Consider the following 57,671-nt stretch of genomic DNA (forward strand, 5'->3'; position numbering starts at 1 on the left):
TCAAAACCCCGCCGACGCGGGCGACCAGCCCGATCTCGAACAGCCGGCCGCCGGCCAACGCGATCACGCCGATCGGAAATCCGATCTCCTCGAGGCGCTGGATTGCGTGGTCGATACCGTGGAGAGCCGATTGCGTAAACATCGTTGCTAGCTGATACAACGCCCCGAAGACCGTCGTCAGGACGGCCCCGAAGACCGCGAGCGTCGCGTGGGCCAGCCGAACACTCCCGTGTGAGACCGGCCAATCACGAAAGATCGGGGAGCGAAACCCGATCGCCAGCGTCACACCCAGCGTCGTCAACAGTACGAAAAACGCGAGTGCGATCGCGAAGTGGCGCTCCGTAATATCCCACGGCCGGGCGGAGGCGAGCGTTCGACCGACGTTGTAGACGAAGACCCAGAACCCGAGCAACATCACCACCCCTCCGACGGGGAGCCACCGGTACGTCCCCATCACCAGCGCGGCGGCGAACGCCGCCAGTCCGACGGTGACGATCCACAGCTGTGTTTTCGCGAGGCGTCTCGAGTGTAACTCGACGGCGGACCACACCGGAACGAACTGTGTCATCGCGCCCATGATCGTCACGCACACCCAGCCGGCGAGCAACAGGTGGACGTGTGCGAGCGAGAGGGTGGCGGAAAATACGCCGATCGTATGCAGCGGTCCGACTACTGCACCGACGAGGAGGAATCCGAGGCCGACGAGGAAGTGTCGAAGCGGCACTGTCAGCGGCGGACTCTGGTCGGCATCGATATCCCCAGGTATCGCGCCCATATCGGTGTTCTTGGGACCGAGTCTACGTCCCGATAGCTCCGAACATCTTCACCCGGGATCGGACCGATACCGGGTCGAACTGGTTCGGACAGATAGGTCCGGACAGATCGGTTCGTACGGTCTGCTGTCCGTCAGTTTCGGTGTGACCGTGACCCGCCCGCGGTCCCAGCGCCACATCGGTACAGCAGTTCGTCTCAAAACGGGGTATCCAGATTCCCGCGGTTCGGCCCCTCGTTTTGCATCGCTCGATCCACGGGGTTCGATCCGACGTCTCCGTCGGGTTCGTGCTGTACGGAGCCAGTCTCGAGGTACACATCCTCGAGTTTCTCGAGTTGGTCGTCGATCGATTCGCTCTGGTGGTGCATCGGCGCGGTCCGAACGCGAACGAGGTCGTAGTCGTGGTTCTCGGCGAGGTCGTTCCACGCGCGAAACGAGCCGATGGTGAGGGTGTGTGCCTGGGGACAAAACGGCGTCGTCGGCGTGAACTCAGCCCGCAGGACGGACGGATCGTCCGTCTCTTCTGCGTATCGGTATCCCGCACCCGGATGACGCGTATCGAGGTTGAGCCGCGCTAAATTGTATTTGAACGTCATGTCGTAGACGTGGCGCTTCTCGAAGATGTCGCGGGTACGTGTGTGGAACTCGGCGTGCTCGCCGCCCGTGAGCACGCGATGTGCGTCGAGAAACGGTCCAGCTTCCGGGAGGTGTTCCGGGACGAACTGGTCGTACTCGTCGAACAGTTCGCCGTCGTCGCCCCCGAACGGCGATGAAAACGATACCATGCGTCGAGTTACGACCCGGTCGGACCTATCGTTGATCCCGGAGATATTCGGTCGAACTCTACGACCTGCTCGCTTCTCAAACTGGCCTATACATGATGCGTTCCTTCGAGGTACTGCCGCGCGGCGAGTCGAACCGGACGTCGGAGCCGTGGGCTGACAACTGAGACGGTTTGTTGTCGGTCAGTTCCGGTGTACCCGCGACCCGGAGCGGTTGTGCCGGGAAATCCACTTTTCTGGACTCTCCGAGCGTTGTTGTCCCGGTGACTTTATCAACTCGAGACGTGACTGTGAATACAATCTGCAATGTTGCCTCTTCAGCAAGAGATCTCGGTGGATCCACAGGAGTACGTACCGGCGATCATCGATGCTGCGGTGACAGTTGTCCTCTTCGTCGTCGCCTTTGCCGTCATCTACCTGCTCGGAAAATACTTCTTGACTCGTACGGTAGAGACTGGACTCAGACAGCGTGGCTTCGACGAAACGCTCATCAACCTCACAGTGAGTCTCACTGTCGTTTTCACCGCCATCGTGTCCGTCGCCCTCGCTGCGACGGTGGCCGGGTTCGGCGTCGTCCTCTCGGCCTTTGCGGTCATGGGTGGTGCGCTCGCACTTGCAGTTGGGTTCGCCGCTCAGGACGTCATCTCTAACTTCGTCGCCGGCGTGTTCATTATCCAGGACGAACCTTTCACGATCGGCGACTGGATCGAGTGGGACGGCAACAGCGGCGTCGTCCGCGACGTCCAGTTGCGGGTGACGAAGCTGGAAACGTTCGACAACGAACTGGTGACGGTGCCGAACAGCGACCTCGCGAGCGCCGCGGTGGTCAACAACGTGGCGAACGACAAACGCCGAGTATCGGTCGGATTCGGCATCGGATACGACGACGACATCACACAGGCTCGGGAAGCCATCGTCTCGGAGGGGGCGAACGTCGACGGCGTCCTCGACACCCCCGAACCCGCCGCTCCCGTTACGGAACTGGGCGACTCGGCGGTCGTGCTCTCGGGACGCATCTGGATTAATCCAACCGAGAGCAGTTACGGAGCGGTTCGCGCGGAGTTCCTCGAGGCGGTCAAGGAACGCTTCGATGCTGAAGGGATCGACATGCCGTACAACAACACGGAACTATCGGGCAATATCGGGGTCACGAACACCGACGAACTCGAGGGTGAACGGGAAGTCCCCGAACCATCGGCTTAGGGTTATCGGAAGCAGAGATTGCGACGGTCCCCGGAGCGAGGAACCCTCGCCTTTAGGTCGGGATGGATCTCACCCGATAATATGGATCAACCTGTCGTTCCCGTTCCACCCGACGATCGAGTCGCTCTCGAGTCTCTTTCGTTGCTCTCGAACAAGTGGGAGCCCGTCGTGATCGTCATCCTTCTGGAGTCGGGTTCGCTTCGATTCGGCGAACTCGAGCGAACGATCCCCGATATCTCCTCGAACATGCTCTCGAAGACGCTCGAGTCGCTCTCGGAGCACGGGCTCGTCGACCGACGTGTGCTCTCCGAATCGCCACTGTCGGTGACGTACGAACTGACGGACGCCGGAGAGGAGTTACGACCGGTGTTCGACTCGCTCGCGACGTGGGGGGACGAACACATCGACTCCGTGTGTCCGACGGTCGTACTCGGCGACCGTGATCGTCGGCTGGCCGAGCTCTACGGCAACTGGTTACAGGATCGATTCGACACGATCTCCGTGAGTGATCAGGAACAGCTTCGCCGGACTCTCGCGGAGACGCCGGACGTTGTCGTGTTCGATATGGATCTGTGGGCTGGCGAGCCCGCGGCACTCGAGACACAGTGTCCCGACGTAACCCGCCGCGTGGCCCTCGTCGGCGATCGCCCCACGGCGTCGCTCTGTGCGTGGCCGTGCGATGAGATCCTGCGGAAACCCCTTGTCGAAGACGAGTTGATCACGGCCGTCGCCCGCCAGGTCGAACGGCTGGGCCAGCCAGAAGCGGTACGGGAACGTGAGTCGATCGAATCGAAACTCTCCTTGCTCGAGTCGATCCACTCGAAGCCGATCCTCGAGGCGGACGAACGAGTCGAGCGACTGTACGACCGTCTGATAGCTCTCGAGACGGAGGTGGTTAGGGAAACCTAACCTACTCACTTCACCTAGCGTAAGCAGAACCTTATCAGGTCCTGAATTTTCTCTTCCGTATGGTAAATCAGGGGCAGGAAACGACCCAGCGGGGACTGGGCGTGCTCATCTGGATCGGAATCGTGGGGATCTGCGGGCTGTGTGTCGTTGGAGGCGTCGCCGGTATCGCCGCCGCAGACGCTGGCGACGACCCGGGGGTGGATCGAATCACACCGACGCAGTTCGACAGCGACGAGAGTGACGTGCTTTGGGAGACCGACGAAAACCTCACCACCGGGGGGGCCCCGACGGTCGTCGACGGAATTCTCGTGACGACGACCGGCGACACTGGCGGAGACGGGTCCGTCACTGCATACGACGTCGGGACGGGCGAGAACCGGTGGTCGGCGGAGATCCCAGCCGACGGGTCACCGACAGTCGTCGACGAGACGGTCTACGTCACCGGTGACGATGGCGTGTGGGCGCTCGACCTCGAACTCGGGACCCTCGAGTGGCACGTCGAGTTCGAAGACGGGACGAGCTCCTCGCGGGCGCTCGGCGTCGACGGCGAATCCGTCTACGTCGGCGAGTCGATCGACGCGACCACGGATCGACTGTACGCACTCGACGCTGAGGACGGAAGCGAGCAGTGGTCGACGGAGACGGCGACCATCTACAGCGGCCCGACCGTCGTCGACGGGACGGTCTACGTCGGCACGGCCGACGGACTGATCGCAGTCGATGCGTCCGACGCTGAGGAGCAGTGGACGTGGGACGACTACGGTGTCCTCGAGGATCGGTCGGCTATCTCGGAGCCGACGGTGTCCGACGGCTTCCTCTACGTCAGCCTTCGGGAGGGAACCGAACAGGGCGGCTACGATCGCTCCACCGTGGCGATCGACATCGAGACAGGCGAGGACGAATGGACGCACGCGTTCGACGGTCCCTCGGGGGGAGACGTCTCCCAGACGCCCACGACACCAACAGCCTCGGGCGAGAGCGGTGAGGCGACGGTTTACGTCGCATTCGACGGACTGTACGCCCTGGACGCGACCGACGGCAGCGAACGGTGGATCGACGAGACGACGGTGTGGGATGCGCCGACGGTCGCCGACGGAACGCTGTTCGTTCCGCAGTCGACGGATTCGGGAGCGCTACGAGCGCTCGACGTCACCGACGAAGGAAGCGAGCTGTGGTCAGTCGAGACCGGCGATCGCAGCGACGTCATCGTCGTCGACGGTGTCCTCTACGTCGCGGTGCAGGTCGACGAGACGGGCGAGACACGCTTGATGGCGATCGACGCCGGCGTCTCGGGCTCCAGTAGCGACGCTCGCGTAATGGTCGGCGTACAGAACAACCACCATGAGTGGACCGGTACGGTGGCGGAGACTGATCCGCGCGTCGTCGACGTCGCGTTCGACGAGGGCGTCTCCGTCGGAGAAGAGGTTTCGGTCACGGTGACGGCGAGAAACGATCGGGGGCAGGCGAGTACTGCGAGTTTCGACCTTGAACTCGGCGGCGAGACGGAGACCGTGACCCTCGAGGTTCCGGCCCACGGAACGAACACCGTCGGCTCGTCGATATCCGCACCTGCGGCGGCGGGAACGTACGACGTCGAGATCGATGACGAGGTAGTCGGGACAGTTACCGTCGTCGACGAGTCCGACCCGATCGTCCGGATCGTGCAACCGTTCTACGAGACGTGGCTCGAGGGTGAGTCGATACAGATCGCCTACGAGGCGACGAACCTCGGAACTGAATACGTTGATGAGAACACAACCCTGTCGCTTGAAGGGCCGGCGTTTGACGGTCGCGAAGATGTCGCGTTCGTGGACGCTGAAGGACCTTCGCCGGGTGAAGAACGAACGTACCTCCTCAACACCGATGAGATTACCGACCCTGGAACGTACACCGCATATCTCGAGGACGAAGAGATTGGAACGTTCGTGGTGGTTTCGGCTCCGGTCTACCTGGCCGACACCAACCGACTGCACGATACGATCGTCAGCGGTATCGAAGCGCCCGTCGATCCGAGTGCCGCGGCTGAGGCGAGCGTCGACGTTCGCTACGAGAACCTCCACCAAGATCAGCAGAGCGTCGAGAGCGAACTCGTCGCCTACGACGACGAAGGAATCGAAGTCGCAAACGACACCAGCCACTTCGGTGTCGGCGGCGAGAGTGCCGAAACCGAGAGATTGAGCGTATCGCTCGTTGAAGCCGGTACGTACGACCTCGAGGTCGATGGCGAACCGGTCGGTGAGGTCGAAGTACTCGTCGACGGCGTTCAAGATGGCGACAGCATCCAGGACGCAATCGACGCGGCCCAGCCGGGTGAGACGATCCTCGTTGGCAACGGCACTTACGAGGAATCACTGACAATCGCCAAGGAATTGACGCTGCGTTCGGTGTCCGAGGGTGGAGCCGTCCTCGATGGCGGGGGCAACCTCGAGCGTGCGATTACGGTGGAGTCGGACGACGTGACCGTGGACGGGTTCCGGATCGAGGGGTATTCCGGCGGAGACGAGGTAGTCTTTGTCAATGACGATCGGTTCACACTTCGAAATAGCACTCTCGTCGACAACGACGGTGCCGCACTCTCAATCAACCCGAACAGTGACGAATTCAGTATCGATACCAACGAGATTCGCAGAAACGATGCTGGTATCGTTGACGGTGATGATTGGTACCCCTCCGATGACGGTACAATCACGAACAACACGATCGAAGACAACCAGGGTCTCGGGATCGACCTTGCAGGGGACGATCACGGTATCGCGAAGAACAACGTGAGCGGCAACGGTGACGTTATTTCTGCAACCGGATCAGGTCTGGAAATTCGTCAGAACAACGTAACGGCGACAGACGGCATCGCCATTCAGGTCCGGGGCGATTCGGTCGTGGTGGACAATATGATCGAGAATGCCGAATGGGGGATCCACCGGGACGGTACTATCTCCATGGACGGGACAGTCATTGAGGGAAATACCTTCCGCGACGTCTTCCACGCAATCCCACACGCGGGTGACGATAGTGTCGTCCGTGACAACGAGTTTTCGGGGACCGAAACCGACCTCGTGCTCGACGATGCGATCAACGCGACGGTCACTGACAACGAGTTCGCGTCCGGCATTCGTCTCGATGGCGTTCCGGAGGATCTCGATCAGGAGCCCCACGACATGTCCGGAAACACCGTCGGTGGCGATCCGCTCGTGTACGCCACTGGCGAAGACGATCCCGATATCGACGAGAACGCCGGACAGGTCATCCTCGTCGACGTGACGAACGTCGATTTCGACGGTCACTCGTTCTCGAACGTAACGGCCGGGATCCAAGTGACTCACTCCGACTCGGTCACGGTTACTGGCGGCGAGTTCACCGATCTCGGCGATAGCGGAGCGATTAGCGTCTGGCACTCCTCGTCGGTGACCGTCGACGAGATCGACGTGACGGACGCAGAACGCGGGGTGTACGTCCACGAAAGCGACGGCGTGACGGTCTCGAACGGGCAGTTCACCGCAGTCGGCGCTACGGCGATTTACGTCGACGGCGTCGAGGAACTCTCGATCGTCGGGAACGACGTCCAGGACGCCAACCGTGGTCTCCACGTCCTCACTGCCGACGATTTGACAGTTACGGACAACGTCGTCGAGGACTCGAGCACTGGCGTTCAGTTCGGTCGGATCTCAATCGGCGGTCGATCCACCAGTGAGAACGTCACGTTCACGAACAACACGATCACCGGCAGTAGCGGCGACGGCGTGAAACAAGATCACGGTTCGCTCACCGGCGACGTGACGATTCGCGATTCCGTCGTACGGGACAACGGCGGCGTTGGAATGGTGCTCGACGTCGACGGTGTGAGTGCGCTGGTCAAGAACAACACCGTCAGGGACAACGACGGCGAGACTGGATTCGATCTCAGCGTCGAAGGCGAGACGGTAACAGTCACGAACAACACCGTCAGGAACAACGAGGGAGAGGCCGGATTCGCCCTCGATGTCGAGGGCGAGACGGCGACGATCTCGCACAACGTCGTCACGAACAACGGTGCCGACGTCGGATTCGATATCGAAATCGAGACGGCCGACGGTTCGATCGAGTCGAACACTGTCCGACACAACGTCGACGGACTCGCCGTGACCGGTGTGATCGCTACCGGCGTGAACGTCACGATCACCGAGAACATCATCGAGGAGAACACAGGGACGGGACTCACCGTCAGCGATCTCTTCGAGACCGTCCTCGTCACCGAGAACTCCATCGCCGACAACGATGGCGGACTCCTCTACGACGGCGGAGACGACGTAACTCTCAACGCGACGAACAACTGGTGGGGTGCGGCCGACGGCCCGAGCGGTGACGCAACCGACCCCGAAACTGGCGACGAGGCCGAGGGAAGCGGCGACTCGATCGCGACCAGCGACCGATGGTGGTTAGATGACCAGTCCGTTCGATTCTCGCCGTGGCTCGAGGCCCCACTCGTCGAGACTGGGGCGATCACTGGCACTGTCACTGACGCGGACTCCGAGGACTCGCTCGAGGGGGCGACTGTCGTCGTAACCGACGACACCGGGGTCATTGAGACCGCCGAAACCGACGAGAACGGAGAGTACGAACTCGTCGTTCCCGCCGGGACGTACGACCTGACGGTGAGCGCCGACGGCTACGTCGAGGCCGAAGAGACCGACCTCGAGGTGACTGAAGGCGGTGTCATGACGACGGACGTTAGCCTCCACGTGGGTGAAGCGTCGATCAGCGGGACGGTCGTCGACGCCGAAACCGGCGATCCGGTTCCAGACGCGGAACTCGAGGTGGTCGAACAGGTCGACGTTGGCCAGCCGGATCCCGCCCCGGACGGATTTACGACGACCCTCTCAACCGACGCGAACGGTGAGTTCGAACTCGAGGCGCCACCGGGTGTCTACGAGATCACCGTCGAAACACTCGGATACGCGAACGGGGTCAGTCAGGACGTCGAACTCGAGGCGGGTGAACAACAATCACTCGACGATATCGAACTCTCTTCAGTCCCGGTTCTGAGCGGCACCGTAACGGATTCGGAGACGGACGAACCTATCGAAGGGGTCGAGATCGAATCGCGGTTCTTCGCGAGTGACCCGTTGTACACAACGACGACGGATGCCGATGGCGAGTACGCGATCAACCTCCCGGAACATCACTCGCAAACGCCGTCGGTCGAATTCGCCGCTGATGGGTATTTCTCGAACACAATCACCGCTGACGAGGCCCTTCTCGGCGACCCCGCAGGCGGGGACGTCGAACTTACCGTCGAGCGTGAACCGGGAACTGTCACCGGCCAGGTTACGACGGAGACCGACGACCCGGTGGAGTTCACCCAAGTCACCACCAGTGACGGAAGCGGATCCACGTCGACGAATGCGACCGGATACTACAATCTTCATCTCCAACCGGGGACGTATACGCTCGAGGTAACCGTCGAGGGAACGTCGCCACGGTCCGGAACGGTCGAAGACGTCGAAGTGGCCGAGGGGGAAACCACCACGGCTGATATCGTCGCTTCTCCGGGGCCACTCGACCCGCCGTCGGCGAACCTATCCGTCGAAATTCAGCCGACAGCGAGTACGACCAGCGCCACCGAGGGTGAGAACCTAATCGTCGTGACCGATATCGAAAACACTGCCACGGAGCCGGTGGACTCGGCAGTTTCACTGGACGTCGTAGACCAGACGTCTGCAGAATCCATGTACGGGGCCGGACCGCGTTCTGTCTCTCTCGAACCTGGCGAGTACGTGACCGAGACGTTCACCTTCGAGTCGGAACTCGAGTTCGACGGCGCCGAGGCGATCGTCGTTGCGTTCCCACCAGGATCGGACGAACCCGACGACTTCGACGTGATCGAACTCTCGGTTTCGGAAGCCGATGCCGATCGGGAACTCGAGTCGCTGTCGCTTTCGATCGACGAGACGACGATCTCCGAGGGATCGGCGACGTCGGCGACGGTGATCGCGACGTTCGACGACGGAACGACCGAGGACGTCACCGCCGAGACTCACTTAGAGAGCGATCCCGCGGATGTCGTCGCCATCGCTGGCTCGACGGTCGTCGGCGAGGAAACCGGAACTGCGACGATCATCGCCGTGTACCAGGGCGAGACTGATAGCGTCGAGATGACGGTAGCGGCCGACGAACAGCCACCATCTGACCCAGAACTCGAGTCGCTGTCACTCTCGGTCGACGAGACGACGATCTCCGAGGGATCGACGGCGTCGGCGATGGTGATCGCGACGTTCGACGACGGAACGGCCGAAGACGTCACCGACGAGACGAGTATCGAGAGCAACAGTACCGACGTCGTCTCCGTCGACGGCTCGATGCTCGTCGCCGAGGGTTCCGGTGTGGCGACGGTAACCGCCACGTACGACGGCGAGGCCGATAGCGTCGAGATGACCGTCGAGGCGGACGAACAGGAACTCGACCCCGAAACCGAACTCGACGTCCTCGAGGCGACCGTGACGCCGACACAGCTCGACGTCGGCCAGGAGGCGACGATCGAGGCGACGGTCGAGAACGTCGGCGAGGGTGACGGTGAACTACTCGTTCCCCTCGAGATCGGCGGTGAGGTGGTCGAGAGTACGACGGTTACGCTCGATGCAGGTGAGAGTACGGACGTCGCGTTCGCGTGGACGTTCGAAAACGCCGGCGGGTTTCAGGTCGATGTCGACGGCGTCGACGCCGGAACCGTTACGGTCGTCGAGGACGCCGACGCGGACGTCCGCATCTACGGCGCGGACGTGAGCCAGTCCGCGGTCGTCATCGGCGATACCGTCAGCGTCACCGGCGACTTGCTCAACGACGGCGGAGCTGGCACCGTTGCCGTCGACCTGAACGTCGACGGTGAACGCGTCGACACCACGACCGTCGAGGTCGGACCGGGTGCGACGCCCGGCGGCGTCGAGTTCGAGTGGACGCCGACCGAGGCCGATCTCCCCGCCGGAGAAGACGAGACGAACGTAACGATCTCACTCGACGGCTTCATCGTCGGTACGGTCCACGTCGAACACCAATACTCCGACATCCAGGTCGTCGCGGTTGCGGCCTCGGAGACCGAACTCGTCGAGGGCGAGGAGCTACACGTAATCGGAAGCGTCTCCCAGGCGGGCAACGTCGAGGGAACGGAGGAGATCGAACTCACGGCAACCCACCAGGAGACTGGCGAGGAGACCGTCGTCGGCAGCCAAGAGGCGACGATCGCGCCTGGATACTACCATCTGGGTGCGATCAACATCACGTACGTGCCCGAGGACGCGGGCACCTACGACCTCGAGTTGGGCGACCGGGCGGCGGGAACGATCGAGGTGGAGGCGGCCGAAAGCGACGTCCAGGTGATCGCGGCCTCCCCATCCGAGGTCGAGCTGATCGAGGGCGAGGAGATGCACGTGATCGGGAGCCTGTACCAGGCGGGCAACGTCGAGGGAACGGAGGAGATCGAACTCACGGCGACGAATACGGCGACCGGCGAGACGACCGTGGTGGGGAGTCAGGAGATGACAGTCGCACCCAACGTCTACCACCTCGGTGCGATCAACATCACGTACGTGCCCGAGGACGCCGGCACCTACGACCTCGAGTTGGGCGACCGGGATGTGGGAACGATCGAGGTCCAGGCGGCCGAAAGCGACATCGAGGTGATCGCGGCCTCACCCTCCGAAGTCGAGCTGGTCGAGGGCGAGGAGATGCACGTGGTCGGGAGCGTCTACCAGGCTGGCAACGTCGAGGGCCCTGAAGAGATCGAGCTCACGGCGACGAACGCCGAGACCGGCGAGATGACCGTCCTCGCCAGCCAGGAGATGACGGTCACACCCAACGTCTATCATCTCGGCGGATTGAACGTAACGTTCGCTCCCGAGGAAGCCGGGACGTACGACCTCGAGTTAGGCGACCGAGACGCGGGAACGATCGAGGTGGAGCCGGCCGAAAGCGACATCCAGGTGATCGCGGCTTCACCATCCGAGGTCGAACTGATCGAGGGCGAGGAGATGCACGTGGTCGGAAGCGTCTATCAGTCGGGCAACGTCGCCGGACCGGAGGAGATCGAACTGACGGCGACGAACACCGAGACCGGCGAGACGACCGTGGTTGGGAGCCAGGAGGTGACGGTCGCGCCCAACGTCTACCATCTTGGCGCGCTCAATCTGACGTTCGCTCCTGATGCGGGAACGTACGACCTCGAGTTGGGCGACCGGGCGGCGGGAACGATCGAGGTGGAGGCGGCCGAAAGCGACATCCAGGTGATCGCGGCCTCACCATCTGAAGTCGAGCTGATCGAGGGCGAGGAGATGCACGTGGTCGGAAGCGTCTACCAGGCGGGCAACGTCGCGGGAACCGAGGAGATCGAACTCACGGCGACGAACGTCGAAACCGGCGAAACAACCGTGGTCGACAGCCAGGAGGTGACGGTCGCGCCCAACGTCTACCACCTCGGCGGGCTCAACGTCAGCTACGTGCCGGAGGACGCCGGCGACTACGACCTCGAGTTGGGCGGCCGGGACGTCGGGATGGTTACCGTCGACGAACGCATCACCGACATCAGGGTCGTCGGCGCGTCGCTCTCGACCGCCGAGCTGATCGAGGGTGAAGAGCTGTCGGTCACAGGGAGCGTCTACCAGAACGGCAGCCACACGGCGACCGAAGAGATCGAACTCACGGCCACGGAGACCGAGACGGGCGAATCGACCGTCATCGGCAGCCAGGAGGTAACGCTCCAGCCGGGGTACTACCATCTGGGTGCGATCAATATCACCTACGTTCCCGATGCGGGGACGTACGATCTCGAGTTAGGCGACCGAGACGCGGGAACGATCGAGGTGGAAGCGGCCGAAAGCGACATCGAGGTGATCGCGGCCTCACCATCCGAGATCGAACTGATCGAGGGCGAGGAGATGCACGTGGTCGGAAGCGTCTATCAGTCGGGCAACGTCGCCGGACTGGAACAGATCGAACTGACGGCGACGAACACCGAGACCGGCGAGACGACCGTGGTTGGGAGCCAGGAGGTGACGGTCGCGCCCAACGTCTACCACCTCGGCGGGCTCAACGTCAGCTACGTACCGGAGGAAGCAGGCACCTACGACCTCGAGTTGGGCGACCGGGATGTGGGAACGATCGAGGTCCAGGCGGCCGAAAGCGACATCGAGGTGATCGCGGCCTCACCCTCCGAAGTCGAGCTGGTCGAGGGCGAGGAGATGCACGTGGTCGGGAGCGTCTACCAGGCTGGCAACGTCGAGGGAACGGAGGAGATCGAACTCACGGTGACGAACGTCGAAACCGGCGAGACGTCGGTCGTCGGAACGCAGGAAGTGACGGCCTACCCCAACGTCTACTATCTGGGCGCGCTCAACGTCAGCTACGTGCCGGAGGACGCCGGCACCTACGACCTCGAGTTGGGCGATCGGGACGCGGGAACGATCGAGGTCCAGTCGGCCGAAAGCGACCTTCAGGTCGTCGCCGCCTCGCCGTCGACCGTGGAGGTTACAACGGGCGAGGAGATGCACGTGATCGGAAGCGTCTACCAGGCTGGAACCATCGCAGGGCCCGAAACGATCGAACTCACGGCGACGAATACGGCGACCGGTGAGACGACCGTAGTCGACACACAAGAGATGACGGTCGCGCCCAACGTCTACCACCTCGGTGGGCTCAACGTCAGCTACGCGCCGGCGGACGCCGGCACCTACGACCTCGAGTTGGGCGATCGGAACGCCGGCACGGTCGAGGTCGTCGAACCGACGGTCGCCCTCGAGATCGTCGCCGTCGAGGGACACACCAGCGCGTTCGATCCCGAAACCGAAACCGAACAGGTGTACGCGAGCGAGGACGTCCCCGTCACCGTCGAAATCGACGCCGATCTCGACCTCGAGACGGTGAACGTGTTGGTCCAATCGCTCGAGACGAACTACGTCCGCGCGTTCGAGGCAAGCCACGACGGTGCCAACAGCTGGACGGCGACGGTATCACCCGCCGCCATCGAAGACGACGGCCGCTACGACGTGTCCGTTGTGGCCGTCGATTCGGCCGGCAACGCCGGGACTGACTCCGCCGACAGACCACTCGTGATCGACCGCGAACCACCTCGCCTTTCGGCGACCGTAGAGGACGTCGACGGCGAGGGGGCGACGGTCGTCGTCGAGAGCGACAAACCCCTCGTGGGGCCGCCGGACGTAGACGGCGTGTTCACCGCTCCCGACGGGGCCTCGACCGAGAGCGGGTCGGTCTCGCTACACCCCGTTGGCGGCAGTGACACCGACTTCACCGGCTCGTTCGCCACCGGCGAGACCGGGGACTACGAGATCACGAGCGTCGGCACTGACCGCGCCGGCAACGAGGGAACCGACACCGCGTCGGTCACCGTCGACACCCGATTCACGCTCGAGGACGGCGTCATCGAGATCGACGAGACGGGCACCGCCATCGAGTTCGAGGTCGCAGACGGAGCCGACGAAGCGGTCCTCACCCAGGATCTCTTCGTCTCGCTTTCAGAGACGACTGCCAACGCGAACCTCGACGACGACCAGCTCGGGGTCGACTTTATCACCGCGGATCTCGACAGCCTTCTCGAGTACCACCTCGATCAAGGCACCGTCGAGAGCGCGTCGATCTCGATGTCGATCGACGACGAGAACCTCCCCGACGGGGCAGTCGCCGACGACGTCGAACTCCACTACTACGACGACGAGAGCGGGGACTGGGACACCGTGGCAGGATCGACCGTCTCGGAAATCGACGGTGATCCGTTCCTTACGGCGTCCGTCTCCGGGTTCTCGACGTACGGCGCGCTCGTCCCGGATACCGAATCGCCCGAGATTACGACCACTACTCCCGCCGATGGAGAGGTGTTCGCCGCCGGTACCGACACCGTCGACGTCCGCTTCGAGTACGACGACCCCTACTCCGGGGTCGACGCGAGCTCCGTCCGACTCGAGATCGATGGCGTCGACCGGACTGACCACGCAAACACTTCGATTACGTCGTCGGGAATCGAACATACGCTCTCCGTCGAGGACGGCTCCGACTACGACGTGTGGCTCTCGGTTACCGACGAAGCGGGCAACGAAGCGACACACGCCACTTCGTTCGAGGTTGGATCGCCGTCCACTGGATCGTCAGGTGGTGGCGGAGGCGGGATGTCCCCACCAGCTACTGGCGGTGACGGATCCGACTTCGAGGACGAAACCGTCTCGGACGAATCCGCCTCCGACGATTCCGACGACGCCGATGCTCCGAGTGACGATTCGACCGGCGGCACCGACGACGAACGAGATTCCGTTGACGAAGCTCCACCGGTCGGCACTGATGATTCGGCGACGGATGCCGACTCCGATAGCATTCCCGGTTTCGGAGCGGGAGTTGCAATTCTCGCGGCTTTGCTCTCCGCTTTCCTCCTCTCGAGACGGGCTATCGGCCGATAATCGCCTGCGGTCTCTCTCGGTATTTGTGCTATAATGGGGGACCCGGGATTGTTCGCCGCTGACTGGTCCCCTCGAGACCGTCGAACGAGTACGTCTACCAGTCCGTTTGCCGATCCCACTGATAAACAGCGATATGTCGTCCGACATGCGTATCACGAAGGGTGTTTCGAGCGTCCTCGAGGGGCCACTGCGAAGATTGCGGAGCATCTAGGGATCGCTCGTCAGACCTTTGTACAGCACTCGCGGGCGGCCCAACGGAAAGTACTCGGTTCCTATAGTAGCCACTGAACGTCAATGCACACCCGATCGCCAGACGGATCGGCGATCGGTGTGTGAATCGTTTCAGTTGTTACTATACTTCGAGGGTCGAGTCGTTCGTCCACCGAAGATTCTTGTGACCGAACGAATCGAAGCCAAGGAGGAGCGAAGCTCTCTCGGGGCCGACTAGACTTTTCCCCGACACAATTCGCGACGCTCACGGAGCGTCCGGCTTCGCTTAATCGCGGAGGTCGTCGATCTTCGCAACTCTCAGTGGTACGCATTGTGGTTCCCGATCGGGAACGTGGATCGGTTTCAATTCGTTGATTCGCCAACTATCGCCGTTACAGACCAACGCTTCTGCTGTAGTCTGAAGACAATCGGCACGGAAATTATATACTGACATACGATTTATCGGTCTCCGCCAAGAAAAGTCCCCAAATTGTGGTTGTGGATGTAACCTTTCTCGTACGTTCGACTCTGGACTGACGTGAGTCTGATACACCCTGCGTGCACATACTATCCCTCAGTCTCGCGAGGGGGTCACGGCTCCGTCACACGATCGACCGTGGATGCTACGATACGCCACGACGTGTAATCCTAGTGAAATCCACGGGGAGCACTCGCGAACGCCAAACCACTGCGTTCCGAGATTTTCCACCTGATCAACGAATCTTCCCCTCGAAGCGCTCATTTGGTGTGGGCGGAACCACTGGTCTGGCGGACCCCACAAAATCGTTGTATCCACACAGCCCCAATTTGCCCGTCGGATATCGTTCGAGTAATTTCAATTCGACTGCCAACACTCGAGACCTGAGTGATCGGCATGTGTTGTTTCTATAGTCGCTACTGAAGGTCTTTGTACACCTGTTCGCCAGCCGGATCGGCGATCAGTGTGTGAACCTTTCAATTGTTACTATCGATTTGACTTACGTTTACTGAGCGAGCTGGTTGGCTGACACCAGACAGCGTAGCTGAGGTAGCCCCCATCGCCACCTGTTTGAGATGTGATGGGCCCGGTAGGTGAATTAGGTGCTGGCGCTGGGGCATCTCCGGTAGCGATCTCACCTCCGCTATACAATTCAGAAAGCACAGGTGGCGTAGACAACGTAGACTAACGATCTCGTTCACCTGGTATACTTGGCCCGTCTGCTTCAGGTAGTTTAGATAATTCAGGCAGGCAACCTGGCTTAGGTGGCTTACCTGTTAAAACTTAGCCACCTATTGGGACTGGTCCACCTATGTTGCCTAAGCGGTCTATTAATTCTGATTCACCTAAGATGCTTAAACTACCTATTATAGATGGGTTGCCTAAGGCACTTGAACTACCTATCGAAGTTACCTACGGTAGAATTAAGTACGAGACGATTCCTTTGGAGAATGTCCGTCGAAACAGACACTCGGGGCACAATAGGTGCCTGAGGTTTGCCGGACAACGTGATACAATGGGAACGACGAACGAACCACGGGCCGTAAGCGTGGTCATCCTGAAAGGCGGAGTCGGGAAATCAACGACGTCGATGAACCTCGCACGACAGCTGGCCGAACGAGGGCGGACCTTGTTTGCAGACCTCGACCCGAACGGTCACGCGACGAACGGGCTCGGTTATCAACAGGCCTACCAGAGTGACGTCAACCTCGGTGACGTACTCCTCGACGGTGACGCGACGCCTGGTGACCTGATTCGAGAGACCGAGTACGAGTTCGATCTCCTCCCGTCGTCCGACACGCTCGAGGACGTCGAGAAGGATCTCGCGGGCGCGATGCAAGGGTCGGCCCGAGTTAAATCGAACATCGTCGATCCACTGTTGGGTGACCGATACGGCTACATCGTCTTCGACTGCCCCGCGTACCCGGGGATGCTCAACAACAACGCACTCGTCGCGACCGGGAACGTCATTATCCCGATCGAGCCTGGCTCGAGTGCCATCGGCGGATACAAACGAACGATGGAACGGTTGATCGAACCCGCACGCGAGTACATCGACGTCGACGTTCTCGCAGTGGTACCGAACAAACTGTCCGATCGAATCGATCATCGAACCGAAGATCGGGAACTTCTCGAGAACCTCAACACGGCGACCTACGAGGTCAACGAGGATCAGCCACTCCAAGAAATCGTTCCCGAGTTCGCACGAATCACGGGTGAGGAGTTCGATCGGATCGACGAAGGCGAAATGCAGGCGCCGAAGCCGGGCATTCGCCACCGATCTGCACTCTCTCGTTCGCTCCAACACAACCAACCGTTGCAAGACTACGCTCCTGAGAGCGACCAAATCGAGTGCTACCGCGAACTCGCGGAGATCGTTTCGAACGGGGGCCTCCCTCGATGACCGACAATCCGTTCGACGACCTCGGTGGCGACGATGGTGAGACGTCGGTCGAATCTGACGTGGAGCGCGACGAAAGCGGGGTCGAAACCGACCGGCCGGCGTCGGAACCAGCGCGAGCAACGGCGGTCGACGCCGCTTCCGAACCACAGCCAGAGCCGGAGCCCGAACCACCATCGGAATCCGGGCCAGCATTCGAGTACAGCGAAGTTCGACAGAAGCCCCTCTACGCGCGCGGTGAAACGTGGGACCAACTCGAGGACGAATTAGGAATTACCGTTACGCCGGAGCTTCGACGGATGGGGATTCGGGACGACGAAACCCGTGAAGTCCACGACGCGATTTTGAAGGTGGTTCTCGAGCATATCGACGAAGTCGCCGACCAAATTCACGAGACACGCAAGCAGACAGAGTAACGAAACGAATCGAGTCTGCACTTCTGTTCAACCCGGAAGATTTAGATATAATGTGTTCGTAGTATTACGTGGGTTCATACCCCGTCCTTGGCGGACACACGGCGTTCCGTAGCGAGCGGGGCCGAAGGACACCAGCCGAAGGTACACGACTCGGCCCACTGCGGTTTCGGACCGACCGTCGTGGGTACGTCCGAGCCGAGGCCGCTGACCGACAGGAACCGGCCGCCGGACCGCCCTCATTGGAAGCCCCCCAGGGACCACGCGTGACGCTTGAGGCTCGACGATAACGGCACTCGGCCGAAATCGAGCCGAAGGGCCCACGTGGATGGGGACGTCCCCTTCCTTTCGTACGCCGAATCGAAAAGCGACGGAACTGCCAGCGTTCGAACCGAAGTACAGAACGGGGTTGAGGACGGAAAACAACGCGTTCGAAAGCAGTCAGTCATACGTCGAAAACGGTGTTTTTGTGACCCGGGCGAGGCGATCCGATAGTGAGACGCACTGTCGCGAGCAGCTCGAGAACATCGGCCAGTGAGAGAGTGCGTCGAAGGTGCCTCGAACCCAGGATGGTCCTGGTCCGTTCTCGGTTCGTGGCGAGACCATAGGCCGTTGAGAGAGACAGTACGGTGATTCCGTTCACGAGCCAGAGCAGAAACGGCTGAAATCCAGCTTTCACGCGTGTTGGGGCGTTTACCGCCGGAACACAGTCGTGCTCACCGACGGGTCACCAGTAGGTGGAGAGAAAATTTGATATAGTCATATGGAGTTTACTTCTTCTGTGGGCCGGGGCGCGGATTATTGGTGTATTTCAGTTGTCTGCGTGGGACAACCGAATACACGGTAGTTTTTAGTAGCTATCACGAACACTGAGACTCGTGAAAACCAGCATATTCGCACTCCGACGAACGACTGCCGCTGGCTTCGAGCGGGTGAGAACGTGAGCTCCGACCGAATTCGGTGGTCACACAAGTCCCTCGAGGAGCTCCGAACGTTCTGGAACGTCGAGATCGGGCCGGCGCTTCGACGGAATGGCCACGATCTCGACGAACGGCCGAGCTACCAGGACTTACTCGACGTCGGCTACGGTGGCGTGCAAGATGCGCTTCGGAGACATCACGATTTGACGCTCGGGGAGTTTCTCGAGTCAGTCGGCTACGTCGAACCCGATTCCGAGGACGGCTATGCCTGGGGCATCGACGACGAAACGTCCATCGAGGAACTCGAGAATTTTTTGCACACCGCTCGACGCCGGCGTGGCCTCAGTGAGAACACCGTCGTCTCGAAACGTACTCGCCTCGCGAGATACGCACGGCTGTATCGGGACCTCCACGGGAGTGCCAACTTTGTCGAGCGCGCACGGGATCGTGACACGGCCCCAACGGAAAACCAGCGAGCGATGGCCGTCTTCGACGAACTCGACGTCGAACTCGGAAGTCCACAATCGAAGCTTCACCACCTCGCCGACGTGAACGACTTCTACAAGTACCTGAGTGCGGTTCGAAGCGTCGCGACGTACAACCCGGTCGCGGACTTTCGCGAGTCGGTGTACTCGAAATGGACCCGCGAAACGACCGATGACCGAGACAGTCGTGATCTCCCCGCACTCGAGGCCGCGGATATCCAGCGGGTTCTCGACGCCGGCGACGGACTCGAGGACCGGTTACTGGTGCTTGCGACCTGTGCGTGGGGGCTTCGGCGTGGCGAGGTCGCCGCGTTACATCACAGCCAGTTTGTCCTCTCGGACGACGACCCACGGATCGACTTCGGTGAGGAACGGAAGAACGGGCCGGGGGCGGTGACGTTGCTCTACGGCCTCGAAACGCTCGAGCGTCGGATCGGAACGCTGGCCGACAGCGAGCAGTGGAACGGCTACCTGTTCCCCTCGCGTGCCGCCGACAGCGGTCACATCAACCCCGATACGGTGACGAATCGATTCAAGCGGCTGGCCGACAACGCCGGTGTCCGGGTCTGCGGTGAGACGCCGACGCCACAGCTTGGACGCCGATTCTGGTATCGAACGTATCTCGACGCCGTGCAATCGCTCGCGTCGCAGGTCGAGACGATCGCCGAAGAACAGGGGAGTTCGGACGCTCGAGTCGTCGTCGAAAACTATCTCGGTGAGGTGGAAGCACGTCGAAGACGTCGGGAACTGATGCGCGAACGGCTGGCTGAGGCATTTGATAATCAATCAACAGAATTATCTGTGAGCTCGGCTGACTGACAGAGTCTGCTAAACCCATGGTGATACCAGTCGGGAAATGCACTGGGTGAATAAACTGTATATTGCGATACTCATTATGGCCGTCTGATCCTGCCCTCCAGTTCGGAGATTGATGACGACTCGGACGACCCGTCACCAACGTCGAGACCTATCCTGATCCGGCCGCAGACGCGCTCTGTAGCGACACCGATCGGCATCCGACGTACGACGAGCGACTGGACGGAATCGACGCAGTGATTGAGGGCGGCGTCTACGTCCGGGTCGATGGTAGTGTCTACGGTCCCTCCTCGAGACTGTAGATCATGGTTCGGTACCGATCGAACCCGAGATCACCACCGACCTCGGCCTGGTGAAGGGCGTGGTGAATCGCCATACGCCGTTGGATTTGCCTAGCTCACAGCACGCTTGATGTTGTAGACGACAGACATCGGCTTTAGTGAATCGCTAGACGGCGGCGACCGTCGGTGAGAAACTCCGTCGCTCGGGGTGTCAGACTGGGGCAAATTTAACTGTACGTCAAGGGGTTCGGCAGTGACGAAGCAGATGAGTGCTCTCACAGAGCCCTCAGAACACTAGATCCCGGAGCTATATGGCGATTCATCAGACCCACAGAATTTATCCTGAGCGCGTCAACGTCATTTTGACCTACCTCACCGCCCAGTAACGACCGATTTGTGAGTCGACTGACCACCTCGTCACGAACCGTTTCACGATTCCAGGTATATTTCATTAAGGTTATTATCGATAATAGAAAGTATTATAATCCCAACTTGATTTTCTCGAGCTATGAATATCCGACGGGAATCGGTATTAGCAATCGTTTTCTCAGTGTTACTCGTCACGTCGCTTGCGGCCCCCGTTCTCGGGGCCTCGGCGTCTAACTCCCCTGAGCCGGCTGACGGCGCCGCATCCGTCGCTGACGTTCAGCCGGAATTGCCTTCGATACAGAACGAAGAGCAAAACGAGTCCACAGTACCGGCCAATCAATCAGACTCGTCAAACGAGAGTGGTGATCAGTCGGAGCCACTCGAGGAATCGGCCGAGTCCGAGACAACCAACGAAACGGTCGAACAGACGGAAACGGCTACCGAATCGACCGGGTCGGAAACGGTCAACGAACCCGCTGAAGCGTCCGAAACGCCCGACGAACCCTCCGAACCGCCGGAGACGGCGAACGAATCCGGCGCGCCGAATCTCACCGACGAGTATCTCACGCCGGTCGAGCGATTGACGCTCGCTCGAGCGTCGATTTCGGATCTCGAGAACGCGAGTGATGGGGAACGGACCCATTTGAACGGTTCCGCGGCCCACCTGGACGACTCACTCGAGCACTACGAGCGGTACCGGGCGACGGATCGGCAGGCCTACGACCAGCAGGCGCGGGCGCTCCACGAACTCGCCCGGGCCGCCGACGAGGGCGACGAGGAGATGGCCGAGATCGGACGCGCGATTTCGACGGCGAGCAACGACAGCGCCCGCATCGCCGTCCACGAGACCGACGTCGCCCTCGAGACGTTCGAGGGCGAGATGAACGAGCACCGCCACGGCGAGGCCGAGCGGGCGCTCGGCGACGCCGAACGCGCCCTCGAGCGCGGTGATTCCGCGCTTGCAGAGGCCTCGACGTACTCGACCGGACGCGAGATCCGAACCCGGGCGGACGCCATCGACCACTACCGCGAGGCCGCCCACCACGCGGATCGCGCCCTCGAGACGGTCGAACGGGAGGTCGACCCCGAACTGGAGGCCGTCTCCAGCCAGCCCATCGAGGTGAACGAGACGGTCCACGTCCGGATCGACGCAGCGGTGGTAGCGCCCGACGCCGCGGCATTCGACGACGGCGACCTTGAGGCGAGCGTCGACGGCGGATCGGCCGCGGACGCCTCGCTTACGGCCGTCGGCTCGGGGACGACTTCCGCCGGCACCCTCGCCCTCGAGTTCGATCCCGAACGGACGGAGAACGTGACGGTCGAGGTGCGTGCGGTCTCTGCCGATGGCGAGGACGAACTCGGTGAGGACGTGACGGTCGATCTGCGTTCGGAGACCGTACGGACGATTCGCGACCCCGAGACGTCCTACACTGTCGAGGCCGGCGAGGAGTCGACCGGGGTGACAGTCGAGGCGACCGGCGACGGGCTGGGGCCCACCGATCTGTCGGTGGCGAACCAGACGCCCTCGAGCGAGGACGATTACCGCGCGGGGCCGATGGTCCGCATCGAGAACCGCTCGCCGATCGACGAGGCCGAGGTGACTATCCCGCTGGCCGACGGCGTCGACCCCGAGGACGGTAATCTCTCGATGTACACCTGGGATCCGACGAGTGAGGAGCCGTGGGTTCCCGTCGAGACCGAAATCGACCACGAGAACGGCACCGCCACCGCCGAAGTGGAGCACTTCTCGTTCTTCTCGGTGTTCTGGATCGGCGAATGGGAAGCGGCGACGAGCGACGGGATGGTGCTCGAGGAGCGCCATCTCGCGGGGAATGAAACCACTGGCGGTGACGACGAGGTTGATGGTGAGGTCGACATCGTGCTCGTCGTCGACGAGAGCGGCAGCATGAGTGGGTCGCCGATCCACTATGCGCGCGAGGCCGCAAAGCGATTTGTCGGGGCGCTTTCCGAAACCGAACAGGCAGGACTGGTCGGCTACGCTTCGAGTGCAAGTATCGATCGGTCACTGACGACGGATCACGATTCCCTGAACGCGAGTATCGAGACGCTGAGTGCAGGTGGGGGGACCCACACCGAGGCCGGATTGCGTGAGGGACTGGACGAACTCGAGCGCAATAGCTGGGAGAACCGGTCTTCGGTGATCATCTTGCTTTCGGACGGGAAGTCCAACAGCGGCTCGTACCCGCGTCGGGTCGCCGAAGATGCGGCCGATCGTGACGTCGAGATCAGTACGGTCGGTCTCGGGAGCAGTATCGACGAGAACGAACTGCAGGACATCGCGTCGATCACCGGCGGCGACTACTATCACGTCGAGACTGCCGCGGATCTGCCCGAGACGTTCGAACGCGTTGCAGCGAATCAGACCTCCGTCGCGCTTCGAGATACGAACGACGACGGCATCCCCGACGCCGTCGCCGAGATGGACCTTCGGATGCCTACCGGCTCCGGCGACGTCGTCGGTGAACCGGTAGACATTCATCCGACCGATCGCGACACCTCCAGTGACGGTCTCGAGGACCACGAGCAGGTCGAAATCGAGTACGAGGTTCACCAAGACGGTGACGAGTACGTCCTCAAGGCGGAGGTGACGGATGCGATCGCGATCCCAGGACGATCGGATACGGCGAACAACGGATTGTCGGACTACGAGGAGGTCGAAATCTGGGAGACTGATCCGCTGCTCGCGGACACGTCCGGTGACGGATTTATCGACTCTGTCGATCCCGATCCGCACACAAAACAGACGCCACCGAATGTCGAATATTCGGTTTCTGGTGCAGCCGGTGCAGGTGCAGTATTTGTGGAGGACGATCGTGAGATCGAGTCTGTTGAATTCCACGGGTATTACGATCCCTTCTATGGGAGTGGATATTGGGATAAAAGGGAACCAGTCGCTACCCACGAATCTGACAACTGGACACGGTACGGGTTCGTCATTCACGATCGATTGGTTACTCGACCTGATGAGCTCTACATCAACGTAACCGACACGGATGGATATACTGTCAGTTATCGTGCGGAGGCATCGTCAGCCTACAGCGGATTAGAAATCGCATCAGTCTCGGTTATCACACCAGGTGTAGATACACCGCCCCGACGCCCAAACCCAACTCCCCGGAAGGTTTTGCGTGGCACGGCGTCGAGAGCGGGTGTTTACTCGGTTGTGTTGTTCTCGTGGGGGCACACGTTTAAAGAGACAGCGAAGACGTACGATGATGGCTCGTTCGAAGAAGAAACCGAACTCGTAGTCCCAACCACAGGTATCGAAAAGGAGTTCCCAACATCCGATCATAGAATTGATTCTCCAGAGATTACGCTTCCCAGCGGGGTGAGTTACCCACACGAAAGCGAAGACGGCCACGAGCGCAAACACGGCTGGGAACAGATCGTCGAACTGCCGGGTGTCAACCAACCCGAAGATCTCGAGCAGATCATCGAGGCCCCGAACGCAGTCGACCAGGACGGTCGCTACGATCTGATTATTGGGGATAATCCAGGTGGACCGGGACAGATTATCCTGAGAGTCTACGAAGGATACCTCCTATTTGCCGGACAACTAATTGAGGATCCGACTGGTCATCATGTTGAAATTGATCGAAACGACGACCATATGATTGACCGTGAAGACCATCCGACATGGGATGAAACCGAACATGCCATAAGAAATCCGTCCCAGATATGGGAAAATGATGTTGGTCACGGTCTCGAAAGACATTATATCGTGCAAATCGATAATAAGTGGGTCGTTGTACGAGCATATTGGGAAGGATCAAAATGGATATTCAGTACAGCTGTAGAGTATGCGTCAAAAGGCACTGTTGAAGAATATATTGAGGATCGGAATTTAGACGAAAGAATCTATGGTGCCCCCCTTTAAAAGGTGTTCCCAGAATGATTGAACGGAAACACGCAGAGTACGCACGGGAACTACGACAGGAAGGAGACCTTTCCCTCGCTGGGGAACACTACACCTCCAGTGCGTATGGATACTTAATGAGATTTAGGAAGGTTGATCGAAACGAACCGGAAGCGTTGGCACCCCCTATGTTTGGGAAGTTCGCTACTAATTTGTTCCTTGGAGCTCTTTGCCACAGGATTGCTGGAGACCTAGAGCGAAGCAACAATCAGTGCAAAGTGGCAATTTTTCTAATCAAAGATATTCGTGACCACGTTCCGAGATTTTCCGGACGAAGTGGAATTCCCATGGGGCTCTGTCACGAGCTTATCGGCGACTTTCGGCTTCTCGGAGGTTTCGATTCACACGATATCCCCTATCAGGAGGCAAAGCAAGTGTATAGTAGAACTGATAACGATAGACAATGGTCCGCAGAACCTGAATTCGAAATACAGATGATGCTGTTTATTGATCTTGCAGAGAGCGTTGGTTTCGATTTCTCTGAGGAGGAAAAAGAAGAAATTCAGTATCTCTCATTGGAAAAACGAATACAGTACAAGCGAAATAATTTCTCATTAATTATTGATCAGGTGATCGAAGCCGGAAACTGGAAGTCTGATAGATTTTGACGGTGCTTCATCTGAAATTGGATCAATTATCTGTCTTTAGGTGAGTGAAAAACGAATCGATCAAAACGAGACGCAACTCGAGGTAACAGACGACGGGATCTCCGATACCGTCGCCGAAATGGACCTCAGACCGCAGCGGCGGTTACAAAAAACGCTCCGGAGCAGTCTTGGCAGGATCGGCCGGTAAGACGGGCCTCGCTATCGTCGTTGGTCGGGCTTCCTAGGCAGCGCCGGATACGCAGCGATGCAGGCGGAAACCTTCGAAGGTGAATCCCTCGAGACGTACGAGTACGTCACTCCGCCGACACAGACCGAAGAGACGCGGGATTCGCCCAACGAAATCGACACGCCAGAGATTACACTTCCCAGCGGCGCGAGTTTCCTACACAAAATCGAAGACAGTCACGAGCGCAAACACGGCTGGGAACAGATCGTCGAACTACCAGGTGTCAACCAACCCGAGGATCTCGAGCAGATTATCGAGGCCCCGAACGTAGTCGACCAGGACGGTCGCTACGATCTGATTATCGGGGATAATCCGGGTGGACCGGGACAGATTGCCCTGAGTGTTTATAAAGGAATACTCATCAGCGCGTCAATTGTTGAAACGTATCCCGATTCAGAATATGGAGATCATTCCGGTGAGAGAAGCGAAGATCGAACAGTCCTCAAAGAAGAGCAGTGGCGTCACATACAAAACGACCACGACGTCACAAGAGAGGAGATTCGAAGGACTATTGAAAATCCAGATGAGCTGTGGGTTGCCGAAAATGCCGATGGAATCGTGTGGTATATGTGGGTAAAAGTTATCGATGGGAAAGAAGTAGTTGTTAGAGGTGCATACGTCGACCAGTTGGGAGAAGTTCGGATCGGTACAAGTTTCAAACCTGAGAGAGGGTATGAATACGTACAAGATTGGATTCAGGGGACCGGTGCTAACCAAATCTATCCGTGACATCGAAATACGACCGCGCAAAACGACTCGAGAAAGAAGGGGAACTAGCCGCTGCAGCCGTTCTTTATACTGAAGACGGGTTCCAGAGACTGAACCGTACGAACTTCGAACCAAATACGACGTATCGGATAGGACTTGCCACACTAATCAAGGCGATTAGTATCGATGCACGTGTAGGAAACCGTCGACGAGCGGTAGCAGTTCGTGATTCCGTAATCGCATTATTAGACTTAGCTCTTGTCTCAGATCCCTCCTCGGACGATGTTCTCGAGGGGCTGTATCGCGAGTGGATAGGGGATTGTTATCTACTGACCCGTTCCGAACAGGCTGACCAACAGTATATGGACGCACTCGCGATCTATTCTGAAAGATCGCGAGAGGAATTCCTGTCGTGGAGTATGGAACAGGAGTTCGATTACGTGCTGTGGGCGGTTCAGTCGTTTTTAGATTACAAGGGCGTATCTGACGAACAACTTCCATCGCTGGATTTTGAGAATCGGATCGAACAAAAGAGACAGTACGTAACGGAGATGTGTGATTGATTGGCTTTGGTGAATCTCCAGACAGCGTCGAGCTGATCCGTTACAACTAGGGAGTTGAAGCGGGGAATGGCGGATGGTTATATCCAAAATTTCCCGTTCACTGGGAAAGTGGTGGCGTTAGCAAAAGGGCGTTTACGCCGACAGCGAATATGTTCCTAACTGCGTCTACGAAATTTCCTGATACTGTTTTTGATTATCGTCTCTCGTATAGGTTTAGTCGCGATCGGCCTCGGCAAACACACTGACGTCCGATACGTCCGGTGACGGGCTGACCGACGCGGAGGAACGCGCGCTCAAGACGGACCCCGAACGCGGGGACACGACTGGCGACGGCGTCTCGGACGTCGAGGCGCTCGAGGACCCTGCAGAGGATCCGACGGTCTACTCGACGTCCGGGCCGTCGGTGTACCTGCTCGACGGCCATGCGGAGTGGACGTGGGGCGATCCGACGAGTGTGAGCGAACCGGCCGGCTACCAGTACACGTTCGACCTGCTGGTCTACGACGACGAGGGCGTTTCCCACGTCGAACTGAGACAGTCCGGCGTCAGGGAGTTCGACGAGCCGTATCCGGACGAACCGCGGGAGGTCGACGAGACGGTCGAGTTTTACGGTGGAGGCGAGGAGATGCTCTCGCTCTTCCGAGGGTCCCAGACCACGGTAACGGCCGAGAACGCGCTGGGTGACGGTCACACGGAGGTGGTCGATAGCCGCCACTCGGTCGTCGGCCGCACCGCAGGTTCCGCATTATACAGCTCTCAACGGGGGCTCGGACAGTGGTCGGGAGTCGGTCACGGCCTCGCGGAACTGCCGGATTTCGCCCGGCTGCTGTACGGTGAACCGATCGAGACGCTACTGGCCCTCACCAAATTCCTCATCGAGGTCATGGACGCCCAGCCCGCCACGATTCAGGAGGACGGCGAGTTCGACCCGGACGACATCGATCCCGACGAGGTCGAATTCCCAGGTGTGGTCGTCGATGACGACCTCGAGGAGGGTCATCACGGTGACTTCGAGGCCCCACTCTGGTGGGACCTCGCCAAAGCGATGGGTGCGGATATTCACCGCACGCAGGATCGGGACAACCCACACGAGTCGCCGGCCGAGTCGGCGACCGAGACGATCGCACACTGCAACCAGGAGTACTACGACCCCGATCAGCTGTCGTCGGAGTACTGTCTGTTCGCCGCCGGCTGGTACGAGGGCTACAGCGCGTTCATCGTCGCTGAACTCGCCCTCGGGAGCAAAGGCACGACCAAGGTCGCTGACGGTGCCTCGAACGCGAACGACCTTCGACGTGTCCTCGACGAAACCGAAGACGTTGCGGATACTGCCGCGGTTCGGAACCTCGAGAATCCGAACTCGAAGACCGGGAAGATCAACTATCGGGCTCAAATTGACAGCGGAGAACCGAACATCGATGGGCCAGCCGTTCAACGGCATCTCCGCGAGGATCACGGACTCGAGACTGCGGGTAGCCAATACCACGCCATCGGACAGATCGAGGATCTCCGTCATCTCGAGGATCTCTCCTCGAGTGAGCAGGCTGCACTTGCGGCACGGCTCTCGAAGAGCCAGGATCCGAGTGCAACTCGAGCGTTCGTCAGCGAGCTAGACGACGTTGACGACGTTCGGTATCTCCTCGAGGAGACGGATGTCGCGACGACGAATCGACTAGTCGACTGGCACGCTAATCCGAGCGCGTCTCGGAATATCGATCCCGATCTCGAGGCAAATGATCTCGTTTACGTCTCAAGCCAAAGTGATGTTTCTGAGATAAAGGTGATTGTCAAGGGTGAAGATGGGAGTGCGAATCAAGTAGTTCGATGGCTCGAAGAAGGCGATTCAAGCTTTGGCCGTGTTCACATTAGCGAACGCCATATTACCGGAAATTCGATTGCTGACGACGATATCACCTCGTTATTTCCTGTCGGCAAATCAGTTGAAGGGCGAGAACTGCCGAATACACTTACAGCGAAGCAAGTAGAAGACCTCGTGTACGATACAATCAAGCATGGAAAGCACTCGGGTGGTAGTGGGAATCGACAGGAGTACATGTTGCAGCCAATAAACGAAGGGCATCCAGATTCAGGCATCTCTCAGATGAGAGTAGTAGTGAAAGAAAATGGTGCAGTGAAAACAGCGTTTCCTGAAGAAGGATCTGCCGTTGCGAAATGGCATCCCGATCACGGTTGGCTTCAATAACATGGACAAGTTCAAGATCGATATTGACTACGGGGACGAGTTCCGTACGTCCGTCACCGATGGGAGTGCGGATCCATATACGGGTATCAGGATAGTCGCCAATGATACCTACCTCTACGGTACTACCGATCGATGGCCGAAAAACTGGGTCGTATATATTGTGAACAGTCTATTGGAGGCATGTTCACAACTAGTGGATAACGACAAGGTAGTCATCACCAATCACAATGGCCCGTCATATTTCGTGCTGGAACCGGAAGGACACTCTAAAATTCGGGTGACGAACGTACTACAGTATGACGGTATTGATGACCCGAGTCAGCGACTTCCTGAAGCGGAGAGCGACGTTGTCAAAACGAGTTCCATCATTGACGAGAGCATTCGAACCGGCGAGGAGTTGTTAGAGCAAATTACGGACTGCAACCCTGAATTAACGGATGACAGCGATATTGAGTTATTACGCACGAATCTTGAGGATGCGCGATTGGCGGCAAAACAAATCTGACAACGACGATCACAATCGGATCTAATTTCCATTTTTCGTAGCGCTCTTCTGTAGGAGATTGTTGATACCGCTCAGCTGTGGCTGTTGAATCAAAGAGGACAAGGACACCGCGTCAGCGGTGTCCGATACGTATGATTCCGCTCGATGTGTTTGGGTCGGACGGTCGCAGCGGACCTGCTCCAACAGGTTCGCTGGCGTAACGGAGTTTCCTGTCCCCGCTGCCGTTCTGACCTGACGGTCAAGAACGGCAGTTATGGGCTCTTTCAGCTCTATCTCTGTAAGAATTGCGACCGTACGTTCAACGACAAGACCGGCACGATCTTCGCCCATTCGAAGGTCGCGCTCAGGAAGTGGCTGTTCTCGATTTACGCGTTTCTCCGGTTTAACACGAGTCTTCGCCAACTTCAACTCGAAATCGACGTCCAGTACAAAACGATCTACCAGCGCGTCGAGCGCTTCACGAAGGCGCTCGACGCGCCTTCGCTTGACCTCGTCGGTCCCGTCGAAATCGACGAAGTCTACGTTTCTGCAGGGCTGAAAGGCCGCGAGCGCGACCGACCGTCGCGCTCGCGTGGCCTGTCTACGCGTGGGCGAGGATCGTACGAACAGGATAAACCGCCGGTATTCACGATCGTCGATCGCGGCACCGGCAATCGGTACGTGATCCCTGCGAAACCCGCCGATAAATCGACGATTCGGCTCCTTCTCGCAAACCGCGAGAAGGAGCCGCTGACGATTTATACTGACGGATTTCGTGCCTACGATCCACTCAATGAGGACGACGCATTCGACCGCGAATACGTCGTCCACGTCGATGGCGAATATTCGGACGACGACGTTCATGTCAATACCTGCGAGAGCCACGGATCGCTGCTGCGGCCGTGGCTCTCGCCTCATCGAGGCATCTCAAAAGATAAGCTCACACAGTATCTCCGAGCGTTCCAACTTCGGCGAAAACTATTGCGAAAACCCGGGAGAAAAGCGCTCAAACACGCTATCAAAGCTACGCTGTGAAATCAACAAAGTGCTACACAAGAGCGATTCTCGAAGTCGGGATGAACTCTGGCAAAAAGGCGGCTCAAGCGGTCACGTACAACGGGTGCATGAAATTCGCGTTGACTGTGATGGTGATACTCTTCTCTATCGTGTTGATCAACAGGGTGGTGCGTGTCATACTGGTTACCAGTCGTGTTTCTATCGAACAATTGAGGGTGAGATAGACGGAGACGAAGTATTTGATCCAGATGAGGTGTACGGCTGACATCCTATCCCGAGGGTGTCTTGGAAGAATGGAGTTGGTTGTTGACACATCTGGCTCATTCATAATAGCCTACACCCAACAACCAATTCCATTAACACTCTCTATTGGAAACTACTAATATAAATAACTGGATAGAGAATGATTTATCACAACTCGTCTGCAAATCATTTTATAGCCTGTATGAATGAATAGAAAACTCCCACAAATCGGGCATTAGTACCGTCATAGAACGACGTTACAACCGAATTCGTAGACGCCTATCCAACACAGTCAAAAATGTCAAAGGATACATCCACTTCAGAAGAATCATCAAATATAGAATATCGGGTCCGCCGGATAGTCCTTCAAGTAGTAGTTATCATCACTGTTCTCAGTATTATTGCCGTCCAACCGGCACTTGCTGATGATGTCCTCTGCGACACTGAACAGCTACCTGAATTGGTTTCGGGCTTCTTCCAGATTACCACGACACTCGGTATCGTCGGATTGGTTGTCGTCTGGCAGGCAGATTCGCTCATGGAGATGTTCACGGCGTCTCCAGAGCAAAAGCGAGGACTAAAGCAACACAAACGGTCGGCCTTGAAATCCGCAGTAATTTTGTTGACACTTGGGCCGCTCTATACCGTTGCGGCCTCAATTATGGGGCTTCCGCTCGGTGATTGTATCAATCTCGTTCCGTGGTGACAACCATTCAGTAGATCACACAAAACCAATGCAGCAGTTCCTCCTCATCAGTGTATTGCTCTGCCTCGGCGGAGTCATCCTGAGTACAGGGATTGTGAGTGCTAATCAGCCTTCGCCCCTGGAGACAGAGACGAATGAACTTGATGACAACGAGACAGCGACGCTCTGGTCAAAATCACCGAATGAGTGCCCCACCGATGAAGAGTACTACGAGCAATTTGGGGAACACCGGACTGCTATCGAGGGATTGAGCGACTGTACGGATATCAGCTTTGCAGAACCACCGGAGACTGCTAGCATCTGGACGCAATCCGATTTCGAGTCGCTTTCTCCTGGCCCTGCATCCACAGCAGTCTACCCAGACCATGCGACGACCGCTGATGGGCGGTGGATATCGGATGCGCATGCAACGGTCTTTGCAATCCAGCCAAGTACGATCGTACACCAGGATTCCGATGAAACACCGGTATATGTCGCTCCACAAGGCGATCTCTACGGCTTCATCGATTACCGGGTTGACGTCCCTGAGGGCGAATCGACGGACACTCGGACTGTGTCTTGGTCTCTTGTCGAGCACGAGATTAGTGACACTCGAGTGAAACAGGACGAAACCCTCATTCACAACACATCAGATGAGCACACTCCACAACTCGAGTATGAACTCAATGGGAGTGGTTCGACGACGCTCACACTCGAAGCGGATATCGAAGTCGAACTCGAGCGCACAGTCACTCGACAAAACGGCTCTACAACGGACACACTGACCGAGAACCTCACGGTTTCGGATCAGCACGAGCTCGAGATCTACAATCTCACGGCGTCAATCTACCACGCAGCGTATCCTGATGGTGATAACGGCGTCGCAATTTATCAGTCCCAACCGTGGCACGGATACGAATTAACGGAGGACGGTGATGCGGTTGTTCGAGGTGTCTGGCGGTATTATACCGCACGGGACACGAACTGGGACACCCTCATCCAGGCGTCGACAACAGAGTCAGAACGGCAAAACTCGACAGCAGTACCGGTATACGTTCGTGCGTTTCCGTCCGAAACAGGTCCCCGTGCAGACCCCATCCGGGATGGACCGGATATTGAGGAGGTGTGGGGGTCAGACAGTCCCTCACCGAATCAAACGATTCACGAACATGTCGAGGTAGATGTTGTCGATGAGCCGTACGTTCGCTCGTACGGCGTTGCAGTACGTCACGACGACATTGATCGCGATCATCTCGAAGTTCAGGGAATCGTTCGTGGCGAAACCGCTGAACTGGTCGAGCCAGCGAGTGGGTCCGAACGCCAGATTCGAGCGAGTAATCTCTCTGTGGAGATTCTCGAGCAAAACGAGTCAGCGGCAACGATAGCAATCGAACTTCGAGATGCTGAAACTGGTACGCCGATCGAGCTCCAAAACCGGTTTGAAGACCACCGTCGGTTTGCTCCGATCGGTACGCAGGTCCGAGATGGGTACATCTCTGTTGGCGAAACACGAGTCGAGACGAATAGTTCCGGAATTGCGACTGTAACACTCACACAACCCGGTGCGTATTCAGTAGCGTATCACCCCGGAACGTGGCGGACACACGACCCTGCGTACGTTGGTGATGTTGAGCGAGTTTCGTGGCATCCCTTAGCGACCGCGAATGGATGGTTCACCCTTCTGGTCCAGGTTTTCTGGCTTTCACTCCCTTTTGTGGCGGCTCTGTATGCCGGTCTGAAACTCGGATCGTTCCTTCACATTCCTGACGGACACAATTCATGACACAACGTACCATCACAGACCGACGCACCGTCCTCACTGGAATCGCAACCGGGACAGCTGCTGTTACGTGTGGCTGCCTCAGCGGGAGTGAAATCACCGGATCCGAAACCGGTGACAGTATTCCCGGTACGAACGATGTCTTTGAGGACATCTTCGTCGATGGAACGGAGCTTGTCCTCGAATTCAGTGACGGCTCATCGACCGATCACGTGAACGTGATCGATCCAAGTGGAGAGCTGTTTGCCGAACAGCCAATTACTGCCGGTGTTGATCGTACACGGGTTGAAATTGGACTTGAGTACGACCCAGGTGAGTATGACGTCGTTGCGCTCGATGACGATGAGGAACAGACAACTCAGTCAATCGTAATTGAGCCGGATGTCCGTATCAGAGATCTCCGGCTTGCTCGGAATCATCCTGAAGCGATGTTCGAAGGGGCGAGTGATATCGATATTCGAACTGAAACGATAGTTCGCCTCGAAAATGTTGGTTCAGGCCCAGACCAAGCAACTCGTCTGGCCTTTTCTGGTGATGTTCCACGGCCCACTCCAGATGAATACGAAATGAGTGGTATCTATGATACGGACAGCGATATTCGTCGAGAATCTGAGGCTGTTGAACTTCCTCCTGGAGAGGGTTTGACAGTCTATAGCCAACTTATGCCTTTTTCTGAATCAGGGCAGAATGTCTCTTGCTCTCCTGATACTGTGGAAGGTACGGTCGAAGTAACTCTCGAGACTGCTGTTCAAGATAATCTCATTCTCGAAGAATATTCGGTATCATTCACTGGTGAGAGCCTGAGCGAATGTGAAATCAAAATCGAAGACCAACCATGAGTTCCCTTACAGAATTCGGACGTCAATGGTTCGAAGATATTATTGAAACGACAACGGAGTGGTTCCAAGATGGACTTGTTGAAGGGTATCATGATATCACAGAAACGGTGTTTGGAACCCCTGTACCAGAAACAACCGGAAACTTCGTCTTTGGAACTCCATCAAATGATCCGTGGGTTGACCTTCACGATACACTTGTCACTGGCGAGATTATGCTACTTTCGTTGCTTCTTTTGGTAATGTTTGTTCAGGGGCGTCATACTCTTCGCATTTTTAACTTTGGAAGTGTCTATGAGGCTCGCCAGGCTCAGCGGTCCGCATGGACGGGGGCCTTTTTTATTGTGACGTGGTACTGGATTGCAGTTCTTATTGTATACCTCGTTGATGGGTTCACAATCGCGTTAGTTCCTGATATTGACGCTCTCAGAGAGGCGCTGATAGCCTTCCTCCAAGTGACTATCTCAAATCATGCTTTGGCACTGTTGATGGCCGCTGTTGGTGGAATTTCGATGTGGTGTCTACAGGCGCTGTTCTTCATCCGAGAAATTCTTCTGTATATCTACCTGTATTCAATGCCGATTATTATCGCAGTCGCGTACGGGTACCTGCCAGTTATCTCCCGCGTTGCAAGGCGAATCGCCGTTAAATTCGTTCCACTGGTAATCATGCCACTTCCGGTTGCGATCCTGTTCCGTGGATATGATCTTCTCTTTGGAACTGGTGCAGAATCGTCGCTTGCACCGGAGAGCAATTTCTTGAGTTATCTTGTTGGTGCCTCACTCCCGGTATTTTCGCTTCTATTGATCTGGAAGCTTTTCGCGTATGCGAGCCCGCTAACAACGAAAGTCATCGGTGGGGCCACGAAGGGAGCGGCAACGGTTGGCGCAACGATTGGTGCTGCATATGTTGCTGGTCCGCTTGCTGCGATGACTGCCTCCCGATGGGGGCCAAAAGCGGCGGCGTGGCAAGTTGCTAGTCAACGGATGCGCGGTCAATCGAAGACAGACACGAGCCAGTCAGGTAGGTCACACTCGAGTTCTGGAGGAAGCAGTGGAACAAGTACATGACAACGTCGTCTCGGACGCCTACGGTCAACGAGGCGTTCCACAGTATCGACGTACCGAAAACGATCCTGGGTACTACTAACCATGGCAGATCGAGAAGCCGCACCTCGCAGAATACTGGATGAACTGGGCGAAGAGAACCGTATCCCGATTGTCAACGTTGACGAGGGCGATGTGTATGTCTTGTTCGGATTTCCGATTACTGGACTGCTCATCGGTGGATTTAGTGGTATCAACGCGTTGGTTTTCCCACTCGTTCTTGCAGGTGTCGTTCTCGGGGTTGCATCCGTGTACGCAAGCCCGTCCCAGTTATCGGCTACAGCGTGGCTCACTGATGTCTTCCGGCATTACTGCAGACGCCCACGAGTAACGTACAACGTCCCAAAATCGGATGAGTCCGACTCCAGCCATTCACATTCGACGAAGAACAACGGTGGGCTGGTCAACTATACGCCCTTCGCACCCGATGAGCGAACACAGGATCTAACCAATATTGAACGAGCGTGGCCCGGTTCAGGTGCCGTTCAGCGCACTGATGGTTCGATGGAAGCCTTCCTCGAGGTCGATCCAGGGAATATGGATTTTGCGATGAGTGGTGATTGGGCCCACGTTCAGAACGTTGGCGCCGAGTTCGCGAACAAAGAACTCGATTATAATCTGAAATTCCACGCGACCACGCGGTCGTTTCCCGCTGAAGGTCTGATCACACAGATCGATGAGCGACTCGAAGATGAGGACGTTTCGGATAATCCAATATTCGAGGAACTGCTCACGGAGTATCGCGAGCAACGCCCTCAGGAACTCGATGGCGCTCAACAGCTTCGGTACTTTATCGGCGTTCAGGTCAATCCGCTCGAGGTCTACAATCGATACCGTGACGAACAATCTCCGGCTGAGAAACTAACTACGCTCCCAGTCATTGGATTCCTGTTCAACCCCTTTGTTACTCGCCGTGAGGATCTAAGCGACGCGGAAGCCCGGGTAAAGATGTTCGACAAACTCGATCGACGGTGTCGGGCTGTCCAGACCGAACTGATCCAGAATGCACCTGGCTGGTCGGCTCGTCGCTTGAGCACAGTCGAACTGTTCGTCCTCGCGATGGACTTCTGGAACGGCGAAGAACACGATTACGACGACGCAAGTACTGCTGTTCGTGAACAACGAGTTCTCAACCACCAGCGGAGGGATGACGATGAGTAGTCCGATCACTGGTAGTGTCGTCTTTGTTGTCGAGCTCGGGCAGCATCTGGCCGCATTCGATCCAACACTCATTGTTGCAGGGCTCATTCTGGGAGCTGTCCTCCTCGGTGTTGGCGTGAAGGTCTATCGGGGTCAAGCGAACAATGGCGAGGAAGAAGTCGACCTCTCGGATGTCCTCGACGAGGAAACGCTCGAGGTCGGTGACGCCGAAGGACAACTCCTCGAGGAAATCCCTGAGCGTCACAAGAGTGCCGTTGCCCCATCAGCGATCACGTGGGAGACTCGAGCCGCACAGGTGGGAGAACAATGGACGTCGACCCTCTACATCGCCGACTATCCCGACTATCCGAAAGATGGGTATCTGAACGAACTGTTCGAACTGACCGATATCGAGTTCGATCTCACCGTCCATATCACGCCGAAGAACCAGCAGAAAGCCCGCGACGAACTCCAACGTGTTGCAGACGATCTTCAGGTTGATGCGGATCTCGAGCAGAGCGTTCGCGGGGCGTACCTGCAGGAACGCGCCACTGAAGCGGTGTCGACGTACAAAGCGGTCGAAAACGGGAGCCGTGTATTCGATCAGGGCATGTTCATCACTGTCCGGTCGGAGTCGAAAGACGACCTCAGAGAAGCTGTCCGGACGATTCGACGCCGGCTTCGCGAGCAACCCGCTGGCCTTACACCGAAGACGGCAATCTGTAAGCAAGATCTCGCACTCCAGGCCGCTGCTCCGATCGGATCGAATCCGTTTGGGCGCGAGGCCATCTCACTCGGTGGCGCAGTCGGCGCGTTACTTGCTTCGCCGCACAATGCGACGATTCTCGAGGACGATGGTGTGGAGTTTGGAACGCACTGGAAGAACGGGAGCCCGGTCGTAATCAATCCGTTCGCGCGTGAAAACGGCTATGCGATGTTCACCATCGGCGACCCCGGATCCGGAAAATCGTTCGGTGCGAAACAGAACTTCATCCGCTCGATCGAACAGAGCGAGGATCGAATTGGGATCATCCTTGAGCCGCTGAATAACTGGGCCGGCGTTGCCGAGGCGCTCGGTGGAACACGCATCACGGTCGGTGGCGACATGGGGCTGAATCCGCTCGAGATCAAACCCACTCCCGAACGGATTCAACGAGCAATGGGGGAGGACGCGAGTCCATACCGAGAAAAACTCGACAGCGTGATGAGCTTCCTCTCGAACTACTTTGCGCTTCGTGGAATCCAACTCGGCGATAAACGAACGACGCTCGAGACGGCCATCGAAGAGGCGTATGCGCGGAAGGGCATTACGGACGACATCGCGACACACGACAACGAGAGCCCGACGATGCGAGACGTCCTCGATATCCTCGAGGAGATGGTGGACAATCCAGAGGGATTCGTCGTTCGAACGGATGAAGAGTCTCGAAAGATCGAATCTGATGCAACGTGGTTGATCGACCAATTGCGATCATTTGCTGAGAGCGGTCGTTACGAAAATCTTGGCCGGTCGACCGAATTTGACCTTCGAGACGAGAAGGTGATCTACCTCGACCTGGCCCAACAGGAAGGCAGTCTCGGAGGCAGCACGAGCCTCATTATGCAGCTGTTGATCACGCTTGTCTACGAGCGAGCGAAGGAGACGGACAAGGAGGTCGTGTTCGTCATCGACGAAGCCCGATACCTGATGCAGGATGCGGCGAGTCTCGAGTATCTCGAGATCGTGTTCCGTCACCACCGCCACCACGACCTCTCGATCCGGATGATCACCCAGACTGTCGACGAGTTCTTCCAGCACACCGAGTCAGAGGCAATCCTCGATCAGTGTGCGATCAAGCAGTTCCACCATCTCGACGGGATGGACCAACACTGGGCCAACGAGTTTGGACTGAACTCGGCACAGATGCGGTTCGTCCAGGATGCTGTCCCTGGAAGTGAAGACATCGGGTATTCGGAAGCACTCGTCGGCGTCGACGGCGACTGGCGCGGTATCGAGGTCCATGCACTCGAGAAAGAGAAGGAGGTGATCGATTTCGACGCCAAAGACCAATCGCGAGTTGAGCTTCCAGGAGTCTCTGAAGGAGATAGAGGACAACCCACAGAAGACAGACGAACAGACGAAACGGATTCCGAAACGCAGCAAGACGCGGGTCACGAGGTGCTAACGTGGACTGACGGGGGTGACTCCTCTGATGAGTGAGTACATTCGAGTAACACCAACCTCTGAGGGACTCCACACCGCAGAGATACCAGCCGCACTCGAGAGCCTGCATAAACTGACGAATCCAGATGCACGAGCGTTGGCTGATCGACTGAATCCGTTTGCTAATACTGCTCCACCGACGTTTGAATTTCTCGCTATCAGCGAAGGGGAAGACGAGCCAGTCGAGTTCTACTACGGTGTCGACCACACAGCGCATCTCGAAACGCTCGAGAAACGGCTCAAGACGATCTACCCGCGAACGTTCGACATCGCTCGATGTGAGGTAAATCTCGAGCGAAAGCTCATCCACCCAGTCGAATACACACAGGACGAGTATCATGAGCGACTCGAGGATGGAAGATTGGTAGCGTCTCGAATGGTCGACGAACGGGCTGATCACGAGCAAGATGGGGGCGAGAGAACTGACGGTGGTCGGTCGACCGACAAGGAACTCGAGTTCGCTAACCTCGAGTCCGAAACTGACGACGCCGGACGTGATGAATCGATCCTCGAGTACACCTCTGACGAGTCTACTGAAGACGGTGATTCGGCGTTCGACGAAAGAACCTCGTCCACTCCAGAGACCGAGACCATCTTCGCTCGACCACCACTCGAGGAGGTCGAACCGATCGGCGTACAGTGGTACGGTCGGGCCGAGCGCAAACGCGACTGGATGACGACGATTAAATCGTTCGCAAACCGAGATCCGGATCCAACCGAGTACGATACCGAACAGCCCCCACTTGCGACGTTGATCGACCATCTCACCGAATTCGAGTATCCGATCGCATTCCAGGTGGTCTGGCAGCGTAAAGCTGGCTGGGTTGCGGACGCAGAGTTGCGGATCGAAGACATTCGAGACGGACGGGACACGTTCAGCCAGCGCTCTATCGGCCTGCTGTTCGAACCCAGTGACGTCGACTCGGAGGAACACCAGCGCCCCATCGGAACCGAAGCCCGGAACCGAATCAACCGGATCGAAGCCAAGCATCCAAAACGGACATTCACCGTCAATGCTCGAGCAGTCGCGCTTCCAACTTGCGATAGTACCGAGGCAAACAATCGCGTCGAAACCCAACTTGACCAACTCGCTCAATCGCTGAACGCCTTAGATGGTCCGTTCTACGAACTTGAGGGACGCCGACTCCGATCGAAGGGTTTCTTGAATCGAACGAAACAGAAACGCGCTCGAACGGCCCTCGACCACGTGCTCGATGGTGAACTGACTACAGGACGAGGGAAATGCCGGCCAGACCTCGTATTAAACGCCGATGAACTCGCGAACCTTACTGTCGTCCCCTCGTCACAGGACCTCACGGTCGAAGGTACCCGAGGGACACGTTCTGAGCAACGCTCTCGGAATCCACTCCCACGGCCACATCCGGATCTGATGGACGAGTTTCGAGAGGGCATGACAATTGGATATGCAATCAATGAGAACGGTGAGCCGGAAGATGAACCGGTCTGTATCCCGCCGTCCTTGCTTCCGACTCACTACGTCCGTGCGGCAACGACCGGCGGCGGAAAGTCGAAATCACTGACCAACGACAAGCTTTCGCTCTACGACCAGACCGACGGGCCGATCATCCTGATTGACGCGAAAGGCGACGGCCTCTGTGAGGACTATATGCGAGCTCACGCTCGCCGATTCGGTGTTGACGATCTCGAGGAGAACGTTCTGCACTTCCCGATTCCAGAGGTACTCCCTGGATTCGCGTTCTTCAACATCGAGCGCCAACTCGAGAATGGTGTCCATCGTATTGACGCGGTCCAGAACAAGGCCGATCACTACGAGGAGATCCTGAAAATGGTGATGGGTGAGGAGCGCTACGAACGAGCAGTCGTTGCGCCAACGCTCATCAAGTATCTCATCAAGACACTCTACGACGACGAGTATGGTCGCGAGAACGGTCGCTACCGTGAGAGTGAGGAGTACTTTGCCCACGACCAACTCGAGTACGTCGTCGACCAGCTCTGGCGTGCTGGACCACCAGAGCCTGAGGAAGGGGCTGCCCCACGCTCGAGTAATCCACAGGTACAACGGCGGCTCGATCGCCAGCTCCAGCTCGATCCAAACACGTTTGCGACCGTAATGGGCGGCGTGAGCAACCGCCTCGACTACATTTCTCAGGACGAGCATCTCCGCCGAGTGTTCAACAACACCGAGCCACAGTTCGACTTCCGTGATGTCCTCGACGATCGGAGGGTCATCCTGTTCGACCTCAGTGGGCTTCGCTATGACTCGGCGAAGGCGATGACGGGCGTGATCCTGACGGAGCTCTACAACGCGCTGAAAGAGCGTGGTGACGATCTTCAGCGGAAGCCGGACGACTACGTGGTCAATCTCCTTATCGACGAGGCTTCGAGTTTGGCCGTCTCTGACGTGATGAACACGCTGTTGGAGAAGGGACGGAGCTTTCGGCTCTCTGTGGGTCTCTCACTTCAGTTCCCCGAACAACTCGACGTCAAGGGCGGCCGTGAGGTCTACCTGAACGTTCTCAACGACGTCGGGAGTCCGATCATCGGCAAGATCGCTGTTGACAACGAGATTGCGAAGGTGATGGCCCACGAGGACATGGATCCTGTCGAGTTCGCCAATCGGATCCGGTCACTTCCACGTGGTGAATGGATTGTTCGCCTCCCGAGTCCGACGTTCGGTGAGACTGGCCCAGAGCCATTCAGCTTGGCACCACTTCCGATTCCACCGGGACATCCAGAGAGTGATGATCCACTGACTGACAGCGAGGAGCAGGCGTTTCAGCACGCACTCGAGCGGATTCACGAGCGAGCGGAGGCCGAGTACGGTACTGTGTCTGAGTCCCCTCCAACGAGTCGGACTCCGGATACTGTTCGCGAGACGTTCGAATTAGCGTCCGAAGACCTCGATATTGCCCTCGCAAACGCAGTTCGTACCATCCAACTCCGACGGGATGCTCGTGAAGAGAACGGATGGGTTCCTGTTCAGCCGGTTGACCAGGTACTTCGAACACAATTCGAGGCCGCCGAGGCGTCACCACCATCGATCGAAGAGCTTGGTGAAATCCGGGATCGTTCTCGATTGCTCGAGGTAACGCTCGATCAGGAACACGGCGAGATCGTTGTTCGATTGACTGGCGAGGGCGAAGCGGTGACCGAACCAGATACGGGTGATGTCCGATCATCGGGAAGTGATCTCCACGATGAGTTGTTGTTCGCCGTCGAGCGGGAACTCTCTCGACAGGGCTTCGATGTCACGGTCTTTACGCAGGATGGAAGCGAGAAACCGGATGGACGAGCGGTTCATCCCGACTGTGAACACATCTTTGATATCGAGGTCGAGTCGACGACGGTCGACAAACCGGTGAAGATCCTTCGAAACTTCCAACGGGCTCAAGATGCTGGTCACGTCCCGTTGTTCGTCGTCGCCTCCTCTGAAGACGGTGATGACGAACTGCAGGCTGCTGCTCGTCTTGAGGATATCCTCTCTTCACCAGTCAACGAACTCGAGTCCGGGGATGTCCGATTATACACGTCTGACTCGCACATCACGTTCGATGGCGGTGCGAACACTCGAGACGGCGTGACCGCAGTTCGGCCAGCGACTGGTGACTCGAGACGCTCTGTGTGGACTCGAGACGGTGGAGAGTATATGTTGAGTGATGGGACGGAAACTGAATGTATGACCGTTTCGTCGTTTGACTCGCTCTCACGAAGTGATGTCCCGGCAGTATATAGCTATGACAGAGCTGCCGATGAGTACGTTGTCTACGAACCCACCGAACGCCATATCTACGAGACCAAATCGGCGTTCAAACAGGAGTGGGTCCCAATTCGAAAGCCGTTTGTCCCCGATACTGTCACTTCACAACTGAATGATGCACTCGAGCCACACGTGATTGCTGTGGTCGAGAGTGATAGTGGCACAATACGGATCTATCGTGATGGGCAACTACGATCTCTCGATGTTCTTGTCGAAGCGGCGGATTCACTGACCGCTGAACGGTCACCCAGTCCCACTAAGCAAGAACAGTCTGATGATTCCGTCTCGACTCCTCGCTCGGACCCTGGATGTGGTCCACCAACTCCTGATCCTTCAGAGACCCTGTCTGAAAGCAACTCATCAAATCGCTCACAGAGCGTGGATTTCGGAAGCTTCGTCGAGGAGTGTCTCAGTGAACAGGAAGACGCCGAAATAGCAAAAGACGAACTCTACAACGCCTACGAAGCATGGGCAGACACACACGGTCACGAGGCATATGCGAAATCCTGGTTCGGCCGGAAATTGAGCGAGCATGTTTCGTATGATGAATATCGCCCAACACGTGATGGCGAGCGTGTACGCCACTATACTGGTATCACACTGTCGTCCTCTGGTCGAACCTTCCTCGAATAAGTTATGGGTGAAACCATCATGTATCGGGTTGATTTTATCTGCAATCATTGCCGTCCAGGCTTCCCGGAGATCGGAAAAATGCCTGGACAGGGATGTCCAGGGAAAAATCGCAAGATGGCGGCTGATGTCCAGGCAAATGCGGGGCGAAAACCGACTAGTACAGAGGGGGGTTGTCCCGTCGGTCCAGGCAGTCTCGAGCGACGAAGCGTTCAACCCCGCGAGTTTTTTCGACTCCTCGAGAGTCGGAGAGTCATCACCGATGGAGGTCGACCATGAGTGATCAGATAGCAGGCGGAATCGATGTCGAAGCAATACCGGATACACTCGCTGAACGAACACAGTGGATTTGCTGGCGAGCAGAGGACCGCGATGGGAAGACAACGAAGGTACCAGTCGATCCAGAGACTGGGAGCTTTGCGTCGACAATGGACGATCAGACGTGGACTACTCTTGAGCAAGCACTCGAGTACGCGGCTACTGGTGCAGCCGATGGGATTGGGTTCGTCTTCACGGCGACGGATCCGTTGGTCGGTGTGGACTTAGATGACTGCCGCGATCCCGAGACAGGCGAGCCACTCGAGCCGGCGCCGTCGATCATCGAGCGGTTGGATTCGTTCACCGAGGTCTCACCGTCGGGAACTGGGTATCACGTGATCCTCGAGGGTGATCTTCCCGATGGGCGGAACCGACATGGCTCGATCGAGATGTACGACCAGGCTCGTTTCTTTACTGTGACTGCAGACCACGTCGACGGAACGCCGACGTCGATCAACGAGCGACAGGAGGCACTCGAGGCGGTTCACGAGGAGTTCGTCGCGTCCGAGGCAAGTGATGCGGCTGACAGCGTCGACGACGATCCACCGAATACGGAGACTCCTGACCAGTCACTCGAACTCGAGGACGAGGAACTCCTCGAGAACGCACGGTCGGCGAGCAACGGGGAGAAGTTCGACCGGTTATGGCGTGGCTCGACTGCTGGATACGAGAGTCAGTCAGAAGCAGATATGGCGTTGTGCTGTTTGCTGGCGTTCTGGACTGGTGGCAACGCCACTCGAGTCGATCACCTCTTTCGTCAGTCAGGGCTGATGCGAGACAAGTGGGATGACATCCATTACAGCGATAGCTCAACATACGGTGAGAAGACGGTCGAGCGGGCAATCTCGAGTACGAACGATGTCTATGGTCCGTCGAACGAGGACACAACAGGTACTACAGAGACGCAACGTGCACAGACGGCAACTGCACAGGGAGCAAGTCGAGATGGATCGTCATCGTCGGCTGAGCGGACTGTGGGCGGAACTGACGGCGCACGGACACCCTATCTTGCCGAGAAGAACCAGCTTTTGAGCGAGCGTGTTGCTGATCTCGAGGCGACGCTCGAGCAGAAAGACGATCGCATTGAGGAACTCGAGGACGAGAACGCAGCGCTTCGAGAAGCACTATCCACTTGTGAAGACCAACTCGAGCGATTCAATCAACAGCCTGCTATCGAAACGGATGGTGATACCGCTTCAGATAATGGCCGAGACTCGATCTGGAACCGTACAAAACGCTTCGTCAGAGACAGGAATTAGGAGATCTATCGCACTCTCACAGGTTTTATCGCCTCCTGTAGGGAGCGGAGAGATTACACATAATCACAACTGTAGAACGTGACGAGTTGCGGGCATCCTTGAACAGCGGGAAGAGACCCTCGAGCAAATTCGTGAGCAGCCTATCGATGACCATTCTATCAGAAGTCGCATGAGACGCTTGTTCCGAAGCGGATGGCTCAGTATACCTGTCTGAACCTTTCTCTCCAACACTGCCGAAACAAACGCACCAAACAACTATGTTCCAACAGTACCAACATCGATCCATGTCGAGCGGCAATATCGGTATCGACGAGTTCGAGAACGCCGACGACGACGCATTCGAGGAGCGAAACAACACCGAGCGGATTGTCTCGTTCCTCGACAAAAACGACGATCGTGCGTGGAAGGCAGCGGTGATCGCTAAGCGCCTCGATCTGGAAGCGGATACCGTCAGTGCAATCCTCTCACGATTGAAAGAGCGTGGCATCGTGCGGCACAAGCGCCCATACTGGGCGATTACAGATGACAAGGAACGGCTCCAATCTGCCTACCGGCTACACCAGTATCACGAGGCCGCAGACGAGCAGTACGGAGCGGAACATCTCGAAGAGCTACAGACCGATGAAATGGAGAACGTGCAGTGACCGCATTCGAAGAACTGGAACGTGGTGACATCGTCTGGGGAACCGACCCGCTCTCGGAGAAAGGACGTCCAATGCTCGTTTTGGGAACACCTCAGTACTCTACCCACGGCTTACAACTCATTACTGCCCTGCTCTCTTCGAAGACCTATCACGAAGAATCGCTTACGCTTAGAGACGGCGACTACGAGGGCGATCCACTTGGGAAACGAAGCCATGTTCTTCCATGGTCACTCGTAACTCTCAACAGTGCTGCAGAAGTAGAATTCTATTTGACTTCGCTCACTGACGAACGTATAGAGGACGTGGTAGCACAAACAATCGACTACATCTCCACTTAAGCAGACTTTGCTCTGAAATCAGTGACACTAAACGCCTTCCGCCAGCACTACCACCTATTTGTTTAAAATCTGTAAAGGTGAATTGAATAGCGGACTTTTAGATGCAATGGTCTCTAAGTATGAGGTAGAAGGGGAATATCATGAGCTCAAACGTCAAGCGGAAAACGGGTAGATTCGATAGACATATCGACCCTGACCGTCTGGCAAAACGGCTTGACGCGATTGACCAGTGGGTAGCGCATATCAATTCGACCCCTGCCCCAGAATGGGGTGCAGAACTGAACAATTTAATCAACTCACAAGTCAGCGGGGCAGAAGCGCTCTCCGAAACTAGAGGGGAAGATTTCCCACAATTTGATCAATTCGATCCAGACGCGATTCGCGAAGCAGGCCAGGCGACTGATTGACCAGCAGGGCACTGTCTGGATGAGAGTTTGAGGAATGAGTAAGTGGTGGCGAGAAGTGGCTATGCAACTCGCCAACCTGCTCAGAGAGAGCTTCGACGTGGACTGTGATGAGGTCTGGGAGAACGAGCACACCCCGACACCCATCAGGGTGTTCGAGATGCGTCTCCATTCGGTGGGACTGTCAATTTGGGAGGTCGTCGCAGTCCTCGAATTATTCGGCACTGACCGTTCTCACGGCGCAATCTGGAACTGGACACACACTTTCAGAGGCACAGAGCAACTCGCCGACGTCCACGAGACGCTTGCGTCTCGCCAACGCCGCGGGACTGACTGTTCGACGAACTCGCGCTTGCGTCGTCTTGGCGTAACCGTAATATGGCGCCAGCCAGTGAGCGGTTCGGTGGCGACGTGGATTTTTCGCTCACCGTTGCGTTCATAATGAGTATCCTCGCGTGCGACCGCTCCCGGTCGCACCAGGAGCGGATCGCGTACATGCTTGTGGAGCGTTTTGCTAGCATTGAGGCCGGCGAAGTGTATCTCGATATCGTCAAGACAGCCATGAACGGAGGAATGTCACAGACTGATAACACTCGGTTTGAGCCGGAAAAGAAGTCAAATACAGGTTCGTTGAAGACTCTTGTAGAATGAACGACCTCACCGGGTTTCAGCGTGATCTGTTGTACGTGATTGCAGGTTCTGATCAGCCATCTGGGCAGGACGTGAAGGATGAGGTTGAGGGGTACTACGAGAGTGAGATCAATCACGGTCGCCTCTATCCAAACCTGGATACGCTCGTCAACAAGGAGTTCACCGAGAAGGGACAACTCGATCGGCGGACAAACTACTACGCCATCACCGATGACGGTGAGGAAGTAATCCAGGAGCGACAGGAGTGGGAAAACCAGTACGTCGATATGTGAGTCGACGCGCATTCAGTCGGAGCGGACGTTCACTGGCTCTGACGGTTGTATCGAAGAAAAGGCTTATACTGGCAGGATAGTCTCGTCGGAGCATGTCCGCTGAGACTACCGACACTCTGCCACATCTCGTTACTATTGTGGGCAGAGATGTCCCTTCGAACTACGAAATTACCGTCGACGGCGAGATTGAACTGGTCGGTGCTGATCCACTCGAGGAAGCCACGGTCGTTACGGACCACGCCGCAGAGGGCGCGGTCGATACCGGAGTGATGCGGTTCCGGTTCTCCGGCCAGATGGCAAACATACACGTTGTCGACTGGAACGGCGTACCGGCACCAGAATCGCCGAGCACACCGGAGGTCCACATCGATTACGGCGTACCCGCCCAAAGCGGGAACTGATGTACACTCGGTCGCTCGACGAAGCGACTGGCGGCGACTAACTCGGGATATGCCAGAGATAGGGACTTTACACTCTAATACCAGAGGTTTCAGTTTCACTGAGGCTGGGTCGAATATATACTGTCCTAGGTTGGATACTGATTGTAGAGGGGGCAGACACACCACACCCTGGCGCAGTCACACGCGCTTCCCCCTCCAAGACCTGCAGTAACTCATGTCCACGACAAATCCTCCATCTCTCGGCACCTGCCCATTCTGCCACGCCGAGATCACGACGATCGACGTGATCCTTGAGTACGAAACAGACTCGGGTTTGGCAGTATACGCCGAGTGTCCCGAGTGTCAAGACGTCGTGAACCCGCAATAACTGTCGTCCCATGCTATTTGAAGAGATGAACCGGTTGCTAGCCCGGACAACTCAGACAGAGACAGCGGTCGTGTACGAGTGCCGGCGCTGTGGAACCACTGTCGATAGTGATACCGAGACCTGTCCAGCATGCGAATCAGACGCAATCGTCGAACACCGGATCTCCTAACATATGCCAGAGGCATACGACCGGATTCTGGATGTTGTGGCGGAGAACCCGGGAGCCACTGTTGAAGAAATCACGGACCTGGCACATGATCGTGGTATCACCGACACAGGTATCTCGGATCTCCTCTCAACAGCTGAGGGTAACGACGATCTTCTCGAGTTTGACGGACGGTACTGGGTAATGCGGACGGGCAAATATCGGTTCCATCGCTACGACCACCCAGAAACCTGACTCCCCTTTCAAGTCTGTGTACCGAGCCGCTATGCGTCAGCGCTGACTGTTGACTGGACGCTCGATCCCTTCTTTGAGCACCTGTTTCCGGATGTCCACGATCAGATGGATTTTTCTTCCCGTGACGAGGGAGATGGTGCCCCAGCAGAGTCAGATACCTTCGAGTGAGGACGTTGGATGAGTCAGGAGGTTTTTCTACCGACAATTAGTAGTATATCGATCCCATAGTACAACATAATATGTCGAGTAGTACTCGAGATCCAGAAGTCGTACGGGTCTCGCAGAAGGGACAGGCAACGATCCCGAAGCCGCTCCGAGAGAAGTTCGGGATCGACACCCCTGGTGAGGTGTTCATTTACGAGGAAGACGAGCGGATCATCGTCGAACCAATCCCGTCGCTCGAAGAGTTAGGTGGGATTCACGCCGACACCGACCGCAACCGTGGTGACGTACTCGACCGGGTTCGCGAACTGAAACACGAGGAACGCCGGCGTGAAGAGGCCCGTGCTGACCGACTCCGACCGGCTGACTCGGAAGATGAATGAGCGACCGGTACGTCTTTGACACCGAAGCGATCATCGCATACCTCTACGACGAGCCAGGTCGGAGCGCCGTCGAAGCGTATCTTCGAGACATTCGTGACGGGGATGTCAAAGGGCTGCTAGCAGAGACCAACGCTGGTGAAGTACTCTATCTCGTTGCACGCTTCGAAGGAGTTGACGACAAGCCCACGACAGACTCACTTCGGACTGCCGATCGTGATCTTCGTGCGTTTGAGCGGTGGGGGATTCAAATCGAACGCGCTGACTGGCGGCTTGCCGCCGAGGTGAAGGCGGATGGTCACATTTCATTTGCGGACGCACATGGCGTAGCACTCGCCCACGAGCGGGATGCGACACTCATCGCCGGTGCTGATGATGACTTCGAGACGCTTCCAATCGACGTCGACGTAGTTCGATTTCGTGAGGGTGGTGTCTAGGTCAGTCGATTGAAAACCCCTTCGATGTATCATCTTTTCGACTACTCGTTACGTGGATTTGTCTTGAGCGTTATTTCGATAATCTCTCCAGGTTCGAGTTCCACCGGATCCAGAAGGTGGAGGAAGTGGTTGTCTTCTCCCCCACGTAACACGCGAGCCCTGACTGTCTCTTCGGAGTATTCGAGTTTCGCGTCGATCGCATCGAGTCGAGCGAGGAGTTCTGCCTCAAGCGACTGTTCTTGGAGTGATTCCGTTTCTGTAGGAAGCGTCTCAGTGTCAGATGCCACACCATCGGAGTCCGTCGACGTATATGGATCTGCCGCAGTCCGTACAAACGTTGCCTCGAGGGCGTCGAGGGTGACGCCTTCGGCCTCGAGATCGATCGGTTCGCGCTGGTTGACATCCAGTGTGGTAGCAGCCTCGAGCGATTGTTCCTGTACCGCCTCCCAGTGGCGTCTTCGAATCCGTCTCGCAGTCGCTTCTGCGATCCACCCAGGAGCGTTCCAGCGTCCATCTTCGTAGAGTCGGTGGACGTCTTGGTCGTTTGTTCCCCAGGAGAAACACCGATCGAAGCGGCGTTGAAACCGATTGAGCGTCTCGCCTCTTGCGTGTTTGATTACGACCTCGATCGGAGCAAGTGAGCGGACGACGTTGTCGATCGTCTCAAGTGTGGGATGGTTGCAGAGCCGAACCGACCGCGTTGTACACTGGGTGTTCGGGATGCTGTCGCCGTTTCCTGTCGCGAGTTGGAGAAACAACGCTCCTGGATCGTCGCCAATTGTTTCGAGCAGTCGATGGGAACTCCCGGTCGTGGGTGACTCCGGGCCCGTAATCGTCACGCCACCAGCTTCGAGTACCTCCGCAGATCGCTCGAACACTTCGATAGGGGTGACCGATGGCTCATCGTATTCAAGTGCGTTGTACAGTTTGGCGGCCTGCCCGACAAGGGAGATCGGTAACTCGCGCTCGAGTGCTGTTACAACGTGGGCGAGTATCGTCGCGTAGTGGACGCCGGTGAGCGAACTCGTTGCGATCACGACTCGCGAACCGGCAAACGCACGCTCGAGTACCGTCTCGAGTGACTCGTTGAGCGCGGCCGTGTACGAATCGTCGCTCGAGACATTCAACAACACACAGTCGATATCAAACGGGTACGAGGTCTCGAGCCCTGGAAACCCAGCGCACGGTCGTGTCGTGAAATCGCCGGTGATGAGGAGGTGTTGCTCGGCGCTGAGGAGGTCGTCATCCGAATTCTCGTCGCGGAACCTGATGATGAATCCGGCAGCACCAGGGGTGTGTCCAGTTACAATCGGTCGGACCTCGAGCGTGGGGAGAATCGACGTCCACTCGTCGATTGGCTCGAGAGCGTCGAGCGCAACCGAGATATTGCCGAGGTCGTTATCCTTCTGGGCTTCAGGTAACGCCTGCTCGAGGATCATCGCCGTTGCGGGCGAGGTATAAATCGGGGCGCTGTGCCGAACGTTTCTCGCGAGTGTTCGGTAGTGATCGATGTGTGCGTGAGTAAGCAAAATTGCATTTAGATACTCGTCGTCGCCGAGCATGGATTCGACGTCGACACCGTCGCCAGCATCGACGAGAACACACGCACGCGTGCCACCCTCAGTGGTGAAGCGCAGGAGCGTCGACTCATTTCCGCCGTGAACGTTCGCATGTTGGTAGGAGACACGCATACGTAGAGGACAGTTTCAATTCAGAACTGCGTGAATTTCAGTTTTTGTGTTAGCAGTAGTTGGTAGTACGACATTTGTGTCTAGAACGAAGCGTGACACCCGCGGTCAGTACAGGTCAGATAGTGATCAAAACCAATATCAATTGACAGCTGGCAATGAAGGTATGGAGAACATCATCATTCCAGTACTTCGGTTCTTAATGTCGCTTGTCGTTCTCTTCGGATTCATCACTGTTGGCTCGTTATTAGGTACAACGCTGGCTCTCCGCTGGTACCATGAAGACGAGCAACCGGGCATGTCTGCAGCAGTTGATATTCTTCGTAGACTCATTTGAACTACTCAATATGCACACATAGTTATCGCCCACCCAATTCATTCCCAGGATACGCTCTTCTGTAGGAGATTGTTGATCTCGTTGGGTTGCTCATCTGCTTGACTGAGATCTACGTGTAGAACGGTTCCTAACCGGTAACTCTATTCCTCGCAATCAGGGCACAATCGCAAGAGGTCGTTTCATCAACAAAGTGCTACACAAGAGCGTACTCGATAAGGCGATCAGCCGCCAGCTGCCAGGCTCTGTTCGCAAGTTCTGGGTGGGCCTGCTCGTAGTAAACGGATAGTTCGGTGAGTGCGAGCGCGGTAAGTAGGTCGTCGCGTTTCTGGTTGCTGGGAGCGGACATCACCGAGAGTAGTCTCGGTATCCCATATAAACCTCAGTAAGCTGGTGAGGGAGAGTCGAAAGCTATTGCGAAACTGCGAAAACGCCTGGATGGCTCACGTCTCGCTTCTCGCCGCACTCCTCACGAGTCCCCATCACTACCAACCATTGCTTAGTGGTCGTTACCTAAGACGAATACTCTACCGTGTTTGTCCGCGCCGAACGGCGTGCGGGCGCACATTCGCGTGCGCGTCGCGATTCGCCATGTCTAGTCCTGATCCCCTCAACGACACGAGTGTCGACCACGGAGACGCATATAGTCGAGCAGTAGCTGGTTCAGCTCCCCAGCGGTATCCATCGACCAACTCAATCAGAAAATACGTCGATACATCTAATACACTCGGCGACACAATAATACATATGCCCATCGACATCGAGACCTTCGAAGCCTCCCCAGCGGACCGCCTCCAGCACAGTGGGAAGACGAACGCCGACCGCGTGATGCGGTTCCTCGCCACGTATCCTGACCAGGCGTTCACCCAGAGCGAGATTCGTGACGCGACCGACGTGAACGCCGGAAGCATCAGCGTCGTCCTCTCACGCCTCGAAGATCGCGGGCTCGTCCGCCACAAAGGCAACTACTGGGCGCTCGGCGAGGCCGACGACGTCGCCGCCTACACGAGCATGGTCGAGAGCACTCGAGCCGCAAACGACCGCTTCGGGGAGGAAGACATGGACGAATGGCTGGAGCACGCCGTCAACGACGAGGAGACTGAATGAGCTATCAGCGCGGCGACGTCGTCTGGGGTCCAGATCCGTTCAAGTCGGGGGAAAATCCGCGGCCATGGCTTATCCTGAACAACGACAATCACCCGTTCGGCGACGAGGAGTACATAACGGTCACGCTGACAACGACTCCCCACGACGAAGGGATCCCCCTGGATGACGCTGATTGGGTCAAGGGCGGAATGCCCCGGCAGAGCTACGCCTCACCGTGGGTGGCAGCGTCACCGAAGCACGCCGCGATTGTCCGGCAGCAGGGCCGACTGACGGAATCGTTCGTCCAGACCGTCGTCGACGCGCTCGAGCGCTATCTTAAACCACCGATCGAGGAATGACCGATCAAGCGGCAGTTTATGACGTCCGGAACGAACTAACAACCCCGGGCATGCATCCGTCGACACGGGTTGTGAGCGCTTGCTCGAACAAGTTGTTACTCCCCGGACGGATCACCCAGATGCACATCTCGACACCGCGATAGCCACGGTTGTCGATCGGGACGGGCGCCCAGTCGTCCGAGCAGTCGTCCACCGGATCCTCGTTGACGGCCTTCCGTTTCGAACTTCCGCTGCAGACCACGAGGTCACGGCGGTCGATGGAGTCCGGATAGGGACGGTCGCGACGCAGGCACTCAGCGAGCTGAATACGGGACAGCAAGCGTAACCCTTTGAAAGCCCTCGGCCACTCGACGTCCCGCGACTGCCGCTGTGCTCCTCGTTCCTGTGGTGCTTTCGGAGTCGGGGGGCGACCGAGACGGCCTCGCCTTTTCTGAGTCCAGCAAGTTGGAAGTTGCTGCGCCGAGCGGTGGAGCCAGTTGGACTGGTAGTTCGTAACGGCCCGCCCCGCTCGCCGCTGCCGCCCTCCGCGTGCTCACGGCTCACACCGTTCACCGTTCACATCGAGGCGCTCCCGGTGGTCGCGCCTCGCTTCGCTCGCGACCGACCATTCCGGGCGGTCTGCCCGCAGTAGCGGGCGGACTGCCGGGCTAAAATGAATCTGGTCTCGACACCAGCACCAAGCGCGCTTTCGGTTGCGTCTCACTCGCTCCAATAGTCGCTCGCTCGACGGACACGAAACCGGCTTGTGTGCTGGCCGCTCGCTCCGGGCGGGTCGCCGAGTCGCTCACTCCGTTCGCGCCTCGAGCTCTGCCTCGCTTCGCTCGGCAGAGCAACGCGCGGTGCTGGTTGGGCCTTCTTCATAGGCGCTCTCGCTCGCGCCCCAGGGGGACGCGAGCGAAGGCGCGAGCGAGAGCGCACATGGTGGATGAGTCGGTCGACGTCGAGAGCCACGGCTGGAGAGTCGTGGTGTCGGAAGAAGACGCCGAGTGGGCGCCTTCAGGTTCTGGTGAGAACCAATGTCAAGTAAGAATTCAGTCAGTAAGGTCGTTTCGGTCGATGAACAGGCGTACGAACAGGCAGGCGCTCGAGCGGAGTGCGACTCCGATGCGGAGTTCGTCGTCGATGAAACCCCGGAGTTCCGGGCGACGGTCGAGATGGAGATCCAGGCGAAGGTCGATGCGAACCACCCTGATGGAATCGTCGACACGAGCGATGAGCGGATCTACGGTGCGACTCTGGCCCAGGAAGAGCGCATTCGGGCTCGAGAAAAAGAACTCGAGCGTATCAGTGCCCAGGCCGAGTTCGGTCAGCAGAACGGACGAGCACGACGAACTCGGAAGACGGTCGAGTCGGTGCATCGTGAGCAGCGGCAGTCAGAACGTCGGGTAGATCCCCGTGAGAAACTCGAGCGCGAGCAGTTGGCGGAGGTCAATCAGCAGGCACAACGGTTGGCTGATGACGTCACAGGAGGCTACAGTCAGGCGGTCATCGCAAAGCGAATCGCAAGTCGCATCCTCGAGGGGACAGCGTTGTTCGAGGCCGTAATGGAGACGAAAGAAGAGCTGCTTCACGAAGCAGGGACGATTGTCCCGATCGGGAAACTCGAGGAGATCAATCGCGGCGAGGTCAGCGTTGAGGGTCGTGTAATCGAACTGTGGGACGCCTCGAGTCCGACGATTCAGCAGGTCGGGCTGATCGAAGACGAGACGGGAAGGACGAAGCTGACAAGTTGGGAGGCCTCTCAGGCACCGTGGATCGAAGAAGGCGAGCACGTGCGCATTCGCGGGGCAGCGAAAAACTGGTACCAGGGACGAGTCTCACTGGCAATCACCGGATGGACTATGATCCACTTCCCGGAGCGCGGCCGCTGGTGGGAAGCGTAGCCAACGTGTCTCCCCTTCATTTTTGCTGTGTGCCGGACCAACCCGAACCCCGCCACCCCACCCTCCGCTCCGTGCTCGCTCTCTGCGTTCGCTGCGCGCGCAGCCACGACCATCTGGCGTACTGAGACGGTCACCCTGCCTACGGAAGATCGTAACCACAGTTCGGACAGAAGTTCTCATCGCCGTCCAACAGGTGTAGACATTCGACACAGATACGGTTACTCGGCGACGTGGAGATGTCTTCGAGAAAGTCCATTGCTGTCTGTGCTTCGGCTCCTGGTCCGTACCCGTCCGCATATCCTGGAAGGGTTGTGGCCCACTGGACGGTTCCCTCCTCATCAACGACGGCGACGTTCCCAGCGATGTCGAGTTTCCCGTAGTTTTTGAAGGCTTTCGACGGTGTCTGTTCGATGACCGCGTTCAGGGCACGATTGCGTTTGAGATCGCGCTCGTAGACCTCTTCAGCTGAGAGACGCCGTACTTCACCGGGGAGGTCAGTAATCGGATCATGCTGTTCGTCGATCCGATCGATCTCCACAGTAATGTCGTGGTCGTCATGGAGCTGCGCTAGCAGACGTATCGCGTGGTTGTGCATCTCTCGTATCTCCGCGTCTGCGTAGTAGCGCACTTTCATGGTCCTGAATTGGCGTCCTCTGCAGCGGCAATACGGTCGGCGAGACTCTCTGCGAACCAGTCGTTCGCAATCTCAGTGGCATGATCGATCATTTCTTCATGATCCATGCCGGTGTTGTCGAACGACTCGTAGGCCCGCCATCGTTCCTCGGACGAGTCGAACACGAGTACGTGAGTCGCCTCTTCCATATTCAATAGGAATGCTTCGATCGTGCCCGGTGTCGAGCCGGGAAACCCCATTGCACCGTGGATTTTCGGGTGGTCGCTTTCGTCGATCTGCTTCACGATATCATCCGTGATCGGCTGATCTGGAAGCGACGAGAGAAACGAAGGCGGTGTTTCGGAATCCGAATCATCGGCCATACCGAGAGTTCGTGGAGGTGTCCCTTGAATCCACGTCAGTCGACACAGTTGCAGTTCAGAGGAATGTTTCACAACGAGGACGAACGCAAGAGCATGGGATATCGATGGAGCCGATCTGTTCCCCACGGTTTAGTAGCCTGCTTTCCAAGCGTTAACGTATGGCTCCGTTCAGCGTCTCGTGGCATACGCTTCTCGAGGAACTCGATGATCTCCCAGAAGGAGCCACGTTAATTACGCCGCTATCCCACGACCGATTTCGCGTTACTGACGTCCAGGAACAGCGGGTCATCATCGAGTTCCTTGACCGTGAGATTGACGAGACACGCCCGCTTCAACGTGATCAGTTCGAATCACTCTATCGTCGGATCACCGAAGAGGCGGGAGACTTCGAACTCGATAGACTTCCGCCAGACGCCGATCCATTCCCGGCAGTGTTGAGCCTCCATCCGCGATTCGAGATCGACGAAGACCGAGGTGCGATCGAGGAGAAAGAGGAAGCGACAACCAGCCAGCTCCTCGACACTGCGGAGACATCCGAGTCCGACGAACACGAACGGACCGAACCTGACCGTGAGGTGTATGCGGACGCACTATTGCTGGTTGATACACTCGAGCGACACGAAGTCGACGTGTTAGAGGAGATAGAGACGGATGCTCTGGTGAACCTCTACACGCTACTTTCCGATGTCCAGCGGAATGCAAACGACCTTCGTCAAGATGTCGCCGACGTGTTGCTAAATCGACTCCATCACGACCGACCGGTGAGCGGGCCGTTCGGATCCGTCCAGCGGACCACAAGACGCAACCGGACACTGAAAAGCGACGAAGAGATCCTAGAAACGCTCGAAGAAGCCGGGATCGATCGCGAGCGCGTACTGGGTGTGGATCGCGAGAGAGTCGACGATGCACTCGAGGTAACCGAACTCTCCGAGAGCGACGTGTACGAGGTTGAAGAGCGTGAGTACGTCCGCAAGGCCGAGGTCGACGAAGAACGAAAGGAGAGTCGTCTTCAGGGCCTGAAAGATCAACTCGCGGCCACGGGCGGAGAAGAGGCCGAGGAACTCCGACAGGAGATCGAGGATCTGGAAGCTCGTATCGATGAGTTGACCGAGTTCAAGTCCGGGCAAGCGTACCACACCCAGGCAGGGGGTGGGCCATGACACGCTCAGACCGAGATGAAGAACGCGAAGAGCGAATCAAGACGAGGATTACCGTCGATACATATAGCCCCGAAGAGGCGGCGATGGGCTGGTATGCGTATCTGGGTGATTTCCTTGACTTTCCCTTCGAAGCTCGCTGTGTCGAACAGCGAGAAGAATCTCCGCTAAAGGAAGGCGAAACGGTGCGCGTGGTGAGAATGTCATCGACAGAACCAACTCTCAGTCAGATGTTCGTGACGGTCGAGTGGATGAATCGAGAACTCGGCGTCCCACTGGAGCAATTGGAACCCATAGAGCCTAGTGCCGATACCGAGCAGGCCATTGAAGACTGGTACTACTGGCTCGAACGATAAGTGTGGGGACAGAAGACCCATCTCAACCATCGGAACTCACCTCGCCATCGACCGGAGAGCGAACCTCGTCCAGTAGGTCGTCCAGCATGGGTCGCAGCTTGTACTTCCGGTAGTGTTCCTCACGCATCGCCTCGACGTACTCGCGCCACTCGTCGAATTCGTCGCCTTCTTGGGCCGCTTCGCCCGCGTATCTGAGCCAGCGGACAGCCGTCTCGTAGCTGTCGTGTTTCCCCTGCTCGACGATCGGCTCGGCGTTCGATTTGCACGTACGGATCACCCACTGGGAACGATGTTCCGTGACCGCCTCAACGACAGTCTCGACGACGCCGAATCTGTCGGAGCGATCAGCAACGTCGATGGCTTCGTCGTACAGGTCTTCCTCAAGGAAGACTTCGGCTGCGTGTTCCGACGTTGGATGCTGCTCGCGGAGTGACTTCAGGAGTTTACTTCGAACGGATTCCCACTCGTCGCCTGCGAGTTCTTCCACAGCCCCATACGTACTCGGCGATGGGCTCTCTTCGAAAGCAACGATCCCAGCCCGGAGCGCAAGATCCTCTTCGCCCAGACTCGCAGCCCGATCCCGGAGCCACTCTGCCAGCTTGTCTTTCCGGAAGCCCTCGACAGCCAGTCCGTGTTCGGCAACGTCCAGTGCAGCCATCGGGTTGCCAGTGTCACGAAGTGTTTTTGCAATCTCGAGCAGCGACTGC

Annotated in this window: 45 protein-coding genes and 3 pseudogenes (2 of these 48 running past the window's edge); 41 read left to right on the plus strand and 7 right to left on the minus strand. The window is 57.5% G+C overall.

Features of this window, described 5'->3' with window-relative positions; genetic code table 11:
* Together AB7C87_RS07480 and AB7C87_RS07485 are read right to left on the minus strand one after the other, a co-directional pair.
* Positions 1–775, minus strand: partial view of a heme-copper oxidase family protein gene (locus tag AB7C87_RS07480; RefSeq protein WP_369728806.1) — the 5' portion only. It extends 602 nt beyond the left edge of the window; only the first 775 of its 1,377 coding nucleotides appear in the window; it begins with the start codon at positions 773–775; the stop codon falls past the left edge of the window.
* 194 nt (positions 776–969) lie between these two features.
* Positions 970–1,557 (minus strand): DUF7998 family protein, encoded by a 588-nt coding sequence (locus tag AB7C87_RS07485; protein ID WP_369728807.1) that lies wholly within the window; start codon positions 1,555–1,557, stop codon positions 970–972.
* 303 nt (positions 1,558–1,860) lie between these two features.
* On the opposite strand from AB7C87_RS07485, the gene AB7C87_RS07490 reads away from it, so the two are divergent.
* The 34 genes and pseudogenes from AB7C87_RS07490 (at position 1,861) to AB7C87_RS07655 (ending at position 49,105) form a co-directional block, all read left to right on the plus strand.
* Complete coding sequence (locus AB7C87_RS07490; RefSeq protein ID WP_369728808.1) at positions 1,861–2,757, plus strand: mechanosensitive ion channel family protein; 897 nt, start codon at positions 1,861–1,863, stop codon at positions 2,755–2,757.
* Positions 2,758–2,838: 81 nt separating this feature from the next.
* Positions 2,839–3,666 (plus strand): winged helix-turn-helix transcriptional regulator, encoded by an 828-nt coding sequence (locus AB7C87_RS07495; protein WP_369728809.1) that lies wholly within the window; start codon positions 2,839–2,841, stop codon positions 3,664–3,666.
* A gap of 59 nt (positions 3,667–3,725) precedes the next feature.
* Positions 3,726–15,092 (plus strand): right-handed parallel beta-helix repeat-containing protein, encoded by an 11,367-nt coding sequence (locus tag AB7C87_RS07500; protein ID WP_369728810.1) that lies wholly within the window; start codon positions 3,726–3,728, stop codon positions 15,090–15,092.
* Positions 15,093–15,125: 33 nt separating this feature from the next.
* Positions 15,126–15,380, plus strand: coding sequence for a helix-turn-helix domain-containing protein (locus AB7C87_RS07505; RefSeq protein ID WP_369728811.1), 255 nt, complete (start codon positions 15,126–15,128; stop codon positions 15,378–15,380).
* A 1,415-nt stretch (positions 15,381–16,795) separates the two neighbouring features.
* Positions 16,796–17,683, plus strand: a complete 888-nt coding sequence (locus tag AB7C87_RS07510; RefSeq protein ID WP_369728812.1) for a ParA family protein — start codon at positions 16,796–16,798, stop codon at positions 17,681–17,683.
* On the plus strand, positions 17,680–18,096 hold the full coding sequence (locus AB7C87_RS07515; RefSeq protein WP_369728813.1) for a DUF7970 domain-containing protein: 417 nt from the start codon (positions 17,680–17,682) through the stop codon (positions 18,094–18,096). Before AB7C87_RS07510 ends, AB7C87_RS07515 begins: the two co-directional genes overlap by 4 nt.
* Positions 18,097–19,033: 937 nt before the next feature.
* Positions 19,034–20,317: a tyrosine-type recombinase/integrase gene (locus tag AB7C87_RS07520; RefSeq protein WP_369728814.1), complete on the plus strand. Its 1,284-nt coding sequence runs from the start codon at positions 19,034–19,036 to the stop codon at positions 20,315–20,317.
* A gap of 786 nt (positions 20,318–21,103) precedes the next feature.
* Positions 21,104–24,862: a VWA domain-containing protein gene (locus AB7C87_RS07525; RefSeq protein ID WP_369728815.1), complete on the plus strand. Its 3,759-nt coding sequence runs from the start codon at positions 21,104–21,106 to the stop codon at positions 24,860–24,862.
* Between the two features lie 14 nt (positions 24,863–24,876).
* Complete coding sequence (locus AB7C87_RS07530) at positions 24,877–25,509, plus strand: hypothetical protein (RefSeq protein ID WP_369728816.1); 633 nt, start codon at positions 24,877–24,879, stop codon at positions 25,507–25,509.
* Between the two features lie 244 nt (positions 25,510–25,753).
* Positions 25,754–26,464 (plus strand): hypothetical protein, encoded by a 711-nt coding sequence (locus AB7C87_RS07535; RefSeq protein WP_369728817.1) that lies wholly within the window; start codon positions 25,754–25,756, stop codon positions 26,462–26,464.
* The gene (locus tag AB7C87_RS07540) at positions 26,461–27,006 is read left to right on the plus strand and encodes a hypothetical protein (RefSeq protein WP_369728818.1); all 546 of its coding nucleotides are present in this window, start codon (positions 26,461–26,463) and stop codon (positions 27,004–27,006) included. Before AB7C87_RS07535 ends, AB7C87_RS07540 begins: the two co-directional genes overlap by 4 nt.
* A 403-nt stretch (positions 27,007–27,409) precedes the next feature.
* Positions 27,410–29,209: a hypothetical protein gene (locus tag AB7C87_RS07545; RefSeq protein ID WP_369728819.1), complete on the plus strand. Its 1,800-nt coding sequence runs from the start codon at positions 27,410–27,412 to the stop codon at positions 29,207–29,209.
* A 1-nt stretch (position 29,210) separates the two neighbouring features.
* Positions 29,211–29,714 (plus strand): hypothetical protein, encoded by a 504-nt coding sequence (locus AB7C87_RS07550; RefSeq protein ID WP_369728820.1) that lies wholly within the window; start codon positions 29,211–29,213, stop codon positions 29,712–29,714.
* A 131-nt stretch (positions 29,715–29,845) separates the two neighbouring features.
* Positions 29,846–30,728, plus strand: a pseudogene (locus AB7C87_RS07555) (IS1595 family transposase).
* A gap of 28 nt (positions 30,729–30,756) precedes the next feature.
* Positions 30,757–30,975: pseudogene (locus AB7C87_RS07560) on the plus strand (phosphoribosyl-AMP cyclohydrolase); the annotation flags it as partial.
* A gap of 276 nt (positions 30,976–31,251) precedes the next feature.
* Positions 31,252–31,659, plus strand: a complete 408-nt coding sequence (locus AB7C87_RS07565; RefSeq protein WP_369728821.1) for a DUF7985 family protein — start codon at positions 31,252–31,254, stop codon at positions 31,657–31,659.
* Between the two features lie 28 nt (positions 31,660–31,687).
* Complete coding sequence (locus AB7C87_RS07570) at positions 31,688–33,421, plus strand: DUF8186 domain-containing protein (protein ID WP_369728822.1); 1,734 nt, start codon at positions 31,688–31,690, stop codon at positions 33,419–33,421.
* Positions 33,418–34,257 carry a hypothetical protein gene (locus AB7C87_RS07575; RefSeq protein WP_369728823.1) on the plus strand — a complete coding sequence of 280 codons (840 nt, stop codon included), beginning with the start codon at positions 33,418–33,420 and terminating at the stop codon, positions 34,255–34,257. Before AB7C87_RS07570 ends, AB7C87_RS07575 begins: the two co-directional genes overlap by 4 nt.
* Complete coding sequence (locus AB7C87_RS07580) at positions 34,254–35,324, plus strand: TrbL/VirB6 family protein (RefSeq protein ID WP_369728824.1); 1,071 nt, start codon at positions 34,254–34,256, stop codon at positions 35,322–35,324. Before AB7C87_RS07575 ends, AB7C87_RS07580 begins: the two co-directional genes overlap by 4 nt.
* An 81-nt stretch (positions 35,325–35,405) precedes the next feature.
* Entirely contained in the window at positions 35,406–36,521 is a 1,116-nt protein-coding gene (locus AB7C87_RS07590) for a TraC-like domain-containing protein (protein ID WP_369728826.1), read from the plus strand.
* Entirely contained in the window at positions 36,508–38,700 is a 2,193-nt protein-coding gene (locus AB7C87_RS07595) for a VirB4 family type IV secretion system protein (RefSeq protein WP_369728827.1), read from the plus strand. The genes AB7C87_RS07590 and AB7C87_RS07595 overlap by 14 nt, the downstream gene beginning before the upstream one ends.
* 754 nt (positions 38,701–39,454) lie before the next feature.
* Complete coding sequence (locus tag AB7C87_RS07600; RefSeq protein ID WP_369728828.1) at positions 39,455–43,075, plus strand: primase-like DNA-binding domain-containing protein; 3,621 nt, start codon at positions 39,455–39,457, stop codon at positions 43,073–43,075.
* Positions 43,076–43,347: 272 nt separating this feature from the next.
* On the plus strand, positions 43,348–44,649 hold the full coding sequence (locus AB7C87_RS07605) for a phage NrS-1 polymerase family protein (protein ID WP_369728829.1): 1,302 nt from the start codon (positions 43,348–43,350) through the stop codon (positions 44,647–44,649).
* Between the two features lie 284 nt (positions 44,650–44,933).
* Positions 44,934–45,293 carry a MarR family transcriptional regulator gene (locus AB7C87_RS07610; RefSeq protein ID WP_160048251.1) on the plus strand — a complete coding sequence of 120 codons (360 nt, stop codon included), beginning with the start codon at positions 44,934–44,936 and terminating at the stop codon, positions 45,291–45,293.
* Complete coding sequence (locus AB7C87_RS07615) at positions 45,290–45,631, plus strand: PemK-like protein (protein WP_369728830.1); 342 nt, start codon at positions 45,290–45,292, stop codon at positions 45,629–45,631. The genes AB7C87_RS07610 and AB7C87_RS07615 overlap by 4 nt, the downstream gene beginning before the upstream one ends.
* Positions 45,632–45,771: 140 nt before the next feature.
* Positions 45,772–46,038, plus strand: a complete 267-nt coding sequence (locus AB7C87_RS07620) for a DUF8150 family protein (protein WP_369728831.1) — start codon at positions 45,772–45,774, stop codon at positions 46,036–46,038.
* Between the two features lie 61 nt (positions 46,039–46,099).
* Positions 46,100–46,331 (plus strand): annotated as a pseudogene (locus AB7C87_RS07625) (IS6 family transposase); the annotation flags it as partial.
* A gap of 82 nt (positions 46,332–46,413) precedes the next feature.
* Positions 46,414–46,686: a hypothetical protein gene (locus tag AB7C87_RS07630; RefSeq protein ID WP_369728832.1), complete on the plus strand. Its 273-nt coding sequence runs from the start codon at positions 46,414–46,416 to the stop codon at positions 46,684–46,686.
* The gene (locus tag AB7C87_RS07635) at positions 46,683–46,958 is read left to right on the plus strand and encodes a PadR family transcriptional regulator (protein WP_369728833.1); all 276 of its coding nucleotides are present in this window, start codon (positions 46,683–46,685) and stop codon (positions 46,956–46,958) included. The genes AB7C87_RS07630 and AB7C87_RS07635 overlap by 4 nt, the downstream gene beginning before the upstream one ends.
* Before the next feature lie 92 nt (positions 46,959–47,050).
* Entirely contained in the window at positions 47,051–47,359 is a 309-nt protein-coding gene (locus tag AB7C87_RS07640) for a hypothetical protein (protein WP_369728834.1), read from the plus strand.
* A 214-nt stretch (positions 47,360–47,573) separates the two neighbouring features.
* Positions 47,574–47,726 carry a DUF7837 family putative zinc-binding protein gene (locus AB7C87_RS24200; RefSeq protein ID WP_440590505.1) on the plus strand — a complete coding sequence of 51 codons (153 nt, stop codon included), beginning with the start codon at positions 47,574–47,576 and terminating at the stop codon, positions 47,724–47,726.
* A 172-nt stretch (positions 47,727–47,898) separates the two neighbouring features.
* Positions 47,899–48,126: a hypothetical protein gene (locus AB7C87_RS07645; protein ID WP_369728835.1), complete on the plus strand. Its 228-nt coding sequence runs from the start codon at positions 47,899–47,901 to the stop codon at positions 48,124–48,126.
* A gap of 239 nt (positions 48,127–48,365) precedes the next feature.
* Positions 48,366–48,671 (plus strand): AbrB/MazE/SpoVT family DNA-binding domain-containing protein, encoded by a 306-nt coding sequence (locus tag AB7C87_RS07650; protein WP_369728836.1) that lies wholly within the window; start codon positions 48,366–48,368, stop codon positions 48,669–48,671.
* A complete protein-coding gene (locus tag AB7C87_RS07655) occupies positions 48,668–49,105 on the plus strand; it encodes a PIN domain-containing protein (RefSeq protein WP_369728837.1) in 438 nt (145 codons plus the stop codon). The genes AB7C87_RS07650 and AB7C87_RS07655 overlap by 4 nt, the downstream gene beginning before the upstream one ends.
* A gap of 41 nt (positions 49,106–49,146) precedes the next feature.
* Here the strand turns inward: AB7C87_RS07655 and AB7C87_RS07660 are convergent, their stop codons facing one another.
* A complete protein-coding gene (locus AB7C87_RS07660) occupies positions 49,147–50,796 on the minus strand; it encodes an MBL fold metallo-hydrolase (protein WP_369728838.1) in 1,650 nt (549 codons plus the stop codon).
* 163 nt (positions 50,797–50,959) lie between these two features.
* On the opposite strand from AB7C87_RS07660, the gene AB7C87_RS07665 reads away from it, so the two are divergent.
* Positions 50,960–51,130 carry a hypothetical protein gene (locus AB7C87_RS07665; RefSeq protein ID WP_369728839.1) on the plus strand — a complete coding sequence of 57 codons (171 nt, stop codon included), beginning with the start codon at positions 50,960–50,962 and terminating at the stop codon, positions 51,128–51,130.
* Positions 51,131–51,323: 193 nt separating this feature from the next.
* Here AB7C87_RS07665 and AB7C87_RS07670 read toward each other — a convergent pair whose 3' ends face one another.
* Entirely contained in the window at positions 51,324–51,476 is a 153-nt protein-coding gene (locus AB7C87_RS07670) for a hypothetical protein (protein WP_369728840.1), read from the minus strand.
* Positions 51,477–51,874: 398 nt separating this feature from the next.
* Between AB7C87_RS07670 and AB7C87_RS07675 the strand changes: the two genes are divergently transcribed.
* From AB7C87_RS07675 to AB7C87_RS07685, 4 genes are all read left to right on the plus strand, one after another.
* Positions 51,875–52,234, plus strand: coding sequence for a MarR family transcriptional regulator (locus tag AB7C87_RS07675; RefSeq protein ID WP_369728841.1), 360 nt, complete (start codon positions 51,875–51,877; stop codon positions 52,232–52,234).
* On the plus strand, positions 52,231–52,572 hold the full coding sequence (locus AB7C87_RS07680) for a type II toxin-antitoxin system PemK/MazF family toxin (protein WP_369728842.1): 342 nt from the start codon (positions 52,231–52,233) through the stop codon (positions 52,570–52,572). Before AB7C87_RS07675 ends, AB7C87_RS07680 begins: the two co-directional genes overlap by 4 nt.
* 79 nt (positions 52,573–52,651) lie before the next feature.
* Positions 52,652–52,897: a DUF8158 family protein gene (locus AB7C87_RS24250; protein WP_502260109.1), complete on the plus strand. Its 246-nt coding sequence runs from the start codon at positions 52,652–52,654 to the stop codon at positions 52,895–52,897.
* A 691-nt stretch (positions 52,898–53,588) separates the two neighbouring features.
* Positions 53,589–54,455, plus strand: coding sequence for a DNA-binding protein (locus AB7C87_RS07685; protein ID WP_369728843.1), 867 nt, complete (start codon positions 53,589–53,591; stop codon positions 54,453–54,455).
* A 139-nt stretch (positions 54,456–54,594) separates the two neighbouring features.
* On the opposite strand, the gene AB7C87_RS07690 is transcribed toward AB7C87_RS07685, so the two are convergent.
* On the minus strand, positions 54,595–55,089 hold the full coding sequence (locus tag AB7C87_RS07690; protein WP_369728844.1) for a zinc ribbon domain-containing protein: 495 nt from the start codon (positions 55,087–55,089) through the stop codon (positions 54,595–54,597).
* Complete coding sequence (locus AB7C87_RS07695) at positions 55,086–55,451, minus strand: DUF7964 domain-containing protein (RefSeq protein WP_369728845.1); 366 nt, start codon at positions 55,449–55,451, stop codon at positions 55,086–55,088. Before AB7C87_RS07695 ends, AB7C87_RS07690 begins: the two co-directional genes overlap by 4 nt.
* A gap of 158 nt (positions 55,452–55,609) precedes the next feature.
* Here AB7C87_RS07695 and AB7C87_RS07700 point away from each other — a divergent pair, with 158 nt between their 5' ends.
* Complete coding sequence (locus tag AB7C87_RS07700; protein WP_369728846.1) at positions 55,610–56,611, plus strand: DUF7983 family protein; 1,002 nt, start codon at positions 55,610–55,612, stop codon at positions 56,609–56,611.
* Positions 56,608–56,964 carry a calcium-binding protein gene (locus AB7C87_RS07705; RefSeq protein ID WP_369728847.1) on the plus strand — a complete coding sequence of 119 codons (357 nt, stop codon included), beginning with the start codon at positions 56,608–56,610 and terminating at the stop codon, positions 56,962–56,964. The genes AB7C87_RS07700 and AB7C87_RS07705 overlap by 4 nt, the downstream gene beginning before the upstream one ends.
* A 22-nt stretch (positions 56,965–56,986) precedes the next feature.
* Here AB7C87_RS07705 and AB7C87_RS07710 read toward each other — a convergent pair whose 3' ends face one another.
* Positions 56,987–57,671 carry the end of an SWIM zinc finger family protein gene (locus tag AB7C87_RS07710; RefSeq protein WP_369728848.1) on the minus strand. 1,136 nt of this gene lie beyond the right edge of the window, so only the last 685 of its 1,821 coding nucleotides appear in the window; its start codon lies off the right edge, out of view — the gene reads right to left on this strand; its stop codon occupies positions 56,987–56,989.

Origin of the sequence: Natrarchaeobius versutus, assembly GCF_041205745.1 — an archaeon.
Taxonomy (GTDB): domain Archaea; phylum Halobacteriota; class Halobacteria; order Halobacteriales; family Natrialbaceae; genus Natrarchaeobius; species Natrarchaeobius versutus.

Excerpts from the sequence above, each read along its gene's own strand:
- AB7C87_RS07485 (WP_369728807.1), bottom strand. The coding sequence starts at position 1,557 with ATGGTATCGTTTTCATCGCCGTTCGGGGGCGACGACGGCGAACTGTTC.
- AB7C87_RS07490 (WP_369728808.1), top strand. The coding sequence starts at position 1,861 with ATGTTGCCTCTTCAGCAAGAGATCTCGGTGGATCCACAGGAGTACGTA.
- AB7C87_RS07495 (WP_369728809.1), top strand. The coding sequence starts at position 2,839 with ATGGATCAACCTGTCGTTCCCGTTCCACCCGACGATCGAGTCGCTCTC.
- AB7C87_RS07500 (WP_369728810.1), top strand. The coding sequence starts at position 3,726 with ATGGTAAATCAGGGGCAGGAAACGACCCAGCGGGGACTGGGCGTGCTC.
- AB7C87_RS07505 (WP_369728811.1), top strand. The coding sequence starts at position 15,126 with ATGGGGGACCCGGGATTGTTCGCCGCTGACTGGTCCCCTCGAGACCGT.
- AB7C87_RS07510 (WP_369728812.1), top strand. The coding sequence starts at position 16,796 with ATGGGAACGACGAACGAACCACGGGCCGTAAGCGTGGTCATCCTGAAA.
- AB7C87_RS07515 (WP_369728813.1), top strand. The coding sequence starts at position 17,680 with ATGACCGACAATCCGTTCGACGACCTCGGTGGCGACGATGGTGAGACG.
- AB7C87_RS07525 (WP_369728815.1), top strand. The coding sequence starts at position 21,104 with ATGAATATCCGACGGGAATCGGTATTAGCAATCGTTTTCTCAGTGTTA.
- AB7C87_RS07530 (WP_369728816.1), top strand. The coding sequence starts at position 24,877 with ATGATTGAACGGAAACACGCAGAGTACGCACGGGAACTACGACAGGAA.
- AB7C87_RS07535 (WP_369728817.1), top strand. The coding sequence starts at position 25,754 with ATGCAGGCGGAAACCTTCGAAGGTGAATCCCTCGAGACGTACGAGTAC.
- AB7C87_RS07550 (WP_369728820.1), top strand. The coding sequence starts at position 29,211 with ATGGACAAGTTCAAGATCGATATTGACTACGGGGACGAGTTCCGTACG.
- AB7C87_RS07565 (WP_369728821.1), top strand. The coding sequence starts at position 31,252 with ATGTCAAAGGATACATCCACTTCAGAAGAATCATCAAATATAGAATAT.
- AB7C87_RS07570 (WP_369728822.1), top strand. The coding sequence starts at position 31,688 with ATGCAGCAGTTCCTCCTCATCAGTGTATTGCTCTGCCTCGGCGGAGTC.
- AB7C87_RS07575 (WP_369728823.1), top strand. The coding sequence starts at position 33,418 with ATGACACAACGTACCATCACAGACCGACGCACCGTCCTCACTGGAATC.
- AB7C87_RS07580 (WP_369728824.1), top strand. The coding sequence starts at position 34,254 with ATGAGTTCCCTTACAGAATTCGGACGTCAATGGTTCGAAGATATTATT.
- AB7C87_RS07590 (WP_369728826.1), top strand. The coding sequence starts at position 35,406 with ATGGCAGATCGAGAAGCCGCACCTCGCAGAATACTGGATGAACTGGGC.
- AB7C87_RS07595 (WP_369728827.1), top strand. The coding sequence starts at position 36,508 with ATGACGATGAGTAGTCCGATCACTGGTAGTGTCGTCTTTGTTGTCGAG.
- AB7C87_RS07605 (WP_369728829.1), top strand. The coding sequence starts at position 43,348 with ATGAGTGATCAGATAGCAGGCGGAATCGATGTCGAAGCAATACCGGAT.
- AB7C87_RS07610 (WP_160048251.1), top strand. The coding sequence starts at position 44,934 with ATGTCGAGCGGCAATATCGGTATCGACGAGTTCGAGAACGCCGACGAC.
- AB7C87_RS07620 (WP_369728831.1), top strand. The coding sequence starts at position 45,772 with ATGAGCTCAAACGTCAAGCGGAAAACGGGTAGATTCGATAGACATATC.
- AB7C87_RS07630 (WP_369728832.1), top strand. The coding sequence starts at position 46,414 with ATGGCGCCAGCCAGTGAGCGGTTCGGTGGCGACGTGGATTTTTCGCTC.
- AB7C87_RS07635 (WP_369728833.1), top strand. The coding sequence starts at position 46,683 with ATGAACGACCTCACCGGGTTTCAGCGTGATCTGTTGTACGTGATTGCA.
- AB7C87_RS07640 (WP_369728834.1), top strand. The coding sequence starts at position 47,051 with ATGTCCGCTGAGACTACCGACACTCTGCCACATCTCGTTACTATTGTG.
- AB7C87_RS24200 (WP_440590505.1), top strand. The coding sequence starts at position 47,574 with ATGTCCACGACAAATCCTCCATCTCTCGGCACCTGCCCATTCTGCCAC.
- AB7C87_RS07645 (WP_369728835.1), top strand. The coding sequence starts at position 47,899 with ATGCCAGAGGCATACGACCGGATTCTGGATGTTGTGGCGGAGAACCCG.
- AB7C87_RS07650 (WP_369728836.1), top strand. The coding sequence starts at position 48,366 with ATGTCGAGTAGTACTCGAGATCCAGAAGTCGTACGGGTCTCGCAGAAG.
- AB7C87_RS07655 (WP_369728837.1), top strand. The coding sequence starts at position 48,668 with ATGAGCGACCGGTACGTCTTTGACACCGAAGCGATCATCGCATACCTC.
- AB7C87_RS07660 (WP_369728838.1), bottom strand. The coding sequence starts at position 50,796 with ATGCGTGTCTCCTACCAACATGCGAACGTTCACGGCGGAAATGAGTCG.
- AB7C87_RS07665 (WP_369728839.1), top strand. The coding sequence starts at position 50,960 with ATGGAGAACATCATCATTCCAGTACTTCGGTTCTTAATGTCGCTTGTC.
- AB7C87_RS07670 (WP_369728840.1), bottom strand. The coding sequence starts at position 51,476 with ATGTCCGCTCCCAGCAACCAGAAACGCGACGACCTACTTACCGCGCTC.
- AB7C87_RS07675 (WP_369728841.1), top strand. The coding sequence starts at position 51,875 with ATGCCCATCGACATCGAGACCTTCGAAGCCTCCCCAGCGGACCGCCTC.
- AB7C87_RS07680 (WP_369728842.1), top strand. The coding sequence starts at position 52,231 with ATGAGCTATCAGCGCGGCGACGTCGTCTGGGGTCCAGATCCGTTCAAG.
- AB7C87_RS07685 (WP_369728843.1), top strand. The coding sequence starts at position 53,589 with ATGTCAAGTAAGAATTCAGTCAGTAAGGTCGTTTCGGTCGATGAACAG.
- AB7C87_RS07690 (WP_369728844.1), bottom strand. The coding sequence starts at position 55,089 with ATGAAAGTGCGCTACTACGCAGACGCGGAGATACGAGAGATGCACAAC.
- AB7C87_RS07695 (WP_369728845.1), bottom strand. The coding sequence starts at position 55,451 with ATGGCCGATGATTCGGATTCCGAAACACCGCCTTCGTTTCTCTCGTCG.
- AB7C87_RS07700 (WP_369728846.1), top strand. The coding sequence starts at position 55,610 with ATGGCTCCGTTCAGCGTCTCGTGGCATACGCTTCTCGAGGAACTCGAT.
- AB7C87_RS07705 (WP_369728847.1), top strand. The coding sequence starts at position 56,608 with ATGACACGCTCAGACCGAGATGAAGAACGCGAAGAGCGAATCAAGACG.